Origin of the sequence: Pseudomonas sp. MF4836 (assembly GCF_002018875.1) — a bacterium.
Classification (GTDB): domain Bacteria; phylum Pseudomonadota; class Gammaproteobacteria; order Pseudomonadales; family Pseudomonadaceae; genus Aquipseudomonas.
In genome coordinates this window covers 53,836-100,862 of record NZ_MVOL01000020.1, presented here as the reverse complement: position 1 = coordinate 100,862, position 47,027 = coordinate 53,836, and the positions used below count along the sequence as shown (strand labels likewise).

Below are 47,027 nucleotides of genomic sequence, written 5' to 3'. Positions count from 1 at the left end.
CAGCGACGTCTTCGACTGCGTCGAAGGGCGCTGCGCGCCAATCCCCTGATGAACACCTCCACTCGGCCTGCCGAAGGGGCGGGTGGATCAAGATCAAAAGCAAGGTCAACAGCCAAAGCAAAAGCAAAAGCAAAAGCAAAAGCAAAAGTAAGGCACGCAAGTCCTGTAGCCGCTGCCGAGGTACGAGGCTGCGCTGGCCGCAATGGACGCGGTGTTTTAGCGTGTGTATTGGGCGTTGGTGAGGGCCAGCGTCCGAGCGCGGCCCGAGCCTGCGGCAGCGGCTACAGATTGCCGGGGGACAGGACGCGCAGGTACCGACCCAGGCCGGCCGGAGGGCCGCCTTGCTCTTGATTTTGATCTGAAGCGCCCCGTTAACCACGATGGCCGAACGCAGGCGATGAGCCGTGGGCAACCCGGCAGGACGCCGGGTTAGCCGCACTGGGCCAGGGATGGCCCATTGCGGCGGCCCACGGATCAATGCCGGAGTGAGGGCATGCCGAGCCTAGGCGAGGCACCAAGTGGTGGGGCAAGAGCCCTTTGGTTACTTTGGGCTGGGCCGGCATTCCGGCTTTTCCAAAGTGACCCGCTGTAAGAGCGGAACCCATAGCAGCCATAACCGCAGCAACGGATCTGCCCCCAATCCCAAATCCCCCGACCGACCCCCTACTTATCCCAACTCCCCGGACACCCCCCACACCCCTCCATATTCGCATCCTGAAAATTCGCATAATGCTGCCGCGACCCACTCAGGTTCGCCCGCTCCAGATTACTCTCGCCAAACTTGGCCTCCTGCAGATTGGCATCCCGCAAATCCGCCCCCTGCAAATCCGCCTTGCTCAACCAGGTCATTTCCAGGTCGGCAGCCTGCAGATTGGCCTGGTGCAACTTGGCCCCGGACAACCTGGCAAATTGCAGATAGGCACCGCTCAAATTGGCGTTTTGAAACTGCGCCCCCTGGGCAAACATCCCCCAGCCCTGAATCGACATCAGCTTGGCGCCCGTGAAATCCGCCAGGCGCAGGTTGCTCTGCTGCAAGCTGGCGCGGGTCAGGTTGGCGCCTTGCAGCTGGGCTTTTTCCAGGTTGGCCAGGTCCAGCTGGGCATGGCGCAGGTCGGCATCGCGCAGGTCGGCGCCGGCCAGGTTCATCTTGCGCAGGTCCTGGTTGGCCAGGTTGGCCCCGCGCAAGTTGGCGCCAGGGCACTGGCTGGATTCGTCGATCAGGCAACCGTTGATGGTCAGGGGGACATCGTTGCCGTCGTCGTCGACATTCACGGCGAAGGCAGGGGAGAGGGTCAGCAGCAGGGCCAGTGGCAGATAGTTCATGGTGCGGTTCTCCGGCTGGAGTGAAGGCGGGTGTGGTGAGGGCGCGGGCTGGCCGGCGCCCCGGGGCGTAGCCGTGGTGAACCCGGCCCACGCGCTATGCCTGAGCTAGCGTGTGGGCGGGTTTCGGGGCCGCTGCGCGCTGGTACGCCAGCCCGGCCCGGCGGGAGCAAGCGCCCTCGCCACACGTCGGTTAGCGCTGGGCGGTCTTGGTATCCCAGCTCGGGATCTTGAACACCCAGAACGAACCGCCTTGCGCCACCGGCTTGGTCAGCTCAGCCATGTCGCCACCCCACAGCGGTACTGCGCCGCCGTAACCCACGGTCACGCCGATGTACTGCTCGCCATCCTGTTCCCAGGTGATCGGCGGCGAAACGATGCCGCTGCCGGTCTGGAACTTCCACAGCTCCTTGCCGGTTTTCGCGTCGAAGGCCTTGAAGAAACCGTCGCCGGTGCCGGTGAACACCAGGTTGCCCTTGGTCGCCAATACCCCAGCCCACAGCGGCAGGTGTTCCTTGTGCTCCCACACCACCTTGCCGGTGGTCGGGTTCATCGCACGCAGGGTGCCGACGTGGTCGTCGTACATGCGCTTGATGCGGAACCCCATCCCCAGGTAGGCCGAGCCTTTCTTGTAGTTGACCTCCTCGGTCCAGTACTCCTCCTTCCACTGGTTGCCCGGGATGTAGAACAGCCCGGTGTCCTGGCTGTAGGCCATGGGGTTCCAGTTCTTGCCACCCAGGAACGGCGGCGAGACTTCCACTGGCTTGCCCTTGGTTTCACCCGGTAATGGCTTGGCCGGACGCTGGCCTTCGTTTTCCACGGGGCGACCGGTCTTCAGGTCGATATGGCTGGCCCAGGTGATGTTGTCGACGAAGGGGAAGGCGTTCTGCAGTTTGCCGTTGTTGCGGTCCACGACGTAGAAGAAGCCGTTGCGGTCGGCGTGACCGGTGGCCTTGACCACCTTGCCGTCCTTGTCCTTGTAGTCGAACAGCACCAGCTCGTTGTTGCCGGAGAAGTCCCAGGCATCGTTCGGCGTGTGCTGGTAGAACCACTTGACCTCGCCGGTGCTCGGGTCGACGCCGACCTGGCCCGAGGTGTAGAGGCTGTCGTAGTCGTGGGGGTTGCCGTCTTTCGAGGTCCGGGCCCAGGTGTTCCACGGGCCGGGGTTGCCGGCGCCGACGATGATGGTGTTGGTTTCGGCATCGAAGCTCGCGCTCTGCCAGGGGGCACCGCCGCCGTGGCTCCAGGCTTCGACCTTGCCGGTTTCGGTGGTCTTGTCATCGGGCCAGGACGGCGCCTTGACGTCGCCGGTGGTGGTGCTGTCCTTGCCATTCAGGCGGCCCATGTGGCCTTCGACGAAGGGCCGCATCCACACCTCTTCACCGGTGTCCGGGTCGCGGGCGAACAGTTGGCCGACCACGCCGAATTCATCGCCGGAGCTGCCGTGGATCAGCAGCACCTTGCCGGTGACTTTGTCTTTGATCAGCACCGGGGCGCCGGTCATGGTGTAGCCGGCGCTGTGGTCGCCGAATTTCTTGTTCCACACCACTTTGCCGGTGTTTTTGTCGAGGGCGATCAGGCGCGCATCGAGGGTGCCGAAGTAGATCTTGTCACCGAAGATCGCCGCCCCGCGGTTGACCACGTCGCAGCACGGACGGATGTTGTCCGGCAGGCGGTGGTTGTAGGTCCACAGGCGCTTGCCGGTCTTGGCGTCGAGGGCGAACACCCGGGAATAGGAACCGGTGACGTAGACCACGCCGTCGCTGACGATGGCCTGGGATTCCTGGCCGCGCTGTTTTTCGTCACCGAAGGAGTAGGACCAGGCCGGGGTCAGCTTGAACACGTTCTTGTCGTTGACCTGGGCCAGGGGGCTCCAGCGCTGGGCATTGGTGCCCATGCCGTACTGCAGCACGTCCTTGGTGGTCAGGTGATCGTTGGCGATGTCTTCCCAGGTCACGTTCTTGGTGGCAGGCGCCGCCGGGGCGGTGGCGGCCACGGCGGCCGAGGTCAGCGACAGGCTGCTGACCAGCAAAAAGGCTTGCACAGACAGGGTCAGGGGCGAAAGGGCGGGTAGCGATCTTATTGTCATGGTTGCAGTTCCCAGTGGAGGTTTTGGCCTGCATAGGGTGGGTTGCCGCCGGTTTTGCAGATACGGAAAAAGTCCCGCCCTTGCCGGGAAAAGTTCCCAGGCGGCACATGATTTAGGCCCTCGCCACAAGCCCTACTACCAAGGGAGTAGGGGCCGACCACCAAAGCAGCATACGGCTGGCGCGGGGGTGTTCATAAGATGGCGGCATAGCCTCTGTAGAGAGGTCTTGCGTGCAATCTTGAGGGCATAACAATGACAACAAAACGCAACGCCTTGCTCGCGGTAGGGCTCCTGGCCGGGTTGATCAGTACCGGTGCGGTCTGGGCCCATGGCAACGTGGTGCCGCAGGCGGTGGAAACCAAAGGCCTGACCCCTGTCAAGGACGCAGGCGTGACCGTGGATGGCGACGGCTGGGCAGCGGTCAACCCGTACCGCACCTCCGCGGAACACGACAAGGCGGTGGAAATCGGCGCCTCGGCCTATAACCAGAACTGCGCGGCCTGCCATGGCCTTGAAGCCAAGTCCGGCGGTATCGCCCCCGACCTGCGCATGCTCGATGTCGGCGAAGCCGGCGATGAGTGGTTTGTCGAACGCGTGCGCCATGGCGCCGTGCGCGACGGCCGGGTGTACATGCCGAAAATGGCCGACTACCTGAGCCAGGAAGCCCTGTGGGCCGTGCGCACTTACCTGGACAGCGTGCACGTCGAGGAGTAAGCGCCATGCGCCTGTTTGCCGCGCTGTTGACCGGCCTGCTGCTGTGCTGCCAGGCGGCGCAGGCGCAGGTGCGCACATTCGACCAGATGATCGCCGACGGCGAATTGAAGGTCGCTGTCTACAAGGACTTCGCCCCCTACAGCTTCGAGGACCAGGGCCAGGCCAAGGGAGTCGACGTCGAGTTGGCGCAAGCCTTGGCCAAGGCCCTGGGCGTGCGCCTGCAACTGATCTGGGCGCCGCCCGGGGAAAAACTCGACGACGACCTGCGCGACTACATCTGGCGCGGCAGCCAGCTGCGCAACCAGCAGTTGGCCGACCTGATGATGCGCGTGCCCTACGACCATGACTACGCGCAAAAACGCAACGAGCTGGGAGAGCTGAACAATGACCATGTGGTGATGTTCGGCCCGTACCAGAGCGAGTGCTGGCAGGTGGCCTATGATCGGCGGCGCCTGGACTCGGTGGCCAGCGTGGCGGTGTTCGAGCAGCACCCGATCGGGGTCGAGGTCGACAGCGTGCCGTCGTTTTACCTGACCTCGGTGTTCAACGGCATGCTCAGTGCCAAGACCCATCATTACCCCGATGTCGGCCAGGCCTTTGCCGCGATGAAAGCCGGCGAGGTGGACGCCGTCATGGCCATGCGCGGCGAGATCGACTGGCAGGTGCACCAGGCCGCCGACCCGCAACTGGCGCTCGCCGAAAACGCCTACCCGAACATGGGCAAGCAGCTGTGGGAGATCGGCATGGCGGTGCATGAAAGCAATCGCCAGCTGGCCTACGCCGTGGAAGAGGCCCTGGAAGGGCTGATCCGCGACGGCACGCTCAAGGCGCTCTACGCCGGCTACGGCCTGCGTTACGAAGTCCCGCAGATGTATCAATAGGAGCGTGTGATGAACTGGCGAGCGAGTTGGCTGCTGATCTGCTGGCTGCCCCTGGCAGGCCAGGCGGCGACGGTCGACCCGGGCAAGGACCCGGTGCCCTCGGTGATGTGGGCCTTCTACCACAAGCAGATGCTCGGCGATGCGCCCTTTGTTTTCGATGACCGGGTCAAGCTGCTGGCGCCGCCCTTTGCCGAGGATGCACGGCAGGTGCCGCTGGAGATCGACGCCCGGGCATTCGCGGGGCAGGTGGTGAAGATCCTCGCCTGGGCCGAGCTCAACCCGTTGCCGAAGATTGTCGACTTCCAGCCCGGGCCCGGGGTACAGCCCTGGTTGTCGATCCGCATCCGTATCGAGCAGGCCACGCCGCTGCGGGCGGCGGTGCAGACCCGCGACGGCCTGTGGCACGTCGGCTCGACCCTGATCGACGCCGCCGGCGGCGGTTGTACCGCACCCAGTGTGGTGCGCACCCAGCCCGGCTGGGAGGAGCACATCGGCGAAGTCCTGGGCGGGCGCTACCCCCGCGGCGACTCCAGCCGCCTGCGTTTGCAGGTGGCGCACCCGATGGACAACGGCATGGTCAGCGGCATCCCCGAATTCTTCCTCAACCACGCCGAACTGCAGGACGCCCAGGGCCAGGTGCTGGCGCGCCTGGAGCTGTTTCCGGCGGTCAGCGAAAACCCCAACCTGGGGTTCGACCTCGAGGGCGCCGGGCAGACCCGCCTGCTGCTGCGTGACAACAGCGGCAATGAGTTCGAGGCAGCGATTCCCTGAGCCCATTGCCGCACCCCATTCGCTGAACAAGGGAGCGCGCCATGCGCTGGATACTGCTGTTGTGCCTGAGCCTGTGCCTGCCGGCGTGGGCCGAGCTGGACTACCACCTCAAGCCCCGGCAGATCGCCGAAGGCACCTGGCTGCTTGAGGGCAGCACCGACAACTTCGCCAAGAACAATGGCGGCAATATCGTCAATACCGGGTTTATCGTCACCGACAGCGGGGTGGTGGTGATCGACAGCGGGCCTTCCCGGCGCTACGGCGAAGCCCTGCGCCGGGCAATCGCCGCGACCACCGACAAGCCGGTGATCCAGGTGCTGCTGACCCACCATCACCCGGACCATGTGCTGGGCAACCAGGCCTTCGCCGACGTGCCGATCGGCGCCCTGGCCGGCACCACCGACCTGCTGCGCCAGCAGGGCGATGCCATGGCCGAGAACATGTACCGCATGGTCGGCGACTGGATGCGCGGCACCGAGGTGGTGCTGCCGACCCAGGTGCTGGAGCCCGGCACCCTGAACATCGGTGGCCACCCGTTGCGCCTGCTGGGGTTGGGCGGGCACACCGGGGCGGACCTGGCGATCCTGGATGAAAAAACTGGGGTGTTGTTCGCCGGTGACCTGGTGTTTTACCAGCGCGCCCTGACCACCCCCAACAGCCCCGGGCTGGGCATTTGGCTCAAGGACCTGGACACCTTGCAGGGCCTGCCCTGGAAACTGATCGTCCCCGGTCACGGGCCGCTGGCCAGCGATGCCGCGCCCTTTGCCCAGATGCGCGATTACCTGGGCTGGCTCGACCAGTTGATGCGCGACGGCGCGGCCCAGGGCGATGACATGGCCGAGATGATCCGCCGCCCCATCCCCGAGCGTTTTGCCGGCATCAGCCTGAGCCGTTACGAGCTGATCCGCAGCGTCAGCCACCTGTACCCGCGTTATGAGCGGCAACAGTTGCGGCGTGTGGACACGCAGTAGTCCAGGCGCCGAGGGCTTTTTCTGTGACGAAGGTGTTGGCGCTGCTGAAGGGCTTCATGTGGCGAGGGCGCTTGCTCGCGCTGGGTTGCAAAGCAACCCCAACCCCGGCGCATGGAGTCTGCCTGTTGCAACCCGTACCCAGGTTTTACGGCCGCGGCGCAGCCGAGCGGGAGCAAGCGCCCTCGCCACAGGCGTGTTCACAGCCGCGCTCTTACATTCACCCCCCACCAAGGAACTAGAAAACTCCGTACTGCGGGTAATTGTTGGGAAGCGGGCCGGGACCAAGAATCTGCGCCAGACCGGGAAAATTTCCCGGGTACAACAAAAAACCGCAGAGGTAGCCGCCATGTCCCATCCCGCACGTCGCCCGTCCTTCGCCGTGAGCCTGTTGCTCAGCGCCATGCTGCTGTCCGGTACGGCGCTGGCTGGCGTCACCGATCAGGAAATCCTCCAGGACCCGCAGAACCCCGAGCAGATCGTCACCAACGGCCTCGGGGTCCAGGGTCAGCGCTACAGCCCGCTGGACACCCTCAACGTCGACAACGTCAAGGAGTTGCGGCCGGTCTGGGCGTTTTCGTTCGGCGGCGAGAAGCAGCGCGGCCAGCAGGCCCAGCCCCTGATCAAGGACGGGGTGATGTACATGACCGGCTCCTATTCGCGGGTGTTCGCCGTGGATGCGCGCACCGGCAAGAAGCTCTGGCAATACGACGCGCGCCTGCCGGATGACATCCGCCCCTGCTGCGACGTGATCAACCGGGGCGTGGCGCTGTATGGCGACCTGGTGTTCTTCGGCACCCTGGACGCCAAGCTGGTGGCCCTGAACAAAGACACCGGCAAGGTGGTGTGGAGCAAGAAAGTCGCCGACCACAAGGAAGGCTATTCCATCAGCGCCGCCCCGATCGTGATCAACGGCAAGCTGATCACCGGGGTCGCCGGTGGCGAGTTCGGCGTGGTCGGCAAGATCGAAGCCTACGACCCGAAAAACGGCGACCTGCTGTGGACCCGGCCCACGGTCGAGGGCCATATGGGCTACGTCTACAAGGACGGCAAGGCGGTGGAGAACGGCATCTCCGGTGGCGAGGCCGGCAAGACCTGGCCCGGCGACCTGTGGAAGACCGGCGGTGCGGCGCCGTGGCTGGGGGGCTACTACGACCCGGAAACCAACCTGTTGCTGTTCGGCACCGGCAACCCGGCACCGTGGAACTCCCACCTGCGCCCCGGCGACAACCTCTACTCATCGTCGCGCCTGGCCCTGAACCCGGACGACGGCAGTATCAAATGGCACTTCCAGAGCACGCCCCACGACGGCTGGGACTATGACGGCGTCAACGAGCTGATTTCCTTCAACTACAAGGAAGGCGGCAAGGAAATCAAAGCGGCGGCCACCGCCGACCGCAACGGTTTCTTCTACGTGCTGGACCGCACCAACGGCAAGTTCATCCGCGGCTTCCCATTTGTCGACAAGATCACCTGGGCCACCGGCCTGGATAAAAACGGCCGGCCGATCTACAACGAAGCCAGCCGTCCGGGCGCCCCGGGCAGCGAGGCCAAGGGGTCTTCGGTGTTCGTCGCCCCGGCCTTCCTCGGGGCCAAGAACTGGATGCCGATGGCCTACAACCGCGACACCGGGCTGTTCTACGTGCCATCCAACGAGTGGGGGATGGACATCTGGAACGAAGGCATCGCCTACAAGAAGGGTGCGGCGTTCCTCGGTGCCGGCTTCACCATCAAGCCGCTGAACGAGGACTACATCGGCGTGCTGCGGGCCATCGACCCGGTCAGCGGCAAGGAAGTCTGGCGCCACAAGAACTACGCGCCTCTGTGGGGCGGCGTCCTGACCACCAAGGGCAACCTGGTCTTCACCGGCACCCCGGAAGGTTTCCTCCAGGCCTTCAACGCCAAGACCGGCGAGAAAGTCTGGGAGTTCCAGACCGGCTCCGGGGTCCTGGGCTCGCCCGTGACCTGGGAAATGGACGGCGAGCAATACGTCTCGGTGCTCTCCGGCTGGGGCGGCGCGGTGCCGCTGTGGGGCGGCGAAGTGGCCAAGCGCGTCAAGGACTTCAACCAGGGCGGCATGCTCTGGACCTTCAAGTTGCCTAAAGCGTTGGTGAAGCAGTAGCGAGCGGCAAGCGGCACGCTGCACGTTAAGAGCGTTCGGTGTGCGCTTTGGGTGTGCAGCAGGCGCGAGCGGCAAGCTGACTGCGTTCCGCTCCACACTTGCCGCTTGCAGCTCCAGGCTTGCAACTGGGCCGCAAGCGGCCCCGCCCTACTACCAAATAACGAGAGTCCCCCTGCCAACGGCGCATTCGTCTGGGGCCCGGGGCTCTCTACCATCGGGGTATCGCCTGTTGACCGACAGGCTTCGACCCAAGCAGAGGCCCAGCATGATCTACGCACAACCCGGAACCCCAGGCGCTGTCGTTTCCTTCAAGCCGCGCTATGGCAATTTTATCGGCGGCGAGTTCGTGGCCCCGGTCAATGGCCAGTACTTCAGCAACACCTCGCCGGTCACCGGTGAAGTGATCGCCGAATTCCCCCGCTCCAGTGCCGAAGATGTGGAAAAGGCCCTGGACGCCGCCCACGCCGCCGCTGACGCCTGGGGCAAGACCTCGGCCCAGGACCGCTCCCTGGTGCTGCTGAAAATCGCCGACCGTATCGAGCAGAACCTGGAAATCCTGGCGATCACCGAAACCTGGGACAACGGCAAGGCCGTGCGCGAAACCCTGAATGCCGACGTGCCCCTGGCTGCCGACCATTTCCGCTATTTCGCCGGTTGCATCCGCGCCCAGGAAGGTTCGGCCGCCGAGATCAACGAACACACCGCCGCCTATCATTTTCACGAGCCCCTGGGCGTGGTCGGGCAGATCATCCCGTGGAACTTCCCGCTGCTGATGGCCGCCTGGAAACTCGCCCCGGCCCTGGCCGCCGGCAACTGCGTGGTGCTCAAGCCGGCCGAGCAGACGCCGCTGTCGATCATGGTGTTCGCCGAGCTGATTGCCGACCTGTTGCCGGCCGGGGTGCTGAACATCGTCCAGGGCTTTGGTCGCGAAGCGGGCGAGGCGCTGGCCACCAGCACGCGTATCGCCAAGATCGCCTTCACCGGCTCCACGCCGGTGGGCTCGCACATCATGAAATGCGCGGCCGAGAACATCATCCCGTCCACCGTGGAACTGGGCGGCAAGTCGCCGAACATCTTCTTCGAAGACATCATGCAGGCCGAGCCGCAGTTCATTGAAAAGGCTGCCGAAGGCCTGGTGCTGGCGTTCTTCAACCAGGGCGAAGTCTGCACCTGCCCGTCGCGGGCGCTGGTCCAGGAGTCGATCTACGAACCCTTCATGGCTGAAGTCATGAAGAAGATCGTCAAGATCAAGCGTGGCAACCCGCTGGACACCGAAACCATGGTCGGTGCCCAGGCGTCGGAACAGCAGTACGACAAGATTCTCTCGTACCTGAAAATCGCCCAGGAGGAGGGCGCCGAGCTGCTCACCGGTGGCGCTGCCGAGCACCTGGAGGGCGACCTCTCCAGCGGCTATTACATCCAGCCGACCCTGCTCAAGGGCCACAACAAAATGCGCGTGTTCCAGGAAGAAATCTTCGGCCCGGTGGTGGGCGTGACCACCTTCAAGGACGAAGCTGAAGCCCTGGCGATTGCCAACGACAGCGAGTTCGGCCTCGGTGCCGGCCTCTGGACCCGCGACATCAACCGCGCGTACCGCATGGGCCGGGCGATCAAGGCCGGTCGCGTGTGGACCAACTGCTACCACCTGTACCCGGCCCACGCCGCGTTCGGTGGCTACAAGAAGTCCGGCGTGGGTCGGGAGAACCACAAAATGATGCTCGACCACTATCAGCAGACCAAAAACCTGCTGGTGAGCTACGATATCAATCCCCTGGGCTTTTTCTAAAAGCCAGGGTCGTAGCGGGGCAGTTGGGTGCTGCCTCGCTCCGACCTGAAGGAACACAATAAAACGGCGCGACGTCTTGGGTGGACGCCGCGCCGTTTTGCATTGCCCCCCAACCTCATCCCCTACCAACGCACCCCGCCAGCTTGTCCCAAAGTAGCATTCGGCCCCGTTGCCCCCCGTGCATTAATGCCTCTACCGGAATCGCCCGGCACAAGAAGAGGATTGACCCATGTGGCATAAACCCGCGTACACCGATCTGCGTATTGGCTTCGAAGTGACCATGTATTTCGCCAACCGCTGATGCGTTCCGCTCCGGTCAATCGTCTGCGTTGGCCGGAGTTTTCCTCGATTCCGGGAGCTTGCCCATGCATATCCGCATTCTTGGTTCCGCGGCCGGTGGCGGCTTCCCGCAGTGGAACTGCAACTGCCGCAACTGCGCCGGCGTGCGCGACGGCAGCGTACGCGCCCTGCGCCGTACCCAATCCTCGATTGCCCTGAGCGACAACGGCGTCGACTGGATCCTGTGCAACGCCTCGCCCGACATCCGCGCCCAACTCGAATCCTTCCCGGCCCTGCAACCGGCGCGGCAACTGCGTGACACGGCGATTGCCGGGGTCATCCTGCTGGACAGCCAGATCGATCACTGCACCGGCCTGCTCAGCCTGCGCGAAGGCTGCCCGCATCAGGTCTGGTGCACCGAGATGGTCCATCAGGACCTGAGCAGCGGCTTCCCCTTGTTCAACATGCTCAGTCACTGGAACGGCGGCCTCGACTGGCAGCCGATCGATCTCTCGGGCGAGGCCTTCAGCATCCCGGCCTGCGAGCACCTGCGGTTGCGGGCGATCCCCTTGCGCAGCAGCGCGCCGCCCTATTCGCCGCACCGGGGCAACCCGCACCCGGGGGACAACATCGGCCTGTTTGTCGAGGACCTGCGCAGCGGCGGCACCTTGTTTTATGCGCCGGGCCTGGGCCAGGTAGACCCGGAGCTGCTGGGCTGGATGCGCCGCGCTGACTGCCTGCTGGTGGACGGCACGCTGTGGCGCGACGATGAAATGCGCGTCTGCGAAGTCGGCGACAAACTGGGCAGTGAAATGGGCCACCTGGCACAAAGCGGCCCTGGCGGCATGCTCGAACTGCTCGACGGCTTTGCGAGGGCGCGCAAGGTGCTGATCCATATCAACAACACCAACCCGATCCTCGATGAGGACTCCGCCGAACGGGCGCTGCTCGACAGGCGCGGGATCGAGGTCGCGTTCGATGGGATGGACATTCACCTGTGAGCCCCTGCTGTAGCCGCCGCCGGAGGCTCGGGAACCACCGCAGTTCCACGGCGTGCTTCAGGGCCGGCGCAGCCTCGTGGGCTCGGCAGCGGCGACAGGCATTGGGTGGTGTTCGAACTGCCACGGCGTAGGTCAGGCAGCGGCTACAGGGGTACCCGATGGTCGGATTGCATTCGCAGCGGGATGCTTTAGGCTGGCGTTCATCTTCCAGAACAACAAGAAACAGGCTTCCCATGGGCCAGAATCTCAGTCTGCTGCGTAAATTCGTTTCCCCGGAAATCATCTTCGGTGCCGGCTGTCGGCACAACGTCGGCAACTATGCCAAGACCTTCGGTGCGCGCAAGGTGCTGGTGGTCAGTGACCCCGGGGTGATCGCCGCCGGCTGGGTGGCCGATATCGAGGCCAGCCTGCAGGCCCAGGGCGTCGACTATTGCCTGTACAGCGCGGTCTCGCCCAACCCTCGGGTGGAAGAGGTGATGCTGGGCGCCGAGATCTACCGCGAGAACGGCTGCGACGTGATCGTCGCGGTCGGCGGCGGCAGCCCGATGGATTGCGGCAAGGCCATCGGCATCGTCGTCGCCCACGGGCGCAGCATCCTTGAGTTCGAAGGCGTGGACATGATCCGCGTGCCGAGCCCGCCGCTGATCCTGGTGCCCACCACGGCCGGCACCTCGGCCGATGTGTCGCAGTTCGTGATCATCTCCAACCAGCAGGAACGGATGAAGTTCTCTATCGTCAGCAAGGCGGTGGTGCCGGATGTGTCGCTGATCGACCCGGAAACCACCCTGAGCATGGACCCGTTCCTCTCCGCCTGTACCGGCATCGATGCCCTGGTGCATGCCATTGAAGCCTTTGTCTCCACCGGCCACGGTCCACTGACCGACCCCCACGCGCTGGAGGCGATGCGCCTGATCAACGGCAACCTGGTGCAGATGATCGCCAACCCGACCGACATCGCCCTGCGGGAAAAAATCATGCTCGGCAGCATGCAGGCCGGCCTGGCGTTTTCCAACGCCATCCTGGGCGCGGTGCACGCCATGTCCCACAGCCTGGGCGGCTTCCTCGACCTGCCTCACGGCTTGTGCAACGCGGTGCTGGTAGAACACGTGGTGGCCTTCAACTACAGCTCGGCGCCGGAGCGTTTCAAGGTGATTGCCGAGACCTTCGGCATCGACTGTCGCGGCCTCAACCATCGGCAGATCTGCGGGCGTTTGGTCGAACACCTGATCGCCCTCAAGCACGCCATCGGCTTCCACGAAACCCTGGGCCTGCACGGCGTGCGCACCGCGGATATTCCGTTCCTCTCGGAGCACGCCATGGATGACCCGTGCATCCTCACCAACCCGCGGGAATCGAGCCAGCGTGACGTCGAGGTCGTGTATGGCGAAGCGCTCTGAGGAGCAGCAACGCGCCCTCGCCGGACTGCTGGGGCTGGGCAACCACTCGGCGCGCAAGAGTCATTACCCGGAGCTGGCGGCGCGCCTGGACGACCTGGAAGCCGAGCGCAACCGTTACAAATGGCTGTTCGAGAACGCCGTGCATGGCGTGTTCCAGGGCAGCCTGCTGCAAGGCATGCGCGCCGCCAACCCGGCCCTGGCGCGGATGCTCGGTTATCAGGACCCGCAGGAGGTGCTGTTTTCCCTGGCGGACCTGGCCGGCAACCTGTTTGTCGGCGGTGCCCCGGAGCTGGAAGCCATAGGCGAAATGCTGCAACGCCAGCGCAGCCTGCTGGGCTATGAAACCCAGCTGCGGCGCAAGGACGGCAGCAGCATCGATGTGCTGATGAACCTGTTGCTCAAGCCGGACCAGGATGAACTGGTGGAAGGCTTCGTCGCCGATATCACCGAGCGCAAACTGGCCCAGCAGCGCCTGCAACAACTCAATGACCAGCTTGAACAACGGGTCGCGGCACGCACCGACGAACTGCTGGAGGCCAACCGTAACCTGCAGCAGCAGATCGCCCAGCGGGAACAGGTCGAACAGGCCCTGCGCGATGCCCGGGACGCCGCGCAAGCCGCCAACCGCAGCAAGGACAAATACCTGGCCGCCGCCAGCCATGACCTGCTGCAACCCTTGAATGCCGCGCGGCTGCTGATTTCCACCCTGCGTGAACGCCAGTTGCCCGCTGCCGAAAAGGTGCTGGTGGAGCGTACGCACCAGGCCCTGGAAGGCGCCGAAGATCTGCTCACCGACCTGCTGGACATCTCCAAGCTCGACCAGGCCGCGGTCAAGCCGGATGTGGCGCTGTACCGCCTGGATGAACTGCTGGCGCCGCTGGTCTCGGAATTCCAGTCGGTGGCCGAGGCGACCGGGCTCGATTTGCGCGCGCGCATCGGTGATTTCGCGGTACTCACCGACCTGCGGCTGATGACGCGCATCTTGCGCAACTTCCTCAGCAACGCCTGTCGCTATACCGAGCGCGGCAGCATCCTGCTCGGTGCCCGCCGACGTGGGGCCATGCTGCGCCTGGAAGTCTGGGACACCGGCCGCGGTATCGCCGCCGATCGCCTGGACTCGATCTTCCTCGAATTCAACCAGCTGGATGTCGGCCGCGCGGCCGATCGCAAGGGCGTCGGCTTGGGCCTGGCGATTGTCGAGCGCATTGCCAAGATCCTCGGCTACCCGGTTTTGGTGCGTTCCCAGCCAGGGCGCGGCTCGGTGTTCAGCATCGATGTGCCGCTGTCTGGCGAAGTGCCGCTGCCCATCAGCCTGGCCATGCCGCAGCCGAGCACCGGCAACCCGTTGCCGGGCCGACGCCTGCTGGTGCTGGACAACGAAGTCAGCATCCTGGAAAGCATGGCCGCGCTGCTCGGGCAGTGGGGTTGCGAGGTGCTGACCGCGACCGACGAGGCGGGGGCACTGGAGGTTTTGCAGGGGCGGGCGCCGGAGCTGATCCTGGCGGACTTCCACCTCGATCACGGGGTCATAGGGTGCGAGGTGGTGCGCAACCTGCGGGAACATTTCCGTTTGCCGCTGCCGGCGGTGATCATCACCGCCGACCGCAGCGACCAGTGCCGCCGCGCCCTGCAACAGCTCGGCGCGCCGCTGCTGAACAAACCGGTCAAGCCGGGCAAGCTGCGGGCGGTGCTCAGCCAACTGCTGGGCTAGGCTGCGCCGGGCGCTGCCGTTAAGATGCCGCAGTTTTTTCACGGACGAAGGCTGCGGGCCAATCGATGAAACCCCTGTCGCTGTATCACCCGCTCCTGTACTGGCTACGGGTCCGGCAAAAACGCCTGGTGCGGCATCTGGCCTGGCGCTTTGGCCGCCGGCGTTATGCGCGCCCCGAGGCGGGCAGCGAGCGCCTGGCGTACCGCTATATCAAGCACACCTCGAAACTGATCCGCAAACTGGGCGACTCCGACCTGGCCCTGCAGCACAACAAGGTGATCAACCTGCGGCTGGCGGTGGCCAGTATCGACGGGGTGCGCATTGCCCCGGGCGAGTACTTTTCGTTTTGCCGCCTGGTCGGTCGCCCAAGCCGCGAGCGGGGGTTTGTCGAAGGCATGGAGCTGTCGTTCGGCGAGGCGCGCAGCGGCATCGGTGGTGGCATCTGCCAGTTGAGCAACCTGATTCACTGGATGGCGATCCACTCGCCGCTGGTGGTGGTCGAGCGTTCCAACCACAGCTTCGACCCCTTTCCCGACGAGGGCCGGGTGCTGCCATTCGGTTCGGGGGCGGCGATCTTCTACAACTACATCGACCTGGTGCTGCATAACCCGAGCACAAGCACCTTCCAGCTCAAGTTGAAGGTCGGCGAGTCTCAGCTCGAAGGCGAACTGCTGTGCGAGCAGCCGCGGGATTTCAATTACCACATCTTCCAGCGCGGCCATCGCTTCACTCGCGAAAGCAGCCGGGTGCTGCGTGAGAACGAGATCTGGCGCGATGTGCTGACCAAGGGCCAGAACCCGCAGCTGGAGCGCCGGGAGTTGCTGTACCGCAACCGGGTCGTGGTCAAGTACCCGGTGGCGGACGAGCTGCTGGACCCGCCGCTAAAGGACCCGCAGCGTCCACAGTAGGCCGAGGAAGACCACCGCGATGCCCAGGGGCAGCACGTACAGCAGGCGCGCCTGGGAAAAGAACGAAGGCACGTCGCCGATCAGGGTCGAGTCCTCTAACTGCTGGCGGGTCATCACCGGCACGCCGTCCTGCGCCGGGGCGCTGAGCTGGGCCTCGATATGGGGTTCGACGGCCGCCACTTTGCGCATCAGTGCCCGGCCCGAGGCGAACAGTGCGGCACCGACGAAGATCAGCAGGTAAATCACCAGGTATTTCCAGTGCTGCGAACTGTTGAGCCGAATGAAATCCGGGACCGGGCTGTTACTCCAGAACCAGTCCAGGGGCCGGGTGTTTTCGTAGAGCCAGTACATGAAGTTCTTGATCGGCCGGTTGATGGTGCCGGCCATGGCGGTGTAGTCGTCCAGGCGCCACTTGAACATCTGCAGGGTGGAAAACACGGTGGAGATCAAGGCGCCGGTGAACATCAGTGCACCTACGCCGATGAACAGCCGGTATTTCAATTGGGCGCGGGTGTAGTTCATGTGTGCTTCCTGCCATGAAGAAAAGGGGCGCAATACTATATTCCGCCGCGCCTGGCCGATAGGGGCGGCGCGGGTTGATGGGCGCTCAGGCATTGACTGCCTGGAGCGGCGAAGGTTTCAGCGCCACGCACACCTCGAAACTGATCCGGAAGCTGGGTGACTCCGACCTGGCCCTGCCGCACAACAAGGTGATCAACCTGCGGCTGGCGCTGGCCAGTAGCGATGGGGCGCATTGCCCCGGGCGAGTACGTTTCGTTCCGCCGGCTGGTCGGTCGCCAGCGTCGGGCATCAGATGATGCCCAGCATCCACAGTAGGCCCAGGTAGACCGCCGCGGCGCCCAGCGGCCAGACCACAAGCAGGCGGACCTGACTGAAGAACGACGGCGCCTTGTCCACCAGGGTCGAGTCTTCCAGCTGTTGCAGGGTCTTGGCCGGTACGCCTTCCTCCACCGGGGCCTTGAGCTGGGCTTCGATCAGCGGCTCGACTGCTTCGACCTTGCGCATCATTCCCCGGCCCGTAGCGAACAGCGCCGCGCCGACGAAGATCAGCAGGTAGATCACCAGGAATTTCCAGTGGGACGGGTAGCTCAGGTCGATGAAACTGGGTGTCGGGCTGTTGTCCCAGAACCAGTTCAGCGCCTGTGTGTTGTCGTTGACCAGGTACACGAAGTACTTGATCGGGCGATTGATAGTCGAGGCCATGGTGGTGTAGCTGTCCAGGCGCCAATAGAGCATTTTCAGGGTCGAGAAAAAGGTCGAGATCAAAGCACCGGTAAACAACAGTGCGCCTGCGGCGATGTACAGCCGGTACTGCAATTGGACCCTGGTGTAGGTCATGGATGCTTCCTGCAATGAAAAAAGGGCTGCAATACTATATTCCGCCGCGCCAGGCCGATAGGTGCGGCGCGGGTTGATGGGCGCTCAGGCATTGACTGCCTGGAGCGGCGAAGGTTTCAACCGGCCTCGGGCGCTGCACGCGCTATCCTTGGGCCTCATCTTCGGTCGGACGATTCAGCCCATGCTCGATGTACAAGGCGTGTTCAAGAGTTACGCCACGCCCCAGGGGCCGTTGGCGGTGCTGCAGGGTGTCGACTTGCAGCTGGGGCAGGGCGGCAGCCTGGCGCTGATGGGTGAGTCGGGCAGCGGCAAGAGCACCTTGCTGCACCTGGTGGCGGGGCTGGATCAGGTTGATCGCGGCAGCATTCGCGTTGGCGGGCAGCCGCTGGAGCACATGAACGAACACCAGTTGGCCAACTGGCGACGCACGGAAGTGGGCCTGGTGTTCCAGCAGTTCAACCTGATCGGCAGCCTGCGGGTTGACGACAACCTGGCGTTCCAGGCGCGCCTGGCCGGGCGTTTCGATCCGCGCTGGCAGGCGCAATTGGTGGAGCGCCTGGGCCTGGGCGAGTTGCTGCGGCGCTACCCGGAGCAGTTGTCCGGTGGCCAGCAGCAACGGGTCGCCCTCGGCCGCGCGCTGGCGTCCAGGCCTGGCCTGCTGCTGGCCGACGAACCCACCGGCAGCCTCGACGAAGCCACCAGCGACGAAGTGCTGCAGCTGTTGCTCGACCTGCTGGCCGACAGCCCCACCAGCCTGCTGATGGTGACCCACAGTCAGCGGGTCGCGAGCCGCCTGGGGCAGATTGTTCTGTTGCACGGCGGACGCCTGGCCGACCCGGACGGGCACTGAGATGGGGGTCTTCAGAGGCGCCCTGGGCGCGCTGCTCAGCCATTGGCGCCGGCACCCGGTGCAGTTCTTCAGTGTGCTGACTGGTTTGTGGCTGGCCACCAGCCTGCTGACCGGAGTCCTGGCGCTCAACAGCCAGGCCCGTGACAGCTACGCCCGGGCCAGCCAACTGATCGGCGGCGAGCCCCAGGCCAGCCTGGGCACGGCCAGCGCCGGCAACTTTACTCAAGCCTGGTTCGTCAGCCTGCGCCGTGCCGGTTGGCCGGTATCGCCCGTGCTGCAAGGGCGCATTACGCTCAAGGAACATCCGCAGGTGCGCCTGCAATTGATGGGGATCGAGCCGCTGTCGCTGCCAGCCGGGGCCGCGGTGGCCGGCAAGGCCCTGGACCTGCGGCAGATCGTCGACTTCTTCGGCCCGCCCGGGCGCACCTGGGTCGCGCCGCAGACCCTGGCTGCCCTGGGTTATCACGAGGGCCAGCAGCCGCAGACGGCAGATGGCCAGGTGCTGCCGCCGTTGCACAGCCAGGCCGACATGGCCCCGGGCATGCTGTTGCTGGATATCGGTTTTGCCCAGGCCTTGCTGGGCCAGCCGGGGCAAATCTCACGGCTGCTGTTGCCCCGGGATTTCGCCGCCCATGCGCCGCCGTTGCCCGCCGAGCTGGCCGGGCAGTTGCGGCTCAAGCAGGGCGCCGATGAGAGCGACTTGTCGCGCCTGACCGAGAGCTTTCACCTCAACCTCAATGCCCTGGGCTTTCTGTCGTTTGTGGTCGGGCTGTTTATCGTCCACGCCGCCATCGGCCTGGCCCTGGAGCAGCGCCGCAGCCTGCTGCGAACCTTGCGTGCCTGCGGTGTCAGCGCGCGGATGCTGATCTTCTGCCTGGCGGTTGAGCTGGGCGGCCTGGCGCTGCTGGGCGGGATTGCCGGGGTGGCCAGCGGTTACCTGCTGGCGGGGTGGTTGCTGCCGGATGTCGCTGCCAGCCTGCGCGGGCTGTACGGCGCCGAGGTGGCGGGGCAATTGAACCTGAGCCCCGGGTGGTGGCTGAGCGGCATCGGCCTGAGCCTATTGGGGGCCTTGCTTGCCGGCGGCAATAGCCTGCTGCGTGCCGCGCGCCTGCCGCTGCTGGCCCTGGCCAACCCCCAGGCCTGGCATCAGGCCCACGCCCGCTGGCTACGGCGCCAGGGCCGGGTCGCCGCCTTGGCGTTGGCCGTGGCGGGCGCAGCCTGGTGGCTGGGCGACAGCCTGAGTAGCGGCTTTGTACTGATGGCGGCCTTGCTGCTGGGGGCGGCCCTGGGATTGCCGGTGCTGCTCGATGCCTTGCTCGGCGGCCTGCTGGGGCGCAGTCGCTCGGTACTGGGGCAGTGGTTTGTCGCCGATTGCCGTCAGCAACTGCCGGCACTGAGCCTGGCGTTGATGGCGCTGCTGCTGGCCCTGGCGGCCAATATCGGCGCCGGCAGCATGACGTCGGGTTTTCGCCAGACCTTCACTGACTGGCTCGAACAGCGCCTGACCGCCGAGCTGTACCTCAATCCCCAAAGCCCGGCCCAGGCCCGGGAGCTGCAGCAGTGGCTGCCCGCGCAGCCGGAAGTGACAGCGCTGCTGCCCAGCTGGCTGGTGCCGTTGCAAGTGCAGGGCTGGCCGGCGGAGCTGTACGGGGTCATCGACCATCCAACCTACCGCCAGCACTGGCCGCTGCTGGAAGCCCTGGGCGAGCAGCCCTGGGACCAGTTGGCCCGGGACGACAGCCTGATGCTCAGCGAACAGCTGGCGCGTCGGCTCAAGGTGCGCGTCGGCGACCGCTTGCCGATCCCGGTGCCCGAAGGCCAATGGGCGCCGCAGGTGGTGGGGATCTACGCCGACTACGGCAACCCCAAGGGTCATATCCTGGTCAACGCCGGGCACCTGTTGAAGCACTGGCCGCAACTGACGCCGAGCCGTTTCAACCTGAGGATCGAGCCGTCGGCCATCGGCCCCCTGGTCAGCCGCTTGCACCAGCAGTTTGCCCTCGACGACAGCCGGATCATCGATCAGGTGCAACTCAAGGGCTGGTCGAGCCAGGTCTTCGAGCGCACCTTCGCCGCCACGGCAGCCCTCAACAGCCTGACCCTGGGGGTGGCTGGCGTGGCGCTGTTTATCAGCCTGCTGACCCAGAGCCAGAGCCGCCTGGGCCAGTTGGCGCCGCTGTGGGCCCTGGGCGTGACCCGGCGCCAACTGATGCTGCTCAACCTGGGCCAGACCTGGCTGCTGGCGGTGCTGACCCTGGTCCTGGCACTGCCCCTGGGCATCGCCCTGGCCTGGTGCCTGGATACCGTGATCAACGTCCAGGCCTTCGGCTGGCGCCTGCCGTTGCGGGTGTTCCCATGGCAGTTGCTGCAACTGCTGGGGCTGGCGCTGCTGGCCACCTTGCTGGCGTCGGCCTGGCCGCTGTTCACGCTTTACCGCACGCAACCCGTGGACCTGCTGAGGACGTTTGCCGATGAGCATTGATCGGGCATGCCGCCTGTTGCTGGTGTTGAGCCTGTGCCTGGGCGGTTGTGATCAGCCCGCCGCACCGCAACAGGGCTTCGCCGGGCTGGGCAACCAGGCGGCCGACTTCGCCCAGGTGGTGCCGGGACGCACGTTCGGGTTTCCCGCCGATCACGGCGCCCATGAGGGGTTTCGCATCGAATGGTGGTACCTCACCGCCGATCTGGTGGACCCCCAAGGCCAGCACTTCGGCGTGCAATGGACGCTGTTTCGCAGCGCCTTGCGGCCCGGCCCCGAGCAGCCCGGCTGGGGCGCGCCGGTGGTGTGGCTGGGCCACGCGGCGGCCACGTCGGCCGACGCCCATCACGCCGCCGAGCGCTTGGCCCGGGGCGGGGTGGGCCAGGCCGGGGTCAGTGCCCAGCCGTTCCAGGCCTGGATCGACGACTGGAGCCTGCGCAGCCTCACGCCCGTCGGCGATCCCCTGGCCCACCTGCAGGTGCAGGCCAGCGGGCCGGGCTTTGCCTACCAATTGCAATTGCGCGCCAGCCAGCCGCTGGTGTTGCAGGGCGAGGGCGGCTACAGCCGCAAGTCGGAACAGGGCCAGGCCTCCTATTACTACAGCCAGCCGTTTTTCCAGGCGGCGGGCAGCTTGCAGATCGATGGCAAGACCTATCAAGTCAGCGGCCCGGCCTGGCTCGACCGCGAGTGGAGCAGCCAGCCACTGGCGGCCGGGCAGAGCGGTTGGGACTGGTTCTCGCTGCACCTGGACAGTGGCGAGCGGTTGATGCTGTTTCGGGTTCGGGAGGACGATCGGGAGCCGTACCTGACCGGCACCTGGATCAGCGCCGATGGCCGCACCCAGACCTTGCACAAGGATGATATCGAACTGCTGCCCCTGGACCTGACCCGGGTCGCCGGCCGCGACTTGCCAACCCGCTGGCAGCTGAAAATCCGCTCCAGGGGCCTGGATATCAGCACCCAGGCACTGAATCCCAAGGCCTGGATGAACCTGAGCATTCCTTACTGGGAGGGACCGGTACGCCTCAGTGGCAGCCATGGCGGCAGCGGTTACCTGGAAATGACCGGCTACTGAGGTCGCGGCAAAATCGGGCGCCGGGTGTGGCGTGCAGTGGGCGGGCGGGATGACGACCTGACGGGCGCACTCGCCAGCAGCGTCTATGCTCATGCCCCACGCCTGATCGAACACCTCGATTGGCGGTCGGTTTTGTTTTCAACCACAAGGAATGTAGCCCTATGAAACTGCACACTTTAACCAAGGCCATTGCCCTGGCCACTCTGCTGTCAGCCGCCAGCCTCAGTGCCCATGCGGCGGATATCCCGCTGGCTGGCGCGGTGGAAGCCGATGAGGTGGTGACCAAGGTCCTGTCCGTGGACGCGGCCAAGCACCAGGTGGTTCTGGAAGGCGCAGGCGGCAAGCCGGTGCATGTGCAACTCAGTGACCAGGCCAAGGACCTGGGCAACCTCAAGGTGGGCGATCAGGTCAAGGTCCTGGTCACCCATTCGGTGGTCGCCGTGCTCGACACCCAGGTGGATAAAGGCGCGCCGGATGCCAGCGAAAGCAGCGGGGTGATCCGTGCCACCAAGGACAACCCCAATCCGGGTGGCGAGGCCTATCGCCAGGTTCAGGTGCAGCTGAAAATCACCGCCATCGACCTGAAGAAAAACCAACTGACATTCGAAGGCCCGGCCGGCAATAAAAAGGTCGTGAGCGTCGAGAAGCCGGAAGTCCAGGCCCGCCTCAAGGACCTCAAGGTCGGCCAGAGCGTGGTGGTGACTTACACCGACGTGCTCAAGGTCACCAGCGAGCATGAAAGCTGATCGAGGTTTGTCGCCGCACCCGGTTCGGTTTGAGGCGCAATGGGTGTCTCAAATCGAACATTCAGCGCGGTGATTGTGTGCAGATTTGTTCAGAATCTGTGCACGGACTTTTTTCGGACGTTCGATTAAAATAGCCCCCGTTCGCCCGGTGCAAAGGCTCTTTACCAGTGCATGGATTGCCGAGGCCAAAGCACTGGGCGAACACCTTTTTTTCGACGTGATGCAAGGCAGCGCTTCAGCACTTCAAGGTCTGCAACGGACCGATCTTCCGGCTCAACGCTGCTGCGAATTGCGCCTCGTCCGCAAACTGTTCGGTCTCGATAAAATCCAGAAACCACAGCCCCTCGGCCCCGGCCAATACCTCCAGCCAGCCGGGCTTGCGGATCTGTTCCTGGGGAATCGTGCTGCCGCCCATGCCATGACCTTTACCCTCGCTCAGCATGAACAGGCGCTGCTCAAAGCAGTAGGCAACCTGTTTGGGCCACTCGGCGTGATGGGGGTACTGGGGAAACAGGTCTTTTTCGGCGATCACGTAAAAGGTTCTCATGGGCAGGCCACCATCGGCGCGACATCACCCTTGAGGCAGCGCTCGAGGAAGGCACGGGCCGCCTGCGGATCACGCTGGAACAGCTCGAAGGACGCCGCGTCCAGCTCGAAGTAATGATCGAACTCCACCAGGCTGCGGCCCGGGCGTATCGGGGTGGACATATAGGTCCGGCCCGACTCCGGCTCGATACCGAGGCAAAACTGCTCGGTGCGGTTGATGAATACGTCGTGGTACGTCATGTGCGCTCCTGATAGTTGACGCAATGGGCCAGCAGGAATTGCAGGAAGTCGGCCGGGGCGAAGCTGCTCCAGCGCTCATCGTCGTGCCGGTAGATCGACACCCGGGGCAGGCAGCGACCGTCCCTGATTGCAAAACCGTACAGGTCACCGCAACCGTTATCGGAGAACAGCACATGTTGGCCGCGCAGGGCAGCGTATTGCTGGTTGAGCTGGACCAGGTTCAAGCTACTGTCCGGGTCCAGCGAGTAGACCGTGCCCAGGGCAAAGAAGCCGCCGCCATGGCGGCTGATGAACCTGAGGTAGTCGTCGGGCAACAGGCAGTTCAATTGCTGCTGGGCATGCTGGATCTGGCTGGCGTTCGGCGGTTGGTCCGTCTCCAGTTCGAACCAGATCGGCTGCCGTTGGCGCGCATCGTCGATCAGGCGCTCAAAGATTTCAAAGTCCATGCTGCACACCCGGTGATGGGGCAGGGAGATGCCTGCGATTCATGAGTACTGGCCCTCGCAACTGTCCAGCAGGTTGCCCAGGCATTCCTCGTCGAGGGTGACGTTGTCCAGTTGCTGCGGGTCCAGCTCGCTCCAGTCTTGCTCGGCGCTGATTTCATGGATGGTCAGGGGGATTTCCCGAGCCTGGAAAAACGTCAGGATCGCACGCAACGTGGCCGCTTGTTGCACATGCTCGTTGCTGTAGACCTGCCCGTCGTAGAAGAACCCGGTTGCGCCCGCCGCCAGTTTGGCGCTGGCCATGGACAGTGGCAGGCCCAGGCGTTGGTGAAGGAACTTGGTGGCTTCGAGGTTTTTCAGCGGCAGGGTTGAGGCAATTCTGATTCTGGACATGGTCTGGTTCGCTGAGCCCGTAGTAGAGAGTGGGAGGTGCCAGGTGTGGACGCTCGATGGCGTCACAGCCGCAGGTTCACGTAGTGCTGGAAAAACAGCGAGAAGCTCGGATTGAGCACGCGCTCGATCTTGCGCTGGAACAGGCTGTAACTCAGCACCCGGCCCTGGCCCTGGGCGCTGCAATCCACGGCCCAGCAGACTTCGTCGTCACGCAGGTAGATGACGGCCAGGTGTTCGGGCAAGCCGAATTCGCTGCGGCAATAGGTGGTGGCGTAGAGCAGGCTGCCGCCATTGCAGAGTGTCGCGTCGTTGTCTTCAATGCCGGCGATTTCCGATTGCACCACGCCTCCGCCGCCGCAGGTCAGCAGGAACGCCACCAGGTCGGCAGGCAGTTGCAGTTTCAGCAGGCCTTGCAGGCGCTGTATCTGCTCCGCGCTGGCGGGGCCGAACCAGAAGGTTTCCTCGTCGCCGGCGTCCAGGGCGTCGATCAGGGGCTGATAGTCAGTCATGGTTGTGCGCTCGATGGAGGGCCTGGTTGCGGTTGCGGTGCCCGGTCGTACCGACAGTCGTCGGCGATGATGCTCAGCACCGGGCGGCCGCTCCAGGCGCAGATAAAACTGTAGCTGTCAGGGGCCGATGACAACTCCCCCGGCTCCACCTGGGCCAGCAATTGCGACAGGGGAGCGCGGCTCAATTCGGCTATCTCCGTGCCTTCGGCGCCGAGGCTCTGGTAGGCCACCAGCCCGGTGAAGGACAGCACCCAGGGCTGTTGCTGCCAATCGATAAACTCGACGCGCAACAGCCCGGGGCTGCTGCCGAGGTGTTGGATGCTGCCGTCGGCGACACAGAACGGGGTGTCCGGGCCTGGCGTTGACGGGGTCATAGTGCAACACCCTGCAACGTGACATCGCGCGCGACCAGTTCGACCCACCCGGTGCGAGCCTCCGGGTTCGGTGCCAGGGAAATCAGCACAATCGAGCCGCCAACGTTGAGCGCCCCGGTGCCGTCGGCCTCGATGGCGATCAGCTCGGCGCGCAGGTGCAGGGCATCATCCTGGACGCGCAGCTGGCAGTCGTGGTGGGTACTGGGTTTGAGGTTTTCCCCCCAGTGAAATGCATCGTCGAGGTCGAGCTCGACCTCCAGCCAGGCGTCGAGCGCCGGCTGCGGCCCTGACCAGTTGGCCTGGCCCGTGCCGTGGGCGCTGAGGAAGCTGACCCGGGCCGGGTCCGAGGGCTTGCATTGCAACAGACGAACCTTCATTGGCGCGGCTTTACTGCATCGAAGGTTTCACCGGTTACCGTCAGCACATCGCCGTTGAGCTCGGAGGTGAACAGGTTGTTGATCACCAGTTCCAGGCAGCCCTCATTGTAGGGAAACAGATGCTCCAGCAATTCCTGCCACAGGTACTCGCGGATCAGCCAGGCCGCCACGTCTGGCCAGCGCTCGGCCAGGGTCTGTAGGTCCGGGTAGCCCAGAACCTGTATTTCGGGGATGTCGACGGTGCCGTATTGCTGGTCATCGATCGGGCATTCGGCGATGAAGATATCGGCCAGGACAAAGAACGCCGGGCGCAATTCATCCAGGGTCACGCTGAAGCTGAAGGCCTTGGTAGGGCGGTCGACTTTCTGCGAAAAACCCGGCTCGCGTTGAGTGATTGTCCGTGGGTCGACCACGTTGCCTGCGGATAGGACGATCATGCCGTTCCCTGTTGATGTGAATGAACGCTTCCTTGTGCCAGCGACCCGGGCAGAAGGGGCGCTGCCGGGGGATTTTTACACAGTAAGTGCTTGCCGATCAGCTGCTTATTTTTCCGGGGGCGGTTTTTGTTCGGGCCCTAGCTGTTCAGTGCCCATGGGGCCGCTCGCCATGGCTCTGCTCGGCGCTGTAAAGGCTGCTGAGTCCCAGGGCTTCGAGGTGCTGCTGCACCCGCTTCACATTTGCGGCATCGGGTTTGTCGGTGCCGTGGACGCGGTAAATATCGTTGAGCACCCGATCCGGATCCCTGGCACTGAGCGTGGCGATCAGTTCGGCCAGATTGCGGTCGGAAAAGTGTTCGTAGAGCAACGCCAGCAAGGGCCGGTAGTCCGCGTCGGGCAGTCCCTGCGGGTAGGCGATCTGCAGCATCTTCAAGCTGGTTGGCATGGGGCAGGTCCTCACCTGAAGCGATGGTTCAAAGCACGTGCAGGTCAAGCATCTGCAGCTGTGGGCGGTCGCCTTCGAACAGCACTTGCAGCGACAGGGTCAGGTCGCTCAAACCTTCCTCGGCGGTCCACAGCGGTACGTCCAGGTGCAGGCCCGACCCATCCTGATAGGCGTAGCGCTCGATGCTGTCGATAAAGGCGGGGGGCGGAGCCACCAGCGTGGCGCCGTATTCGTGCAGGCACAGTTGCACGTCGTCCTGGCGCAGCCGGCCGAGCCAGCCTTCAGCGCAAAGGGTGGCGTAGTCCGCTGTCACCAGTGCATTGACCAGCTCGCGGATTTGCTGTTGCAGAGGGGGATCGACGTCCATTGTCCAGGGCCTTTCAAGTGAGGGCGAAGCCTGTCGCGGTGCGGTGCTTTTTACAAGCCGGCGCACTGGTTTTTTTGCGACCTGCCGGGGTTGTTCGCCGCGATGCCTGCGCCAGGGCGACAGGCTGCCGGGTATTCAGGGCCGCCTGCCGGCTTCAGCCGTGGGTCACTTGGGTACGCAGTTGAATTCCCAGGGCGCGCATGACCTTGACCACGGTGTCGAAGCGCGGCTTGGCGCCGGGGGCGAAGGTTTTATAGAGGCTGGCGCGGCCCAGGCCTGAGTCGCGGGAAACCTGGGCCATGCCCCGTGCACGGGCGACGTGGCCCAGGGCGCGCAGCAGTTCATCGGTGTCGCCGTCGGCCAGGACCTGGGACAGGTACTCGCTGATGGCCTCGTCGCTGTCGAGCAGGGTTGCCATGTCGAAGGGAACAAGTGTGCCAGCCATATTAAAACTCCTTTGCCAGGGCGCGGGCCTTGTGGATGTCGGCTGCCTGGGTCGCCTTGTCGCCACCGTGCAGCAAAATGATCAGCCAGGTGCCACGCCGAATGAAATAAATGCGGTAGCCGGCGCCGATATCGACGCGCATTTCACCGAGTTCGCCGCCCAGCGCCTTGACGTCGCCGAGGTTGCCCGCCGCCGCGCGCTCGAGGCGCCGTGCGATGGCGATCCTGGCCCGCATATCGCGAAGTGAGGCATGCCAGCGCGCAAAACCGGGCGTCTGCTGGAGCGTGTAATCCATGGCTGAGTGTATCCATATAGAGACAAAAAACAATGCCGTCATGAAGCCATCCGACTGGCGGCTCACAACGAATGCCTGGCTATAAGGTAAGCAGCGAAGGGTGCGGGGAGGGCGGCATTTTTCGTATCGGAATGTTCGGTGCAAACCCCAGGCCAGAGCCAGGGGCGCGAGCTTCAGCCTTGTACGGCGTCCAGCGCGGCGACAGCCAGGCGCGCCAGTTCCGCGTCCTGCTCGGGCCTGACGCCGGAAACGCCAATCGCGCCGATGCATTGCCCCAGGTGCAGGATCGGCACCCCGCCTTCAAGCATGCCTTGCAGCAGCGGTGCGCTGAGAAATGCCTGGCGACCGCCGTTGATCATCTGTTCATAGGCCCCGCTGTCGCGGCGGCCGAGGGCGGCGGTGCGGGCTTTTTCCGTGGCGATGTAGGCGCTGATGGGCGCCGCGTCGTCGAGCCGCAGCAGGCCCAGGGGATGGCCACCGTCATCGACCACGGCAATGCTCACGGCCCAGCCGCGTTCACGGGCGGCGTGCTCGGCTGCAAGTAGCATCTGGGTGACGTCGGGCTGGGACAGGACCGGTTTGTTGAGCATGCTGTTTCCTCTATCGAGCGCCACTGGCCAGGCGCGTGTCACGCGCCCGGCCAGCTTCGGGGGGGTTAGGTCTGGCACGTTCACCGTTGCCGGCTAGCGGGCCGCAACGGCGTCCGCCAGGGGTAGGGCTTACTCGCCGTAGATATCGAAGTTGAAGTACTTCTTGCGGATCTGCTCATAGCTGCCGTCGGCCCGTATTGCCGCCAGGGCCTGGTTCAGTTCGGCGCTCAGCGGGTCGTTCTTGCGCACCGCGATGCCGATGCCAGTGCCGAAGTACTGCGGGTCGGTGAAGCTGGGCCCGACAAAGTGATAGTCGCCGCCTTCGGGCCGTTTGAGCAGGCCCTCCTCGACGGCCACCGAACTGGCCAGGGTGGCGTCGACGCGGCCGGCCAGCAGGTCGAGGTAGATTTCGTTCTGCGAGCCGTAGCGCACGATCTGCGCACCGGCCGGCTCGAAGGTGGCCGAGGCGTAGCGGTCGAAGTTGGTGGCGCGCTGCACGCCGATGCGCTTGCCGGCCAGGGACGCTGGAATGGCCTCGATGCCGTTGCCCTTGCGGGTCACCAGCTTGGCCGGGATACGGTAGTAGCGGTCGCTGAAGTCCACCGATTTGAGGCGCTCGGGGGTGATCGACACCGAAGAAATCGCCGCGTCGATCTTGCGCACCTTGAGCGCCGGGATCAGGCCGTCGAATTCCAGTTCCTGCCACTGGCAGGTGACCTGCATCTTGGCGCACAGGGCCTGGCCGATGTCGTAGTCGAAACCTTCCAGGCGGTTGTCGCTGGTCTTGTAGGCAAACGGCGGGTAAGCCGCCTCGATGCCCACGCGCAGGGTTTTCTCGGCGGCCTGGGTGCTGGCGCCGAAACTGGCGAGGCTGGCCAGGCCAAGGACGGTGAGGGTTTTTTTCAGGTTCATACAAAGCTCCGGATGCGTGTTGTTGTACATCGGGCACTCGCCAATGCAAGGCGCCCGTTATCGGCAGTCGCAATGAGAACGCAGGGTCGGGCGGCTCGCAGGTGGCTGCCCTGACCGGTTGCCCGCGTGTGCGGGCGGCTTGCCTGAGCCTCAGACGGCGGCGGTGACGATGAGCTCGAGGCGGATCTCGGCGTCGTCGAAAGCCACCTGGGCCGTGGCTCGGGCCGGGGTTTGCGTGGGGTCGACCCAGGCGCTCCACAGCGCATTCATGGCGTCGAAATCGGCGGTCATGTCTTTCATCCAGATCTGCACACTGAGCAGGCGGCTCTTGTCAGTGCCGGCCTCGGCCAGCAACTGGTCGACACGCTCCAGCACCTGGCGGGTCTGGCCCTGGATGTCCTGGCTGCAATCGGCGGCGACGATGCCGCTGAGCCAGGCCACCTGGTTGTGCACCACCACGCGGCTTAGCCGTGGGTTGCTTTGGATACGCTGGATAGAGGTCATGGGTGCTCCTGGGAACGGTCGAGGCAGGCTTCACCTGCGAGTTGGGTGAGGGTGATGGGTTTGAGTGGCGGGCGGATGCGGTAGTAGCCGACGGCGGCCGGGGAAACCTGGCGCCGCTCGGCGATCACTTCGCTGACGCTGAGCCCGCACAGGCGGCCCTGGCAGGGGCCCATGCCGCAGCGGCCGAAAGCCTTGGCCTGGTTCGGCCCGAGGCAGCCCAGGTCGACGTAGTGGCGCAGGTCGCCGGCGCTGACTTCTTCGCAGCGGCAGACGATGACGTCGTCGGCGGGGATGCGGTTCTGCTGCTGTGGGCGGTACAGGGCGTCGATCAGCGGACGGGCCGCCAGGTGCCGGGCCAGGGCGCGGCGCAGCGCTGGCAGTTGGGCATCGATCTGCGCGGCAGCAAGGGGCTGCAACTGACGGGCGATTCCCAGGGCCGCTATCCGCCCCTGTTCCCGCGCGGCCAGGGCGCCGCCGATGGCCGCGGCATCGCCGGCGATAAACACGCCGGGCTGACTGGTTTCTCCAAACGGGTCGCGGTGCACGGTCCAGCACAGTTGTTGTTCGTCCCACTGGTGCTCCAGGCGTAGCGACCAACTGATCTGGGTGTTGGGCACTACGCCCTGATGCAACAGGATCAATTGCGCCGGGAGCCGATGTTCATCCCCGCCGCAACGAAAGCGCAGGGCCCGGGCCTGGTCTTGGCCCTCGATCTGCAAGTCGCGCGCGCCCCGGAAATGGCGGATCCCGGCACGCCGCAGTTGCCTCAGCAGGCCCAGACCTTTGAGCAGTTCGCGCCAGCCGCCGAGGGCCGCCGGGATCTGGCGCCAGGCGCGCAGCAGGTCGGCGTGGCTGCTGGTGTCCACCAGGGCCGCGACCTGGACCCCGGCCCGCAGGTATTGCGCCGCCAGCAGGTACAGCAGCGGGCCACAGCCGGCCAGCAGCACCGGCACCGCCGGCAGCAGCGCAGCGCCCTTGAGCAGGATCTGCCCAGCGCCGGCGTTCATCACCCCGGGCAGGGTCCAGCCGGGAATCGGCAGGGCGCGTTCGTAGGCCCCGCAGGCAATCAGCAGGCGCCGTGGGTGGAGGGTTCGCGCCTGGCCCAGGTGCAGAAAATGCACTTGCTGTTGCGGGCTCACCAGCCACACCGAGGCCTGGGGGATATAGCGCGCGCCGCAGGCCAGGAAGCGCTCGACCAGGGCCAGCCCGGCCTGGTAGTCGGCACCCAGCACGGCCAGGCGCTGAGGGTCGGCGAGGCGCACATCACGGTAGATCTGCCCGCCGGGGCTGGCCTGTTCGTCGAGCACCGTCACGCTCAAGCCCAGGCCGCAGGCCTCGATAGCAGCCGCCATGCCGGCGGGGCCGGCGCCGATGATCAGCAGGTCCACAGGTTCAGGCTTCATCGTCGGCCCCCTCGGTAGTCGACACTGCACGCACCCCGTGCTGGCTGCGCACACGCATGCCTTCGCGCACCGGCAGCAGGCAGGCCTGGCAACTGGCTTGGCCGTCGACCTCCACCAGGCACTCAAAGCACACCCCCATCATGCAAAACGGCGCCCGCGGGCTGGCACTGACCACGCTGCTGCGGGTGCTGCGCACGCCACTGGCGAGCAACGCCGCCGCCAGGGAAACACCGGCCGGCACCCGCAGGGGTTGGCCGTCGAATTCGATGGCCAGGGTCGGGCTGCTGGCGGACCTGGGTTGAAACAGGCGATCAGCCGGCATGCTGCACCTCGCTGGCAGATTGAAAGCGCGCCAGGCCAAAAGGCTGCACGTCGGGAAGTTGGCCCTGGCCGCTGAGCCACGGCGCCAGCCACAGGGCGTGGGCCGCGGCCAGGGTGACGCCGCTGTGGCAACTGGCGACAAACACCTGCGGGCACTCGGGCAGCGTCTGGTAAATCGGCAGGCCATCCGGGCTCAGGACCCGCAGCGCACCCCAGGCCCGAACCAGGCGCACATCGGCCAGCAAGGGGAAGCAGCGCACGCCGCGCTGGGCGATGTCGGCCATCACCTCGGCGCTGCCCCGGTCGTCGTAGCCCACGGCTTCCATGGAGTCGCCGAGCTGCACCGTGCCTTCGTCGGTCTGGCGCACATAGGTGGTGGGGTAGTGCAAAAAAGGCGCGAGGCGCTCGGTGACCAGGATCTGCCCGCGATTGGGCTGCACCGGTACATCGGCGCCGAGCAGGGCGCCCAGCGAACGGTTGCCCAGGCCGGCGGCCAGCACCAGTTGCCCGGCCTGCCAGCGCTGGTCGCCAGCGCGCACTTCAAGGCCATCACCGACCTGGCGGATGGCGTCGACCCGATGGCCGTTGTCGATCTGCACCCCGTGGCGGCGGCAGCCGGCATACAGCGCTCGCAGCAATTTCAGCGGGTTGACCTGGCCATCCATCGGCGAATAGCAGGCCCCGACCACATCCGGACCGACGCCGGGCAGGCGTTTGCGCAGCTCGCCCGGGCTCAGCAGTTCAAAGGGGTAGTCGCCGTCCAGGGCTTGCTGCAGCCAGGCCAGACGCTGGCTTTCCTCGGCCATTTCCGCCTCGGACAGGCACAGCTGGAACCCCCCGGCCTGTTGCAGGCAGACATCCACGCCGCTGTCCTCGCGCAGGTACGCCGCCAGTTGCGGCCACAGCGCCACCGACTGCCGGGTCCACTGGGCATAGGCGCTTTTGCGATAGCCCTTGCCCTGCACCCACAGCAGGCCGAAGTTGCCACGGGCCGCGCGCAGGGCACTGTCGCCCTCGTCCAGCACGCGCACCTGGCGCCCGCTGCGGGCCATGCCGTAGGCGATCGCCAGGCCCACGAGGCCGCCGCCGATTATCAGTGCATCAGGTTTTTGCATGGGTGGCTCCAGTTCCAGGCCGGTCAGGCGTTATCCCGATAAATCGGGTGCAGGCTGAGGCGGTTGAGGCATGGCTGGGATGCTAGGGGGCTGATGCAGCGATGAAAAATGCTTTATTTTGCGCAGGTCATGTCTTTTTGTTATGGGGTGCGGTGGGATGAATTTGCGTCAGCTGGAAGCCTTTCGTGCGGTGATTCTCGGCCAGACCGTGACCCGCGCCGCCGAGATGCTGCATATCTCCCAGCCCGCCGCGACGCGCTTGATCAGCGCGCTGGAGGAAGACATCGGCTTTGCCCTGTTCGAGCGTCTCAAGGGGCGCCTGCAGCCGACGCCCGAGGCGCTGGTGCTGTATGAGGAGGTGCAGCGCTCATTACTCGGCGTCGAGCGCATTGCCCGCACCGCCCAGGAAATTCGCACCCTCAAGCGCGGCTCGTTGCAGATCGCCTGCGCCCCGGCCATGGGCCTGGGATTCATGCCGCGGGCCATCACCGCCTTCCAGCGTGAACACCCCGAGGTGCAGATCAGCCTGGTGGTGCACTCCTCGCGCGAGGTGGTCGACCTGGTGGTCGGCGGGCGCTGCGACCTGGGGGTGATCGTCGAGCCCAACACCTACCCCAGCCCGCGCGCGGAGAAACTGCTGAAATCGCGCATGCTCTGCGCGTTGCCGGTGGGGCATCGCCTGGAGCCGCAGGCGCTGATCGTGCCCGAGGACCTGGAGGGCGAGGCGTTTGTTTCCTACCCCCATGCCATCGCCTCGCGCCAGCACGTCGACGCGATCTTTGCCGCCCATGGCGTGCAGCGCCACTTGCGCCTGGAAACCCAGCTGTCGCTGCCCATGTGCCTGTTTGTCGAAGAGGGCGCCGGGGTGGCGCTGGTGGATGCCATCAGCGCCCTGGAATACCGCGGGCAGGGCGTGGTCTTCCGTGCCTTCGCGCCGGCCATCGAAATGGACTTCAGTCTGCTGCTGCCGCCCCAGGCGCCCCTGTCCCGATTGCAGGAGCGCTTTGTCGAGCACATGCGCGAGTTCGTCGCGACCCAGGTGCCGTCGGCGTATCGGGTGCAGTAGGGATCCGGGCGCGGCGAATTTCGCTGCCCAGGGTTCAACCGGCGCTGGCACATGCCCTAAGATGCGTCGGACTTTTTGCGCGGATGACCCCGCCGAACTTTGCAGAAGTGAATGCACATGAGCGATTTTGAACGGCTGGCCGAGACCGCAGGCATAGCCTTGCCAGCGGAGCTGCGGCGGCTGCTGGCCGAGGGACGGACCCGCTACGGCAATAGCCGTGAGGACTGGAGCAAGGGGTGGCGTGAGTACACCCTGTCGGCACAACCGGCGTTGTCCTGCGCCTACGACTTCGAGTGGATCGACGGGCAACAGGCCGGCGAGGTTATCGAAGAATGGCTCAACCCGGCCTACCAGGACGGGCGGCGGTTCTTGCCGTTTGCCCAGTCCGGTGCCGGCGACGCGTACTGCCTGACCCCCCTGCAAGACGGGCAGGTCGGCGTCGCCCTGGTCTGGCATGACCGAGAGTCCAGCGAAGTGGAAAACCTGTCGTTTGCCGAGTTCGCCTACCGATTGCTGGTGGAGTCTGCCCAGGATATCGAGCATCTGCTTGACGACGACTGGGCGTTCGACGACGCCAGGCACTGCGTGATCGCCAACTTGCAGCTTATGGAAAACTGCCTGCCGGAGCCCTTCAAGGCCGGACTCAAGCAACTGGTGGCGCAGGTGCAGCAAGCCCATGCAAACCCGCACGCGTTGATCACGGCAGAACAGGCGCGGGTTGCGCTGGCGGTTGTGCCCGAGCCTGTCGCGGAGCGGTTTTCAGTGACCGCCAGATGGGAGTGCGGGCAGGGTTGAAGCGGCGCTGAGGTCAGGATCCACCGACAACGTCAGCGCCATGGCGGTGGATCACGCGCCGCCTGTATTCACAACCCGGGCAGGCCCAAGGCACTCGCACACTGCTCCAGCGAGCGCTGCTGGGTTTGGGCGTAGAGCTGCAATTCATCGATGGTCGGCCGGCCCAGGGCCTGTTCGAAGGCCTGCTGGTTGGACTGGCCGGCATAGTGACTTTGTGCGTCGTCGCCGAGGTTGGACTGGAAGATCCCGGCGGCACTGACCGGCAGGAAGTCTTCATACACCAGAGGTTCGAAGCGCACGTGCCCGGCGGCAATCAGTGCGGCCAGGGTCGTGGGCCGCTGGGCCTGTTCGCGTGCGGCCAGGCCCTGTTCGGTGGCGAAATAGCGGAAGTACGCCAGGTCCTCTTCGCGCATGGCGTCGTGGCTGTCGGGGAAGGCTTCGAAGTGGTCGCGCATCAGGGCGTCGTAGCGATCGGCGTTGGACTCGTTGGGGAAGGCATTGAGCTGGTCGCGGGCGGCATTCAGCAGGCGGTCGTACAGGGCGCGGCCTTTGGGGGTGAGGGCCGCACCGCGTTGTTCGATTTCGCCGAAGCGTGCGCTGTGGCTGCCCTGGCTCTGTTCCTGGTCGGTGAAGGCCACGGTTTCCTCCAGGGCCTTGAAGCTGGTCTGGCGCAGCAGGATCGGGCAGTCCCGCCGTGGCGGGCCTTCGATCACGGCCTTGGGGGTGATGCCGTGGGCGGGCATCAGGCGTTGCACCTGGTCGATGTCCAGGGTGCGTGGCGTCAGGTGGTTGATGTGCGGACCCTTGAACGCCACCACGTCGGCTATCAGCCGGTGCTGGGCGCTCAGTTGCTGATACTGCGCGGCGGTGACGGTGGCGCTGTGGTGCCAGCGGAAGGTTTCCAGGGCCTGCTCGACGAACGCCTCGGCATCCGCCTGGTTCAGCCCGCCATCCGCTTCGCACTGGGCGATCAGGCTCAGGGCCCGGGCGGTGAAGATCGAGCGCCGGGCCAGGACCGATTCGGCAAAGGTGCGCAGTTCGGGGTTTTCGATCAGTTCCAGGCGCAGCAGCGAGGTGAAGACCCGGAACGGGCTGATGTGCAGCGCCGTTTCATGCACCGCGCGAAAGGCCGTGGAGTGCACCGGGACCCCGGCCGGGGTCAGGTCGTAATAGCCCACCGGCTGCATGCCCATGACCGCAAACAGGCGGCTCAGGGTCGCCAGTTCGGTCGCGGTGCCGACGCGGATGGCGCCGTGGCGCTCCAGGTCCAGGCGTTCGATTTCACCGGTCTGGCGCAGGTGCCGGGCCAGGTCGGGATGCTGTTCCAGGGTCTGGGCGTTGACCTCGGCCACCAGTTCCATCAGCGCGCCATACAGCGGCACTTCATCGCGGTACATGTCCGACATCGCCCGCGAAAAGCGTTGGCGGATCAGGTCAGGGCTGACGAAGCTCTGGTTGCTCATAAACAGGATTCCCGGTGCAGTGACATCAAGGGTGGAGTGGGGCCGATTCTGTTCGGCGTCGGGGGCGCTGACAAACGAAGTTTCCTCTGAACTTCATTCTGCAAATGAATGCACTGCCGTTCGGGCGCCGCGCGTCGGGCGCCGTGCCCGGGCGTCGCTGGCAAAGTGGGCTCGAGTGTTCAGCGGCTATTGCGCAGGGCTGCCTGTTGCAGGAACTGGCGGTACAGCCGGGCGCTGCGGTTAGGGCGCTCGACCATGGGCATATGGCCGATGCCTTGCCAGATCTCCACCTGCAACTGGGGGATGCCCCGGGCCCAGATCAGCGCGCTGCTGGCATGCAGCAGCCGGTCCTCGCGGCCCCAGAGCAGCAGGGTCGGGGCCTGGATCGAGCCCAGCAGGGGTTCCATGGGCGCACTGCCATGGAAGTCGTCGAAGATTTTCGCCAGCTGCGGGCGCCGCTGCCGGTAGCGTTCGGCGATGGCCGCTAGGACCACCTCCGGCACCCAGGGCGGATCGGCCATGGTCATGCCGTAGAAGGTGTCGAAGTCGGCGCGGGTGTCGATCAGGAACGGATTGCGGCCCACCGCCAGCATGCGCTCCAGGTCGCTGGGCTCGGGCGCGCTGACGCCGGCGGGGTCGAACAGGGTCAGTGACGCTACCCGCTCCGGGCTGGTGGCCGCCAGCCACGCCGCGATATAGCCGCCCATGGAGTTGCCGACCAGGTGCACCCGCGCCACCTGGCAGGCGTCGAGCAATTGCAGCAGGCGTCGGCCCTGGGCCGGGATGCTGTAGTCCTGGCTGGCGTCGAAGCCGGTGGCGCCGTGGCCGCCCAGGTCCGGGATCAGCACCCGGCAGTCTTTGCTGAAGTGCCGGGCAAAACGCAGCCAGATGCTTTTGTCGGCGCTGTAGCCGTGCAGCAGCAACAGGGTCTGGCTGGCGGTGGTCGGGCCGCCCATGTAAGTCGCCAGGGTCATGCCATCGATGGCCACCGGGTGTTTTTTCAACCGGTAGAGCCGGGCCTCCAGCGCGCTGCTGGCGTCATACAGCCAATGGCCGATGCGCGGGTAGGTGCGATAGCACCAGAACAGGCCAAGGGCGAGCAGGGCGACAATCACGAACATCGGGTGGCTCCTGTGCGGGCACGGGTCAGGACAGTTGATGGTCCACGGGCTTGAGGCCCCGGGTCAGCCAGTGGTAGCTGAAGCTGAAGCCGGGAAACAGCGCCGTCACATGCCCGCTGCTGCTGCGGTACCAGCTCTGGCAACCGCCGGATTGCCACACCGTGCGCTGCATCTCGCGGTGGATCATCGCGGTGTAGCGCGCCTCCGCTTCCGGGCGAGCTTCAATGGCCTGCAAGCCCTGGGTCTTTAGGGCCCGGATGCAGCTGAGAATGTAGCGGGTCTGGGATTCGATGATGAACAGCAGCGAGGTGTGGCCGATCCCGGTGTTGGGGCCGCAGAGGATAAACAGGTTGGGGAACCCCGGCACACAGGTGCCCAGGTAGGCGCGCGGGTAGGGCGCCCAGGCATCGCGCAACAACTGGCGGTCCTTGCCGCGCACCGGGTAGGCGATCATGCCGTCGGTGGTGTCGAAGCCGGTGCACCAGATGATCAGGTCCAGCTCCAGGTGCTGGCCGTCTCGGGTGGTGATGCCGCTGGCGTCGAGGCTCTGGATGCCTTGCTCGCGCCCGTGCAGGCTGACGTTGGCTCGCCCCAGCGCCGGGTACAGGGTGTTGGACAGGATCACCCGCTTGCAGCCGATGCTGTAGTCCGGCGTCAGTTGGCGGCGCAGTTGCGGGTCGGGCACCTGGCGTTTGAGCAGGCCCAGGGCCTGGCGCTGCACCAGGGTCATTGCCGGCCGTGAATACTTGAAGGCGATGATCCGGCTTTCCAGCTGCCAATAGATCAACCAGCGCAGCAGGGTGTAGGCCGGCTTGAACCCCAGCAGGCGCCGTTCCAAGGCACTGAAGTGCCGGTCAGGGCGCGGCAGCACCCAGTGCGCACTGCGCTGGAACACATGTAACTGGGCGACATCGGCGGCAATTGCCGGGATGATCTGCGCCGCGCTGGCGCCACTGCCGACAATCGCCACGCGCTTGCCACGGTAGTCGTAGTGGTGGTCCCACTGGTTGCTGTGGAACTGGTGGCCGGTGAAGTCGGCGAGGCCCTGGAGGGGCGGAATCAGGGGTTGGCTCAAGGGCCCCGAGGCGTTGATCACGAACTGCGCCTGGAATCGACCGCGGGCCTGGGTCTGGACGATCCAGCGTTGCTGCGCCGAGTCCCAGTCCATGGCCTCGACCTCGGCCCCGAGCAGCACCTTGTCCTGCAAGCCTTGCTGGTGCAGCAGATGCTGGGTATAGCGCTGCAATTCGTCCTGGGTGGCGTACATCTGGCTCCACCGGTAAGGCGCGAACGACAGGGAGTACAGGGGCGAGGGCACATCGACCGCGGCGCCGGGGTAGGTGTTCTGGCACCAGGTGCCGCCAGGGAAGTCGCGGCGCTCCAGCAGCAGGAAATCATCTATCCCCGCCTTGAGCAGATTGACCGCTGCACACTGTCCGCCAAAACCGCTGCCGATGATCAGTACCTGATAGCTGTGCATGCGCCTCCTCCGGGGTACTTGGCAAGCGGGCGCAGAGTAATGTTATGTGCCCACCGTCAGTTATAGCCAAATATTCCCGCAATGCCGGGCCAGGGCGCTGTAAACAGGGGGGAAGGGGTAATGGCTATTTGACTCTTCGCTGGTAGACTGCTCGGCAGTCCCAGTAGCCTCATCGACCCTCGTACTGCTTGCACGGAGGAGCCTTGGCCCCTACGCCACATACACCAGGGAAGGGACTTTCATTGGCCAGGAGGCTATACAAGTCGCGGATCCTGGGTCTGGCCCTGGGCTTCTTCTGCGTCGCCGCAGCCATGCAACCGCTGCAGCCCCCGGCCTGGCTCTGGGGCTTCATGCTGTTCAACGCCTTTGCCTGGCCGCACCTGGCGTACCAGTGGGCGCGCCGGTCACGGGTGCCGTTTCGCGGCGAACACCGCAATTTGCTGGTGGACTCGTTCCTCGGCGGGTTCTGGGTCGGCGCCATGCATTTCAATCCGCTGCCGACCACGACCACCCTGGCGATGATGGCGATGAACAATATCGCCATTGGCGGTGTGCGTTTCTTTCTTGCCGGGAGCCTGGCCCAGGCCCTGGGGATCGGCGTCTCGCTGCTGCTGTTCAGCCCGTTGTTCATCGCCGAAACCAGCCAACTGCAAGTCTATGCCTGCCTGCCGATGCTGACGTTGTACCCGCTGGCCCTGGGGTATATCTGCTACCAGCAGGCGTGCGTGCTGGCCGGGCACAAGCGCGAGCTGTTGGCCTTGAGCCGCACCGACAGCTTGTCCGGGCTACTTAACCATGGCGCCTGGAAGGATCAGCTGGAGGTTGAGTTCCAACGCTGCCGACGCCAGCAGCAGGGTGGGGCCATTGCCCTGATCGACATTGATCACTTCAAGGTCATCAACGACACCTACGGCCATGTGGCCGGCGATATCGTGCTGCGCCAACTGAGCAAGATCCTGCGCCAGAACCTGCGGGTCAGTGATCAGATCGGCCGTTATGGCGGTGATGAGTTTTGCGTGATTCTGCCGGACGTGCCCCTGGAGCAGGCGGCCCAGTTGATGGAAGGCCTGCGCACCCGCTTCGGTGCCCTGGGCTACGAGCAGAACCCGGCGCTGCAAGTCAGCCTGAGCATTGGCCTGGCTGCGTTTGATCCGGAGTACAGCGACGCGGTCAACTGGCTGGACGACGCCGACCAGGCGCTGTACGAAGCCAAGACCACCGGCCGCAACAAAGTCAGCTGCCGACCGGGAGACGTGCCGTCGCGGGTGCTGCTCAATTCCTTGCATTGACCCCACCTGTAGCCGCTGCCGAGCCTGGCGGCAGCGGCTACAGGTGCGCCGGTTTCTATCGATTGATAGGACCCGCGCAACCTCGCGCTAGCGGCTACAAAGGTTCCTGGATTTTGTAGGGTTCGCCGTTGCCCAGTTTGTTCAGCAGGAACAGGTACACCACGCCGACGACTATCCAGATGGCGCCCAGTTTCTGTGCCTCGATGCCCATGTTGAACAGGATCGCGCAGACGATCAGCAGGCCGATGGCCGGGCACACCAGGTGGCGGATCACCTGGCCGGACTTGAGCCGGCGCCAGTAGTAGTTGATCACCGTCAGGTGCAGCAGGATAAACCCGCTCAAGGCGCCAAAGTTGACCAGTGAGGTCAGGGTGTCCACCGAGTCGATGAACAGGTAGCAGATCAGCAGCGACAGCACGGCCACCAGGTAGATGCTGATATGGGGCGTGTTGTGTTTGCGATGGACCCGGGCCAGGACCTTGGGCAGCTTGCCGTCGCGGGCCATGCCGAACAGCAGGCGCGACACCGCGGCTTGCGAGGTGATCGCCACCGCCACGCCCCAGGCCAGGGCCGTGGCCACCCCGGTCAGGGTCGCCAGCCAGCTGCCGGCGGCGATCTCGGCGATCTCGTAGAAGGCGGTGTCGGCGGACTTGAAGCCCATGCCGGCCGCGAGGTCGGTGGCGATCCAGGTTTGCACGACAAAGATCAGCCCCATCACCACCAGGGTGATCAACGCCGCCCGGCCGACGCTGCGCCCGGGGTCGCCCTTGACCTCTTCGGCCAGGGTCGAGATCGCGTCAAAGCCCAGGAACGACAGCACCGCGATCGACACCCCCTGCATCAACATGCCGAAGTGGAAACCTTGCGGGTTGTACAGCGGCGCCAGGGTCAGTTGACCGTTGCCGGCGCCCCCGTGCAGGGCAGTCCAGGCGTAGAACAGGAAGATTCCCAGCACCACCAGTTGCGCCAGCAGAAACACGATGTTCATCCGCGCGGTAAAGGTGATACCGCGCAGGTTGACGAAGGTGGCACTGACCAGAAACGCGAGGATAAACCCGACCTTGGGGATGTCCGGGTACAGGTGGTTCAGCGCCATGGCCGCGTAGACGTACAGCAGCGGCGGGATCAGCAGGTAATCCAGGAGCATCAGCCAGCCGGCGATAAAGCCGACATGGGGGTTGAGGCCGCGCTGGGCGTAGGAATAGACCGAGCCGGCGATGGGAAAGGCCCGGGCCATGCAGCCGTAGCTGAGGGCGGTGAAGACCATCGCCACCATGCCGATGATATACGCCAGGGGCACCATGCCCGGGGCTTCCTGGTTGACGTAGCCATAGACCCCGAACGGCGCGATGGGGATCATGAAAATCATCCCGTAGACCACCAGGTCCCTGAGGGTCAGTCCGCGTTTGAGTTCCTGTTTGTAGCCGAATTGTTCAATCTCCATGACACAGTGCTCCTGAGCAGGCATTGAGTGGGGTGCAGGCCCGCGCAACGTGGCGCGAGCGCACGTTGAACAAGGCCCGGTGTTCGAACCTGGCAGGTTAAAAGACACACCACGGCGGTTTTTGTAATTGTTCTACCGGTCCGGCAAACAGCAGTTGGTGCAACAGCGACAGCGTGATTCGACAGCAGGGTCTACAACAGCGGCGCCAGGTAATCGCTCCAGCGCCGTACCGCTTGCGGGGTGCGCAGCAGGTCGTTGCGCACCTCGATCAACACCGAGTCCAGGCCGCGCCCGTCGCCGTGCACCGGCACCGTCATGTCGCTGCCGGCCTCGATCCGATACGGCTGGTTGCCCGCCACCTGCAACGGGTGTTGGCCCAGGCCGGCCACCAGGCGTTCGGCGTAGGCCTGGGCGCGGTCGTAGAGCACGCCGATTTCCAGTTGGCGCGGCTCGCCGAAGTACACCGGGGTGAAGCTGTGGATGCCCACCACCCGTACCGTTTTTCCGGCGGCCAGGCGCTCGTCGATCAAGCTCGCCAGGCGTGAGTGAAACGGCCGGAACAGGCACTGGCGCCGGTATTCGCGGGTGGCTTCATCCAGCGCCTGGTTGCCCGGCACCGGGTAGATCTCGCTCTTGAGCGGGATGCTGTCGGGGGCGTGCAGCGGGCGATTGAGGTCGATCAGCAGGCGTGAGTAATTGGCCGTCAGCAGCGTCGCGCCCAGGGCCTCGGACAGGCTCTCGGCCAGCGCCAGGGCACCGATGTCCCAGGCGATGTGCTGCTGCGCCGCTTCCGGGTCCAGGCCCAGGTCGTTGAGCGGTGCGGGGATATAGCGGCTGGCGTGCTCGCAAACCAGGATCAGCGGGTGCTCGGACGCTTCACGCAGCAGGCCATAGGCCGGCCGGTCGTAGTAGCCAAGCTCGGGGGTTTCAGTAGAGGCGTGCATAGTGTTCACAGAGTTGGGCCGGGTCGAGGTCTTGGGTCAGGCGCAGTTCTTCGTGCTTGACCGCCAGGTAAGTGTCGAGCAGTGGCTTGGGCACGGCCAGGGTCAGCGCCGGGCTGGCGGCCAGCAGCTCCAGGGCCTGGGCCAGGGAGCCGGGCAGGGCGACGATGCCGCGCTCCTTGAGCTGAGCCGGGCTCAGGGTGTCGGGCGCATCGTCGGTGGTGGCGCGCAGGGCCAGCCCCTGCTGGATCCCCAGGCGCCCGGCGATCAGCACCATGGCCATGGCCAGGTGCGGCGAGGCGGTGGCGTCCAGGGCGCGAAACTCCAGGTTGTACTGCGGCGCCACGTCCTTCCCGCCCAGGCTGACGGTCGGGCAGATACGCAACGAGGCTTCGCGGTTGCGTTGCCCGAGGCAGGCGTAGGCGGCGCTCCAGTGATGGGGTTGCAGGCGCTGGTAGGAGATCGGTGTCGGCGCGGTAAAGGCGCACAGCGCCGGCAGGTACTTGAGCACCCCGGCGGCCCAGCGCCGGCCCAGTTGCGACAGGCCATTGTCGGCCTGCGGGTCGTAGAGCTTCGGCCGGCCGTCGAGGTCTTGCAGGCTGATATGCAGGTGCACGCCGTTGCACACCGCATGCTGCGACACCTTGGGTGAAAAGCTCACCGGCTGCCCCAGTTGCCGGGCGATTTCCCGGGTGATCTCCCGCACGTTCACCGCGCGGTCGGCGGCGGCCACGCCCGAGGTCGGGCGGCAGGTGATCTCGTACTGTTGCTTGCCGTATTCGGGGAGGAACATCTCCGGCTCGACCCCGGCGGCGCGCAGGGCGCTGAGCAGCCAGCCGCCGAAGTTCGCCCCCTGGCGCTGAGCGCCCAGGGAGAACGCCAGTTGCTCGGCTTGCGCGGGGGCGCCCTGCAGGTTGAATTCGTGTTCGAAGGCGGCGGTGATCTGCAGTTTCAGGTCGTCGCGATAACGCGCCACCTCTTCGCGCAGCAGGGTGCGCGGGCAGGCGGCCCAGGGCGTGCCGTCGGTTTCGCAGATATCGGCGTGGAGGTAATCCAGGGGCGCGGCCTCGGGATCCGGGCCGTTGGCGACGCTGACCCGGCTCGCCATGTCCGGGATCAGCCGCAGGTCGCCATAGGCGCCCCAGGGGTTGGCCTCGGCAATCTGGTCCTGCGGGGTCAGGGCGCTGTTGGCCGGAACCCAGCCACAGCCGGCGGCCTGGTAGCTGTCCAGCTCGTCGCTGGGAAAGGAACGCCCGCGGGTCACGCCGATCAGGTCGGTGGTGACGATGCTGGTCATGGCCACGGCGGTCAGCGGCGTCACGCCGCTACCCCGGCTCATGCCGCCAACTCATGCAGGCGGTCGAGCACGGTCCGGGTGTCGGTGATCCAGCAATAACCCTTGATCGCATTCAGGCAGGCCAGGTGCCGCGCCTCGGAGTAGGTGGCGCAGGCGTCTTCCACCAGGGTCACCAGGTAGCCGCGATCGGCGGCATCGCGCACGGCCATGTCCACGCACTGGTCGGTGACGATGCCGGCGATGATCAGGTGCCGAGTCTGCAGGTTGCGCAGCACGTAGTCGATATTGGTGGAGTTGAAGACCCCGGACGAGGTCTTGGGCAGGATGATTTCGTTTTCCCCGGCCGCCAGTTCATCGATGATCGCCGCCTGCGGGCTGCCCTTGGGCAGGTGCATGTCCGACAGCTTGTGGTCCAGGGAGCGGTCGCGGCCGTCGGCGGTCAGGCTTTCGATCAGGGTGTGCAGCACGTTCTGCCGGGCGCCACGCATGGCCGCCAGGAGCTTTTGCTGGTTGGGGATCACCTGGGTCCGTGTCCGTTGCAGGAAGTACTGCGCGTCGGCGTCCTGCAGGTGCGGGTCGAACTGCGGTTCGAGCCAGGCACGTTGCATATCCACCAGCAGCAGGGCGGTGTGGTCGGCGACAAAGGGCAGGTCGCGGGGCGAGCGATGGGGCAGGCTGAACATGCTTACTGATCCTCCAGCAGGTGGGTGGCAAAGCTGTCCCGCAGGGCGTCGATACCCTCCAGGCGATCTTCAAGATGGTCGCCGCGCAAGGTCAGGCTGGCGATCAGCGCTTCGACCTGGGCCAGGGCCGGCACCAGGGTGTCGAAGGCCGAGACCGACTCCACCGGGGCGCTGATCACCAGGTCCGCCAGTTCGCGCAGGGGCGAGGCGTAGATGTCGGTGAACAGCACCACCCGGGCGTAGCGCGCCTTGGCCGCGCTGGCCACGCGCAGGGCCTGGGCCTGATAGCGGCGGTAGTCGAACAGCAGCACGATGTCCTGGCGTTGCAGGTCGTACAGGCGGTCGGGCAGGTGCGCGTTGTCTTCCAGGGCGAAGCAGCCCGGGCGCAGCAGCCGCAGATGGTTGAGCAGGTAGCCGGCGAGGAAGCTGCTGAAGCGGCCACCGAAGCAGTACACGGCGTGCCGGCTGTCGAGCAGCCACTCCAGGAGGATGCGGATGTCCTCGGGCTGGGTCAGCGCCTGGGTCTCCACCAGGCGCCGGGCGCTGTCATTCAGGTAGTGATTCCAGGCGTCGTCCTGTTGCAGGTGCGAGCGCGGCTGCAACAGGGTGCTGGGCGAGCGCAGGCGGTCATCCATGTCGCTGAGCAGGGCTTCCTGGAACTCGGCATAACCGCCGAACCCGAGCTTTTTCACCAGGCGCACGATGGTCGGATCGCTGACCCCGGCATGCTCGGCCAGGCGCGACATGGGCCCCAGGCCGTTGCGCGGATAGTGGTCGAGCAGGGCCCGGACCACCTTGCGCTCGGCGGGGGTGAGTTCCAGTGCGGGGTCGGTGATCAGCTCTCTGAGCGAGGACATGGCAGCGCCTTGAATGTCGTGTGTTGTTTTTATTTCATATCGAGCGAAATTAGTATTTATGTAATTTACGCTACATGTCCAGCGAAAGTTTCAACGCGGGTGAAATGCCCCGCAAGGGGGCGTAATGCTGTTCACTTAAGAACCAACACCGTACCTGTGGCGAGGGAGCTTGCTCCCGCTGGGGCGCGAAGCGGCCCTAAAAATGGGACTGCTGCGCACCGGCGCGCCGGCCGGTCCAGTGGGAGCAAGCCCCCTCGCCACATTGACCACACCTATAGCCGCTGCCGCCAGGCTCGGGCCGCGTGCGGACGCTGGCCGGTAGGGCGCCTAGGTCGGGGTTGGCGACGCAGTGGGAAATTGCCCGTCGGCCATGCTACAAACGCAACCTCAGCCCAGGCCGTCGATGGCCCTTTTTCGAGAATGCCCCGTGCAAGCCACCCGCTTGACCCTGATTTGTCATGCCCGAACCGTCGCCCAGAAACGCGCGTGCTTCCCCCTGGACGAGCCGCTGGAGCTTGACTGGCAAGCACTCGCCGGCTCGCGGGCGGCGCTGTTCAAGCGTCCGCCGCGCCTGCTCAGTGCCCCGGAGTTGCGGGCGCGGCAGAGCGCCGGGTTGTATGGTGCCGAGCCGCAGATCGTCAGTGCCTTGCGCGACTGCGACATGGGTGATTGGGCGGGGGTGGCGCTGGATCACCTGCAGCAGCACCAGCCGCAAGCCTTGCAGGCGTGGCTGGCCGACCCCCAGGCGGCGCCCCATGGCGGTGAGTCGGTGGCGCAGTTGTGCGAGCGGGTCGCGGCCTGGCTGGACAGTGTGAGCCAGAGCCCCGGCCATGTACTGGCGGTGACCCATCCGCTGCTGATTCGCGCGGCCTTGCTGCAGGTCATGCAATGCCCGCTGGCCAGCTTCAATCACATTGATGTCGAGCCGCTGTCGGCCCTCGAACTACGCTTCAACGGGCGCTGGCGCCTGCGCCTGGATGCCCGGCCATAAGTGGCCGGGTCCCTAAGCCCCCCCATACCGGGCTCCTGCCCACAGATTGAGAACCGCCCATGAAAACCCTCCTGATCATCGGCATCGGTGCCGGCAACCCCGACTACATCACGATGCAGGCGGTCAAGGCGCTGAACCGCAGCGACGTGTTCTTCCTCATGGACAAGGGGGCGAGCAAGGACTCATTGATCGACCTGCGCCGCGAGATCTGCGAGCGCTATATCACTGAGCCGGGCTACCGTTTCGTGCAGGCGCAAAGCCCGGAGCGGCTGCGTGGCGATGTCGATTACCAGGCCAGCGTCGAGGACCTCAACCGCGACAAGCAGGCGACCTTCGAACGCCTGATCGACGAGGAATTGGCCGATGGCCAGACCGGGGCCTTCCTGGCCTGGGGCGATCCGGCGTTGTACGACAGCACCATTCGCATCCTGCAGGCGATTCTGGACAGCGGTCGCTGCCGCTTCGAGTTCGAGGTCATCCCGGGTATCACCAGCGTCCAGGCCCTGGCCGCGCAGCATAAGGTGCCGCTCAACCGTATCGGTCGCTCCGTGGAAATCACCACCGGGCGTCGCCTGGCAGCGGGGCAGGTGAGCGACGCCGACAGCCTGGTGGTGATGCTCGATGCCGAGGACTCCTATCGCCAGGTGCTGGACCGCGAACTGGATATCTACTGGGGCGCCTACCTGGGCACCGCGGACGAGATTCTGATCAGCGGCCGGTTACAGGACGTGGCGGATGAAATCCAGCGTGTGCGCAAGGCGGCGCGGGAGGCCAATGGCTGGATCATGGACACCTACCTGCTGCGCAAACCGGACGCCTGACGGGCGCCGCCGGCTTCATACCGGGGTCTTGGCGCCCCGGCCAAAGCGCTCGCGGTACACCGAGGGCGGCACCCCCACCACGCTGCGAAACGCCACGCGAAAACTCTCCACCGAGCGATAACCGCAGCGCAGGGCGATGTGCTCGGTGTGTTCGCTGCCGCTTTCCAGCAATTCCCGGGCCCGGGCCAGGCGCTCATGTTGCAGCCAGGCCTTGGGCGAGGCACCGGTGGCTTCGCTGAAACGCCGCAAGAATGTGCGCTCGCTCATCAGCGCCTGGCGGGCCAGGTCGCGCACCTCCAGTGGCTCATGCAGGTGTTCGCGCGCCCACTGCATGACTTTCGACAGGTCGCTGCGCGGCGTACGGCTGACCGGCGCCGGAATGAACTGGGCCTGGCCGCCGGTGCGCTGCGGCGACATCACCAGGCGCCGCGCCACCGAGTTGGCAACGTGGGTGCCGAAGTCCCGGGCCACCAGGTGCAGGCAGGCGTCGATCCCGGCGGCGCTGCCGGCCGAGGTGATCAACTGCCCGGCGTCGACGTAGAGCACATCCGGGTCCACCTCGATCAGCGGGAAGCGCGCCGCCAGTTCCTCGGTGTAGCGCCAGTGG

51 protein-coding genes and 1 pseudogene (1 of these 52 running past the window's edge) are annotated in these 47,027 nt (G+C 65.4%); 21 read left to right on the top strand and 31 right to left on the bottom strand.

From position 1 onward, the window contains the following. Positions 1-663 precede the first annotated feature (663 nt). Together MF4836_RS32110 and exaA are read right to left on the bottom strand one after the other, a co-directional pair. Positions 664-1,323, bottom strand: coding sequence for a pentapeptide repeat-containing protein (locus MF4836_RS32110; protein ID WP_078473731.1), 660 nt, complete (start codon positions 1,321-1,323; stop codon positions 664-666). A gap of 190 nt (positions 1,324-1,513) precedes the next feature. After that, positions 1,514-3,409 carry a quinoprotein ethanol dehydrogenase gene (gene exaA, locus MF4836_RS32105; protein ID WP_078473730.1) on the bottom strand — a complete coding sequence of 632 codons (1,896 nt, stop codon included), beginning with the start codon at positions 3,407-3,409 and terminating at the stop codon, positions 1,514-1,516. Between the two features lie 252 nt (positions 3,410-3,661). On the opposite strand from exaA, the gene pedF reads away from it, so the two are divergent. The 11 genes from pedF to MF4836_RS32050 all read left to right on the top strand — a co-directional run bounded on the left by pedF (position 3,662) and on the right by MF4836_RS32050 (position 15,947). Continuing rightward, complete coding sequence (gene pedF, locus MF4836_RS32100) at positions 3,662-4,123, top strand: cytochrome c-550 PedF (protein ID WP_020299999.1); 462 nt, start codon at positions 3,662-3,664, stop codon at positions 4,121-4,123. 5 nt (positions 4,124-4,128) lie between these two features. Beyond that, entirely contained in the window at positions 4,129-5,004 is an 876-nt protein-coding gene (locus tag MF4836_RS32095) for a substrate-binding periplasmic protein (RefSeq protein ID WP_078473729.1), read from the top strand. 9 nt (positions 5,005-5,013) lie between these two features. Further along, positions 5,014-5,775, top strand: coding sequence for a quinoprotein dehydrogenase-associated SoxYZ-like carrier (locus tag MF4836_RS32090; RefSeq protein ID WP_078473728.1), 762 nt, complete (start codon positions 5,014-5,016; stop codon positions 5,773-5,775). A gap of 41 nt (positions 5,776-5,816) precedes the next feature. After that, on the top strand, positions 5,817-6,746 hold the full coding sequence (locus tag MF4836_RS32085; RefSeq protein WP_078473727.1) for a quinoprotein relay system zinc metallohydrolase 1: 930 nt from the start codon (positions 5,817-5,819) through the stop codon (positions 6,744-6,746). A 346-nt stretch (positions 6,747-7,092) separates the two neighbouring features. Then, positions 7,093-8,865, top strand: coding sequence for a PQQ-dependent methanol/ethanol family dehydrogenase (locus tag MF4836_RS32080; RefSeq protein ID WP_078473726.1), 1,773 nt, complete (start codon positions 7,093-7,095; stop codon positions 8,863-8,865). Positions 8,866-9,130: 265 nt separating this feature from the next. Continuing rightward, positions 9,131-10,651, top strand: coding sequence for an acetaldehyde dehydrogenase ExaC (exaC, locus tag MF4836_RS32075; RefSeq protein ID WP_078473725.1), 1,521 nt, complete (start codon positions 9,131-9,133; stop codon positions 10,649-10,651). Positions 10,652-10,880: 229 nt separating this feature from the next. After that, a complete protein-coding gene (gene pqqA, locus MF4836_RS32070) occupies positions 10,881-10,952 on the top strand; it encodes a pyrroloquinoline quinone precursor peptide PqqA (RefSeq protein ID WP_011060521.1) in 72 nt (23 codons plus the stop codon). Positions 10,953-11,016: 64 nt separating this feature from the next. Beyond that, positions 11,017-11,931 (top strand): pyrroloquinoline quinone biosynthesis protein PqqB, encoded by a 915-nt coding sequence (pqqB, locus tag MF4836_RS32065; RefSeq protein ID WP_078473724.1) that lies wholly within the window; start codon positions 11,017-11,019, stop codon positions 11,929-11,931. Between the two features lie 233 nt (positions 11,932-12,164). After that, positions 12,165-13,328: an alcohol dehydrogenase-like regulatory protein ErcA gene (gene ercA, locus MF4836_RS32060; protein ID WP_078473723.1), complete on the top strand. Its 1,164-nt coding sequence runs from the start codon at positions 12,165-12,167 to the stop codon at positions 13,326-13,328. Beyond that, a complete protein-coding gene (locus MF4836_RS32055) occupies positions 13,312-15,039 on the top strand; it encodes a hybrid sensor histidine kinase/response regulator (protein WP_078473722.1) in 1,728 nt (575 codons plus the stop codon). The genes ercA and MF4836_RS32055 overlap by 17 nt, the downstream gene beginning before the upstream one ends. Before the next feature lie 65 nt (positions 15,040-15,104). Continuing rightward, complete coding sequence (locus tag MF4836_RS32050; protein ID WP_078473721.1) at positions 15,105-15,947, top strand: VanW family protein; 843 nt, start codon at positions 15,105-15,107, stop codon at positions 15,945-15,947. On the opposite strand, the gene MF4836_RS32045 is transcribed toward MF4836_RS32050, so the two are convergent. Beyond that, positions 15,921-16,469, bottom strand: a complete 549-nt coding sequence (locus tag MF4836_RS32045) for a YniB family protein (RefSeq protein ID WP_078473720.1) — start codon at positions 16,467-16,469, stop codon at positions 15,921-15,923. The genes MF4836_RS32050 and MF4836_RS32045 overlap by 27 nt on opposite strands. Positions 16,470-16,597: 128 nt before the next feature. Between MF4836_RS32045 and MF4836_RS35920 the strand changes: the two are divergent. Continuing rightward, positions 16,598-16,745: pseudogene (locus MF4836_RS35920) on the top strand (VanW family protein); the annotation flags it as partial. 12 nt (positions 16,746-16,757) lie between these two features. On the opposite strand, the gene MF4836_RS32035 reads toward MF4836_RS35920, so the two are convergent. After that, a complete protein-coding gene (locus MF4836_RS32035; protein WP_078473718.1) occupies positions 16,758-17,306 on the bottom strand; it encodes a YniB family protein in 549 nt (182 codons plus the stop codon). Positions 17,307-17,487: 181 nt separating this feature from the next. On the opposite strand from MF4836_RS32035, the gene MF4836_RS32030 reads away from it, so the two are divergent. From MF4836_RS32030 to MF4836_RS32015, 4 genes are all read left to right on the top strand, one after another. Continuing rightward, complete coding sequence (locus MF4836_RS32030; protein WP_078473736.1) at positions 17,488-18,156, top strand: ABC transporter ATP-binding protein; 669 nt, start codon at positions 17,488-17,490, stop codon at positions 18,154-18,156. A 1-nt stretch (position 18,157) separates the two neighbouring features. Continuing rightward, positions 18,158-20,638, top strand: a complete 2,481-nt coding sequence (locus MF4836_RS32025; RefSeq protein WP_078473717.1) for an ABC transporter permease — start codon at positions 18,158-18,160, stop codon at positions 20,636-20,638. Beyond that, positions 20,628-21,710, top strand: coding sequence for a lipocalin-like domain-containing protein (locus MF4836_RS32020; protein ID WP_078473716.1), 1,083 nt, complete (start codon positions 20,628-20,630; stop codon positions 21,708-21,710). The genes MF4836_RS32025 and MF4836_RS32020 overlap by 11 nt, the downstream gene beginning before the upstream one ends. A gap of 161 nt (positions 21,711-21,871) precedes the next feature. Further along, complete coding sequence (locus MF4836_RS32015; RefSeq protein WP_078473715.1) at positions 21,872-22,456, top strand: hypothetical protein; 585 nt, start codon at positions 21,872-21,874, stop codon at positions 22,454-22,456. Between the two features lie 235 nt (positions 22,457-22,691). On the opposite strand, the gene MF4836_RS32010 is transcribed toward MF4836_RS32015, so the two are convergent. From MF4836_RS32010 to MF4836_RS31925, 18 genes are all read right to left on the bottom strand, one after another. Further along, on the bottom strand, positions 22,692-23,003 hold the full coding sequence (locus MF4836_RS32010) for a hypothetical protein (protein ID WP_078473714.1): 312 nt from the start codon (positions 23,001-23,003) through the stop codon (positions 22,692-22,694). After that, on the bottom strand, positions 23,000-23,242 hold the full coding sequence (locus MF4836_RS32005) for a hypothetical protein (RefSeq protein WP_078473713.1): 243 nt from the start codon (positions 23,240-23,242) through the stop codon (positions 23,000-23,002). The genes MF4836_RS32010 and MF4836_RS32005 overlap by 4 nt, the downstream gene beginning before the upstream one ends. After that, entirely contained in the window at positions 23,239-23,688 is a 450-nt protein-coding gene (locus MF4836_RS32000) for an SMI1/KNR4 family protein (RefSeq protein WP_078473712.1), read from the bottom strand. The genes MF4836_RS32005 and MF4836_RS32000 overlap by 4 nt, the downstream gene beginning before the upstream one ends. A gap of 39 nt (positions 23,689-23,727) precedes the next feature. Next, positions 23,728-24,078, bottom strand: a complete 351-nt coding sequence (locus MF4836_RS31995) for a hypothetical protein (protein WP_078473711.1) — start codon at positions 24,076-24,078, stop codon at positions 23,728-23,730. 62 nt (positions 24,079-24,140) lie between these two features. Further along, positions 24,141-24,587, bottom strand: a complete 447-nt coding sequence (locus MF4836_RS31990) for an SMI1/KNR4 family protein (RefSeq protein ID WP_078473710.1) — start codon at positions 24,585-24,587, stop codon at positions 24,141-24,143. Then, positions 24,584-24,961, bottom strand: coding sequence for a hypothetical protein (locus MF4836_RS31985; RefSeq protein ID WP_078473709.1), 378 nt, complete (start codon positions 24,959-24,961; stop codon positions 24,584-24,586). Before MF4836_RS31985 ends, MF4836_RS31990 begins: the two co-directional genes overlap by 4 nt. Next, a complete protein-coding gene (locus MF4836_RS31980) occupies positions 24,958-25,338 on the bottom strand; it encodes a hypothetical protein (RefSeq protein WP_078473708.1) in 381 nt (126 codons plus the stop codon). The genes MF4836_RS31985 and MF4836_RS31980 overlap by 4 nt, the downstream gene beginning before the upstream one ends. Then, on the bottom strand, positions 25,335-25,775 hold the full coding sequence (locus MF4836_RS31975) for a hypothetical protein (protein ID WP_078473707.1): 441 nt from the start codon (positions 25,773-25,775) through the stop codon (positions 25,335-25,337). The genes MF4836_RS31980 and MF4836_RS31975 overlap by 4 nt, the downstream gene beginning before the upstream one ends. A gap of 145 nt (positions 25,776-25,920) precedes the next feature. Then, positions 25,921-26,220 carry a DUF3349 domain-containing protein gene (locus MF4836_RS31970; protein ID WP_078473706.1) on the bottom strand — a complete coding sequence of 100 codons (300 nt, stop codon included), beginning with the start codon at positions 26,218-26,220 and terminating at the stop codon, positions 25,921-25,923. A 28-nt stretch (positions 26,221-26,248) separates the two neighbouring features. After that, positions 26,249-26,587 carry a DUF7668 domain-containing protein gene (locus MF4836_RS31965; protein ID WP_078473705.1) on the bottom strand — a complete coding sequence of 113 codons (339 nt, stop codon included), beginning with the start codon at positions 26,585-26,587 and terminating at the stop codon, positions 26,249-26,251. A gap of 154 nt (positions 26,588-26,741) precedes the next feature. Then, positions 26,742-27,032, bottom strand: coding sequence for an addiction module antidote protein (locus tag MF4836_RS31960; RefSeq protein WP_078473704.1), 291 nt, complete (start codon positions 27,030-27,032; stop codon positions 26,742-26,744). A gap of 1 nt (position 27,033) precedes the next feature. After that, complete coding sequence (locus MF4836_RS31955; protein WP_078473703.1) at positions 27,034-27,327, bottom strand: type II toxin-antitoxin system RelE/ParE family toxin; 294 nt, start codon at positions 27,325-27,327, stop codon at positions 27,034-27,036. 173 nt (positions 27,328-27,500) lie between these two features. Further along, a complete protein-coding gene (locus MF4836_RS31950) occupies positions 27,501-27,917 on the bottom strand; it encodes a GlcG/HbpS family heme-binding protein (RefSeq protein ID WP_078473702.1) in 417 nt (138 codons plus the stop codon). Between the two features lie 129 nt (positions 27,918-28,046). Then, the gene (locus MF4836_RS31945) at positions 28,047-28,829 is read right to left on the bottom strand and encodes an ABC transporter substrate-binding protein (protein ID WP_078473701.1); all 783 of its coding nucleotides are present in this window, start codon (positions 28,827-28,829) and stop codon (positions 28,047-28,049) included. A 150-nt stretch (positions 28,830-28,979) separates the two neighbouring features. Beyond that, complete coding sequence (locus MF4836_RS31940; RefSeq protein WP_078473700.1) at positions 28,980-29,333, bottom strand: RidA family protein; 354 nt, start codon at positions 29,331-29,333, stop codon at positions 28,980-28,982. After that, entirely contained in the window at positions 29,330-30,736 is a 1,407-nt protein-coding gene (locus MF4836_RS31935; RefSeq protein ID WP_078473699.1) for an FAD/NAD(P)-dependent oxidoreductase, read from the bottom strand. The genes MF4836_RS31940 and MF4836_RS31935 overlap by 4 nt, the downstream gene beginning before the upstream one ends. Next, positions 30,726-31,058 carry a (2Fe-2S)-binding protein gene (locus tag MF4836_RS31930; protein WP_078473698.1) on the bottom strand — a complete coding sequence of 111 codons (333 nt, stop codon included), beginning with the start codon at positions 31,056-31,058 and terminating at the stop codon, positions 30,726-30,728. The genes MF4836_RS31935 and MF4836_RS31930 overlap by 11 nt, the downstream gene beginning before the upstream one ends. Continuing rightward, positions 31,048-32,172, bottom strand: a complete 1,125-nt coding sequence (locus tag MF4836_RS31925) for an NAD(P)/FAD-dependent oxidoreductase (RefSeq protein WP_078473697.1) — start codon at positions 32,170-32,172, stop codon at positions 31,048-31,050. The genes MF4836_RS31930 and MF4836_RS31925 overlap by 11 nt, the downstream gene beginning before the upstream one ends. A 157-nt stretch (positions 32,173-32,329) precedes the next feature. Here MF4836_RS31925 and MF4836_RS31920 point away from each other — a divergent pair, with 157 nt between their 5' ends. Both MF4836_RS31920 and MF4836_RS31915 read left to right on the top strand, forming a co-directional pair. Further along, positions 32,330-33,238, top strand: a complete 909-nt coding sequence (locus tag MF4836_RS31920) for a LysR substrate-binding domain-containing protein (protein WP_078473696.1) — start codon at positions 32,330-32,332, stop codon at positions 33,236-33,238. Between the two features lie 117 nt (positions 33,239-33,355). Next, positions 33,356-34,033, top strand: coding sequence for an SMI1/KNR4 family protein (locus MF4836_RS31915; RefSeq protein ID WP_078473695.1), 678 nt, complete (start codon positions 33,356-33,358; stop codon positions 34,031-34,033). Between the two features lie 68 nt (positions 34,034-34,101). Here the strand turns inward: MF4836_RS31915 and hglS are convergent, their stop codons facing one another. The 3 genes from hglS to MF4836_RS31900 form a co-directional block, all read right to left on the bottom strand. Further along, positions 34,102-35,496, bottom strand: a complete 1,395-nt coding sequence (gene hglS / locus MF4836_RS31910; protein WP_078473694.1) for a 2-oxoadipate dioxygenase/decarboxylase HglS — start codon at positions 35,494-35,496, stop codon at positions 34,102-34,104. Positions 35,497-35,675: 179 nt separating this feature from the next. Then, positions 35,676-36,617, bottom strand: a complete 942-nt coding sequence (locus tag MF4836_RS31905) for an alpha/beta fold hydrolase (RefSeq protein WP_078473693.1) — start codon at positions 36,615-36,617, stop codon at positions 35,676-35,678. A gap of 25 nt (positions 36,618-36,642) precedes the next feature. After that, a complete protein-coding gene (locus tag MF4836_RS31900) occupies positions 36,643-38,097 on the bottom strand; it encodes a flavin-containing monooxygenase (protein ID WP_078473692.1) in 1,455 nt (484 codons plus the stop codon). Between the two features lie 203 nt (positions 38,098-38,300). Between MF4836_RS31900 and MF4836_RS31895 the strand changes: the two genes are divergently transcribed. Then, positions 38,301-39,386 (top strand): diguanylate cyclase, encoded by a 1,086-nt coding sequence (locus tag MF4836_RS31895; protein WP_078473691.1) that lies wholly within the window; start codon positions 38,301-38,303, stop codon positions 39,384-39,386. A gap of 94 nt (positions 39,387-39,480) precedes the next feature. On the opposite strand, the gene MF4836_RS31890 is transcribed toward MF4836_RS31895, so the two are convergent. The 5 genes from MF4836_RS31890 to MF4836_RS31870 all read right to left on the bottom strand — a co-directional run bounded on the left by MF4836_RS31890 (position 39,481) and on the right by MF4836_RS31870 (position 44,608). Next, positions 39,481-40,830: an APC family permease gene (locus MF4836_RS31890; protein WP_078473690.1), complete on the bottom strand. Its 1,350-nt coding sequence runs from the start codon at positions 40,828-40,830 to the stop codon at positions 39,481-39,483. 191 nt (positions 40,831-41,021) lie between these two features. Further along, positions 41,022-41,774, bottom strand: coding sequence for an N-formylglutamate amidohydrolase (locus MF4836_RS31885; protein WP_078473689.1), 753 nt, complete (start codon positions 41,772-41,774; stop codon positions 41,022-41,024). After that, positions 41,758-43,110, bottom strand: a complete 1,353-nt coding sequence (locus MF4836_RS31880; RefSeq protein ID WP_078473688.1) for a glutamine synthetase family protein — start codon at positions 43,108-43,110, stop codon at positions 41,758-41,760. The genes MF4836_RS31885 and MF4836_RS31880 overlap by 17 nt, the downstream gene beginning before the upstream one ends. After that, positions 43,107-43,751 carry an isochorismatase family cysteine hydrolase gene (locus MF4836_RS31875; RefSeq protein WP_078473687.1) on the bottom strand — a complete coding sequence of 215 codons (645 nt, stop codon included), beginning with the start codon at positions 43,749-43,751 and terminating at the stop codon, positions 43,107-43,109. Before MF4836_RS31875 ends, MF4836_RS31880 begins: the two co-directional genes overlap by 4 nt. Before the next feature lie 2 nt (positions 43,752-43,753). After that, positions 43,754-44,608 carry a MurR/RpiR family transcriptional regulator gene (locus MF4836_RS31870; protein WP_078473686.1) on the bottom strand — a complete coding sequence of 285 codons (855 nt, stop codon included), beginning with the start codon at positions 44,606-44,608 and terminating at the stop codon, positions 43,754-43,756. Between the two features lie 427 nt (positions 44,609-45,035). On the opposite strand from MF4836_RS31870, the gene MF4836_RS31865 reads away from it, so the two are divergent. Then, positions 45,036-45,599 carry a histidine phosphatase family protein gene (locus tag MF4836_RS31865; RefSeq protein ID WP_078473685.1) on the top strand — a complete coding sequence of 188 codons (564 nt, stop codon included), beginning with the start codon at positions 45,036-45,038 and terminating at the stop codon, positions 45,597-45,599. Between the two features lie 59 nt (positions 45,600-45,658). Next, positions 45,659-46,420, top strand: coding sequence for a precorrin-6A synthase (deacetylating) (gene cobF, locus MF4836_RS31860; RefSeq protein ID WP_078473684.1), 762 nt, complete (start codon positions 45,659-45,661; stop codon positions 46,418-46,420). Between the two features lie 15 nt (positions 46,421-46,435). Here the strand turns inward: cobF and ftrA are convergent, their stop codons facing one another. After that, positions 46,436-47,027, bottom strand: the 3' portion of a protein-coding gene (gene ftrA, locus MF4836_RS31855) for a transcriptional regulator FtrA (RefSeq protein WP_078473683.1). The gene runs 383 nt beyond the window's last position; 592 of the gene's 975 nt are visible here — the last part of the coding sequence; its start codon lies off the right edge, out of view; it ends in the stop codon at positions 46,436-46,438.

Coding starts and splice junctions, on each gene's coding strand:
- MF4836_RS31970 (WP_078473706.1), bottom strand. CDS start 26,220: ATGCCAACCAGCTTGAAGATGCTGCAGATCGCCTACCCGCAGGGACTG.
- MF4836_RS32000 (WP_078473712.1), bottom strand. CDS start 23,688: ATGGACTTTGAAATCTTTGAGCGCCTGATCGACGATGCGCGCCAACGG.
- MF4836_RS32025 (WP_078473717.1), top strand. CDS start 18,158: ATGGGGGTCTTCAGAGGCGCCCTGGGCGCGCTGCTCAGCCATTGGCGC.
- MF4836_RS31975 (WP_078473707.1), bottom strand. CDS start 25,775: ATGATCGTCCTATCCGCAGGCAACGTGGTCGACCCACGGACAATCACT.
- MF4836_RS31995 (WP_078473711.1), bottom strand. CDS start 24,078: ATGTCCAGAATCAGAATTGCCTCAACCCTGCCGCTGAAAAACCTCGAA.
- hglS (WP_078473694.1), bottom strand. CDS start 35,496: ATGAGCAACCAGAGCTTCGTCAGCCCTGACCTGATCCGCCAACGCTTT.
- MF4836_RS31990 (WP_078473710.1), bottom strand. CDS start 24,587: ATGACTGACTATCAGCCCCTGATCGACGCCCTGGACGCCGGCGACGAG.
- MF4836_RS31915 (WP_078473695.1), top strand. CDS start 33,356: ATGAGCGATTTTGAACGGCTGGCCGAGACCGCAGGCATAGCCTTGCCA.
- MF4836_RS31900 (WP_078473692.1), bottom strand. CDS start 38,097: ATGCACAGCTATCAGGTACTGATCATCGGCAGCGGTTTTGGCGGACAG.
- MF4836_RS31870 (WP_078473686.1), bottom strand. CDS start 44,608: ATGTCCTCGCTCAGAGAGCTGATCACCGACCCCGCACTGGAACTCACC.
- ercA (WP_078473723.1), top strand. CDS start 12,165: ATGGGCCAGAATCTCAGTCTGCTGCGTAAATTCGTTTCCCCGGAAATC.
- MF4836_RS31960 (WP_078473704.1), bottom strand. CDS start 27,032: ATGGCTGGCACACTTGTTCCCTTCGACATGGCAACCCTGCTCGACAGC.
- MF4836_RS31955 (WP_078473703.1), bottom strand. CDS start 27,327: ATGGATTACACGCTCCAGCAGACGCCCGGTTTTGCGCGCTGGCATGCC.
- MF4836_RS32010 (WP_078473714.1), bottom strand. CDS start 23,003: ATGAGAACCTTTTACGTGATCGCCGAAAAAGACCTGTTTCCCCAGTAC.
- MF4836_RS32045 (WP_078473720.1), bottom strand. CDS start 16,469: ATGAACTACACCCGCGCCCAATTGAAATACCGGCTGTTCATCGGCGTA.
- pqqB (WP_078473724.1), top strand. CDS start 11,017: ATGCATATCCGCATTCTTGGTTCCGCGGCCGGTGGCGGCTTCCCGCAG.
- MF4836_RS32080 (WP_078473726.1), top strand. CDS start 7,093: ATGTCCCATCCCGCACGTCGCCCGTCCTTCGCCGTGAGCCTGTTGCTC.
- cobF (WP_078473684.1), top strand. CDS start 45,659: ATGAAAACCCTCCTGATCATCGGCATCGGTGCCGGCAACCCCGACTAC.
- MF4836_RS31935 (WP_078473699.1), bottom strand. CDS start 30,736: ATGAAGCCTGAACCTGTGGACCTGCTGATCATCGGCGCCGGCCCCGCC.
- MF4836_RS31985 (WP_078473709.1), bottom strand. CDS start 24,961: ATGACCCCGTCAACGCCAGGCCCGGACACCCCGTTCTGTGTCGCCGAC.
- MF4836_RS31950 (WP_078473702.1), bottom strand. CDS start 27,917: ATGCTCAACAAACCGGTCCTGTCCCAGCCCGACGTCACCCAGATGCTA.
- MF4836_RS31885 (WP_078473689.1), bottom strand. CDS start 41,774: ATGCACGCCTCTACTGAAACCCCCGAGCTTGGCTACTACGACCGGCCG.
- MF4836_RS32020 (WP_078473716.1), top strand. CDS start 20,628: ATGAGCATTGATCGGGCATGCCGCCTGTTGCTGGTGTTGAGCCTGTGC.
- MF4836_RS31890 (WP_078473690.1), bottom strand. CDS start 40,830: ATGGAGATTGAACAATTCGGCTACAAACAGGAACTCAAACGCGGACTG.
- MF4836_RS32050 (WP_078473721.1), top strand. CDS start 15,105: ATGAAACCCCTGTCGCTGTATCACCCGCTCCTGTACTGGCTACGGGTC.
- MF4836_RS31965 (WP_078473705.1), bottom strand. CDS start 26,587: ATGGACGTCGATCCCCCTCTGCAACAGCAAATCCGCGAGCTGGTCAAT.
- MF4836_RS31880 (WP_078473688.1), bottom strand. CDS start 43,110: ATGAGCCGGGGTAGCGGCGTGACGCCGCTGACCGCCGTGGCCATGACC.
- MF4836_RS32095 (WP_078473729.1), top strand. CDS start 4,129: ATGCGCCTGTTTGCCGCGCTGTTGACCGGCCTGCTGCTGTGCTGCCAG.
- MF4836_RS32015 (WP_078473715.1), top strand. CDS start 21,872: ATGAAACTGCACACTTTAACCAAGGCCATTGCCCTGGCCACTCTGCTG.
- MF4836_RS31930 (WP_078473698.1), bottom strand. CDS start 31,058: ATGCCGGCTGATCGCCTGTTTCAACCCAGGTCCGCCAGCAGCCCGACC.
- MF4836_RS31875 (WP_078473687.1), bottom strand. CDS start 43,751: ATGTTCAGCCTGCCCCATCGCTCGCCCCGCGACCTGCCCTTTGTCGCC.
- MF4836_RS31905 (WP_078473693.1), bottom strand. CDS start 36,617: ATGTTCGTGATTGTCGCCCTGCTCGCCCTTGGCCTGTTCTGGTGCTAT.
- MF4836_RS32030 (WP_078473736.1), top strand. CDS start 17,488: ATGCTCGATGTACAAGGCGTGTTCAAGAGTTACGCCACGCCCCAGGGG.
- pedF (WP_020299999.1), top strand. CDS start 3,662: ATGACAACAAAACGCAACGCCTTGCTCGCGGTAGGGCTCCTGGCCGGG.
- MF4836_RS31920 (WP_078473696.1), top strand. CDS start 32,330: ATGAATTTGCGTCAGCTGGAAGCCTTTCGTGCGGTGATTCTCGGCCAG.
- exaA (WP_078473730.1), bottom strand. CDS start 3,409: ATGACAATAAGATCGCTACCCGCCCTTTCGCCCCTGACCCTGTCTGTG.
- exaC (WP_078473725.1), top strand. CDS start 9,131: ATGATCTACGCACAACCCGGAACCCCAGGCGCTGTCGTTTCCTTCAAG.
- MF4836_RS32110 (WP_078473731.1), bottom strand. CDS start 1,323: ATGAACTATCTGCCACTGGCCCTGCTGCTGACCCTCTCCCCTGCCTTC.
- MF4836_RS32005 (WP_078473713.1), bottom strand. CDS start 23,242: ATGACGTACCACGACGTATTCATCAACCGCACCGAGCAGTTTTGCCTC.
- MF4836_RS32055 (WP_078473722.1), top strand. CDS start 13,312: ATGGCGAAGCGCTCTGAGGAGCAGCAACGCGCCCTCGCCGGACTGCTG.
- MF4836_RS32085 (WP_078473727.1), top strand. CDS start 5,817: ATGCGCTGGATACTGCTGTTGTGCCTGAGCCTGTGCCTGCCGGCGTGG.
- MF4836_RS31980 (WP_078473708.1), bottom strand. CDS start 25,338: ATGAAGGTTCGTCTGTTGCAATGCAAGCCCTCGGACCCGGCCCGGGTC.
- MF4836_RS32035 (WP_078473718.1), bottom strand. CDS start 17,306: ATGACCTACACCAGGGTCCAATTGCAGTACCGGCTGTACATCGCCGCA.
- MF4836_RS31925 (WP_078473697.1), bottom strand. CDS start 32,172: ATGCAAAAACCTGATGCACTGATAATCGGCGGCGGCCTCGTGGGCCTG.
- MF4836_RS31945 (WP_078473701.1), bottom strand. CDS start 28,829: ATGAACCTGAAAAAAACCCTCACCGTCCTTGGCCTGGCCAGCCTCGCC.
- MF4836_RS32090 (WP_078473728.1), top strand. CDS start 5,014: ATGAACTGGCGAGCGAGTTGGCTGCTGATCTGCTGGCTGCCCCTGGCA.
- MF4836_RS31940 (WP_078473700.1), bottom strand. CDS start 29,333: ATGACCTCTATCCAGCGTATCCAAAGCAACCCACGGCTAAGCCGCGTG.